Genomic DNA, 56842 nt, shown 5'->3' with positions numbered 1-56842 from the left:
ATTTTTTAAGAAAAACGAGGTTGTCTTTCTTCTTTCGTACTGGTTGTTTTGTTCAGTTTTCAAAGAGCAATTTGTTTCTGTCGTTTTTAGCGACAAGATATAATTTATCATGTTTCGTTTTTGTTGTCAACACTTTTTTTAAAGTATTTTGTCGAAATAATTTCGCTTTATTTCGTTTGCTTCCGACAACAAAAATTAATATACCATAGAAAATAGAGAAGGGCAATACCTTTTTATAAAAAAATGACTAAACAAATCACTTTTTCTATTTTCTATGTAAAAATGATTGTAAAACCGCAGACTGAGCATCGTCATTTTAATCAGGATGAACAGTTCCAGTCACAATCAGTAAATGTGATACATAATTACAACGCTTTTAGCCGGAATGTTTCATCAGTAATAGTTTTGGTGAAACAAGTAACCACAAAAAGCTCCTTCTGTCTCCTCTCAATTTTAACATTATCTCTGCAAAATATACCTATACCATATATAACTTGCCGTTTCTTTCCTTCGCCAACACATCCGCTGCTCCTCTGGATACCAATTGTCTTTAAAAGAATATTGCAAGCTTGTACATATCTCTATAAACAGAACATATACATAAACTAGAACGAATTATTTCGCACTACTACAAATGCTTGTCATGGGTTGTACTACATTAAAAAAGGAGGAACAAAAGTGAATCACTTCTACACAATTCGTTTGAACCGGAAGAAAATTATATTAAGCACCGTGATTGTTTTAGCAGCAGCCATTCTTATTTGGACGCAAACCCCTTCTATTATGGCTATGTTCACGAAGGATGAGCCTGCTGCTCTTTCAAAAGGGAATGAAGATTTAGAAGATGTTGCCGTCACCTTCAATATCAGTTGGGGAGAGGAAAAAGTAGAAAGCATTCTTGAAGTACTGGAGAAAGAAGAAGTACAAGCTACCTTTTTCGTCAGCGGAGAATGGGCGGAACGTCATCCGGATTTATTAGAAGCAATTTCTGAAGGCACACATGAAATTGGGCTGCTCGGCTATCGTTATAAAAGTTATTTAGATCAGGAACCAGAACAAATAAGACAAGATTTAATAAAAGCACAAGAGGTTATGGATAAATTGGGGTATGAAGATATTCGCCTTCTCCGCACACCTCATGGCCATCTGAATGAAGAAATCATCGAATTGGCAGAAAGTATGCAATTTCAGGTTATTCATTGGAATGTCAACCCGGATGATTGGGAGAATCCCGGAGTAGAATCAATTATTGATGAAGTCATGGAGCAAACAGAAAATGGTGATATCATCCTGCTACACGCTTCTGATAGCGCCAAACAGACTGCCGAAGCTTTAGAGACAGTTCTTCCCGGCTTGAAAAACAAAGGGTATGGTTTAATTACTATATCGGAAATGGTCAACCAGGCAAAAGCAGATACGGAACTTATTGATTAATCCTTGTTTCCATTTCTCAATTCTTCCTCTTTCATAAGGAATTTCATTCACAAATTTAGACTTAGGCGATGAGCCGGTCTTTTAAATATAAATTATCAACACAGACGTAAACGTGAAAGGCAGCTCCCCTCATTATCTGAAGAGGAGCTGTCTTTTTATCATATAGAAGAAACAGCTTCGGCATACTTTTACATAAATCAGATAAAGCAAGCTGACAGAGCTCTTCCATGGTAAGGAAGGAAGGGCTCTGAGACTTACGCTTTCTTCGTTTGCCCTTTTTTTGGATTTGATGCCGATTTTTGCTCCTTTTTCGGTTCTTTTTCCACAAAAGGCAAGCGATGCAGCGTTAACATCTGGTAGGTGTTGCATACTAATAGCGGAACAACCATTAACCAGGCATAATCTGTACCATCTACCATTAAGCCGGGAACCCATTCGACAGTTGTAAAAACAACCATGAAAAAAAGTGCTGGAATAAAAGCTGTCGAATTCGTCCCTTTTGCTTTTATCTTTGCTACAATCCAGCCAATCAAAAGCATCGCAGCAGCAATCAATATAAACCAATAAATTGCTACCTCTCCATCTGTGGCGCGATATGGAAAATAGACCAGATCAAATAAAATAAAAATAATCAAACCAACCTGCACAGTAGGCCAGTATCCTTTAAAAACATTCAGCCCCATCCGATTCACAAATAAATATGCAAAGAAACCTGTCATACTTACCGCCGCAAAAGTCAGGCCAAGCCCTAAAAAGAAAACAAATACCCCAAATAACTCCATTGCATCAAACGGAGACATATATGTAAGATATTCCTCCGGCCGTATAAAAAAGCTCGCAATTAATCCAGCAAGCCCGCCAAGCCAGAATGCTTTCCAAAAGAAATTAACCAATATTCTTGTGTTCAATTCTTCACCCCCTAAAGAAGTAACCACTGGTATTTTATCATGAAGTGACCTATTTTTCTTCATTGCTTGTGTATATTTTGTTAAATTATCAAACATATTAAGAGTGTAGATTATATTCTTATCACTGAAGAAGTATCAACGACTGAAACACATGATTATTGCGGAAAATGTTGATTTTTGGCACCTGAGGCCAAGCTAATGTAATCCCAACCTGAAAATAAATTCATGAAAAAGGTATACTTTCTGATTCCATGAAGAAAGGAGCGTATATTATGAAACGTCACCTGTCCATTCTATTTCTACTCCTATTGTTTTGCTTTATCTCTGCTTGTGGAAATAATGATGAATCCCGTGAAGCAGAATACGAAACCACGAAACGAATGGTTGTCGATATCCTGCAGACTGAGGAAGGCAAAAAAGCGTTAAAGGATATACTAAACGATGACGAACTGCAGGAAAGCGTGGTTATTGAATCGGATGAAGTAAAAGAGGCAGTTACAAAAGCTTTATCATCTGAAGACAGCAAGGAAAACTGGAAAAAAATGTTCCAAGACCCTGAATTCATACAAACTTATGCGAAATCCATCTCCGCAGAACAAAAGAACCTGATGAAGGACCTGATGCATGATAGTCAGTTTCAAGAGCAAATGATTGAGATATTAAATAACCCTAAGGTGGATGAGCAAATGCTTTCTATCATGACGAGCCAAGCATTCCGTGCTCATTTGGAGAAAACAATTCAAGAAGCGTTTCAATCTCCATTATTTCAGGAAAAGATAGATCAGGCATTAAAAGAAGCTGCCAAGCAAAACGCTTCCGGCGGTGGTGGAGAAAATAGCGGAAATTCCGAAGAGAATAAAGAAGAAAAGAAAAACGAAAACGAAGGCGCAAATTCATCCGGTTAAGGAATTACTGCATGCATTTCTCTAAAACAAATAGGGTGCTGTTTATCTAAACAGACACCCCGTTTGTTTGCACCCCTATTCCTCTAATTTCGCAATGATTTTGGCAGCTACCTTATGATACTCTTTGCCATTTGGATGGTCCTCCTGGTAAACAGACGGCGCGAATTCATCCTCTTCTTCATACGGCTGTTGTAGTGACAATTGACCAAGAACCTTTGTTTTCAAAACATCGGCAAGCTTCTTACCTCCGCCTTTTCCGAAAACATATTCCTTCTCACCGGTTTTCTTGCTTTCAAAATATGCCATATTCTCCACAACACCAAGGATTTCATGATCTGTTTTCAGAGCCATTTGTCCCGCACGAGCCGCTACAAAAGCTGCGGTCGGATGAGGTGTTGTTACAATAACCTCTTTACAAGATGGTAAGAGTTCATGGACATCCATTGCGATATCGCCTGTTCCAGGTGGTAAATCAAGCAATAGATAATCTAATTCTCCCCACTCTACTTCTGTGAAAAAGCTGTTTAACATTTTCCCGAGCATCGGTCCGCGCCAGATAATTGGCGAATTATCTTCCACAAAGAATCCCATGGAGACGACTTTGACACCAAAGCGCTCAACAGGAATAATCTTTTCTCCGCGAACGACTGGTCTTTCCTCGATGCCCATCATATCCGGTACACTAAAGCCATAAATATCTGCATCAATTATTCCTACTTTTTTGCCTAGACGCATCAAGGAAACAGCTAAGTTAACGGTTACAGTTGATTTACCAACACCGCCTTTTCCACTTGCCACGGCGATAAATTGTGTATTAGTGGCGCCGCTAATCAGCGTTTCTTCTTTTTCTTTTTCTGCTTCAGACTGATATTTCTTCACTGTTTCATCAGGAAGCTGTTCAAATCGGAGACCAACTGTATTGGCACCATTCCGTTTTAAAACACCAACAATTTCTTGCTGCATCTGCATCTGCTCGCCAGTATTCATCTTGGAAATTCCAACCTTGACACTGACATGCTTCTTCTCTTCCTTAATGGTAACAGAAGTAATCGCGTTCAATTCCTTCAAGTTTCTATGTAAAAAAGGATCCTTTATAGAGCTGAGTAACTCAATAACCTCTTCTTGTGTTAACATATTTTCACCATCCCTTATGAATCTGTCCAAGTGCAAGTATAACATAAAACGAAACTTCATTCAGTTGGTTTGCTCTTTAACCAACTGAATGTTAGCTTGAGTTAATCAGGAAATGCAGCGTCCGTTTTTCTCCATCTATTATTTACATTTCTTTTCTGTCCCTCGTTGGAGAAATTACGGACGCTCATGCTGCGATAGTATTTATCCATAAAAAAGACCTGACATCTGCCAAAGCCTCTTCACGGGTCAAAGTTAAAAAGCCATCGTCATCCTGGCACTGTTTACTCACTTTCCTCTGCCTGCGGTTCTTCCGTAACGTAACGCAAGATTCCTTCATAAATACTAGCCGCCATTTGTCTCTGATACGTATCATCTTTTAATAGCTCCCGTTCTACCTCATTCGATAAAAAACCAATCTCTACTAACGCACCAGGAACCTCTGCATGCTTTAATAAATACATTTGGTCAATCGCAAGGGGCTGTCTATCCGTATTTTCTAAATTACGGATAATTTCCTCCTGAATCATTGTCGCCAGATGTTCTCCCTCCTCAAACCTTGGGTAATAAAAGGTCTGAGCCCCATGCCACTGGGAATCAGGTAATGCATTTAAATGGATGGAAATAAAAAACTCAGCTTCTTTCTCCTGAATAAACGCTAATCGATTTCGTATATCCTCTGATTTACGATTAGCCAGACCGCTTGTCCCCTCCGCTGCCAGATCCACATCCTCTTCACGCGTCAAATGAACAATCGCACCATGCTGCATCAAATAAGACTGCACAATTTTAGCTACAGACAGTGCAATATCTTTTTCAACGGTGCCGTCTGATCCTACCGCGCCGCCATCTGGTCCGCCGTGCCCCGGATCAATAACAATCACTTTTCCGTTTAACGGCATCGACCACGTAGAATTAGAAGAATTAATTGCTTGTTTGGTGGGATACTGTAATAAGAAAATAAGTAATAATAAACCAAGAAACCAGAAGGCCTGCTTTTTCTTTTTAGACATATTGTCTCGTTCCTTTCGTTCCCATCTTCAGGGATGTATTTTGGCACTATCCAGAAATAGTCGATATAAGGATGGCAATAATACATGTTAGTAACCTTTTACCGGGACGAGCAGCCGCTGTCTCAAGCTAATCTGAGAAAAACGGATTCTTCACACGTTCTGCTATTACAAAGCTGTTTCCTACAGCATGTACAAACGTTAAGGAATATAAACTGCCAAAGCCTTTATTAAAATTTATGGGCGCATCCTTAGGTTTATGACTTATCTTTTGTAGTATGCTAAAATAAAAATAAATGTTTGAAACTGTTCCTCATGTGATATTGTATATTTAGGAATAATGATTCGGAGGTATGATTATGGCTGATTGGATATTAATTGTATTAGGTATTGGAGCTGTTCTGATTGGACTTGGTTTATTGGCGGTAGCTGCTTTTCTTTTTCTAAAATTAGGAGGGGCGGGCAAACTCATCGCAAGTGCTCAAAAAACAACGGATCAACTGCCGGAGCAAGTAGAAGGCATCACCTCGCAAATAACAGATGTCCTTAAAACAGGAAATGAAACCTTGCAGCAAGTGAATCAACAAATCAAGGAATTATCTCCTTTATTCTACTTAGTTGGTGATGCAGGACGAGCTACACACAACCTGTCGTCGTCTGTACTTAAAACAGCAAATCAATTACAGGAAACTACAGAAGAAGCAAATATGACGATAGCCAATAAAAATTTGCAAGGCATTTATGGCTTAGCTACTATTGGATATTTTCTTGTAAAACAGAACAGAAAGTAGCTCCATTCAAAAACGCTTGGAACAAAGGTTCCAAGCGTTTTTTTTACTTTTCTTCTGCAATTCTATTTTCTACTTCCTGCCGTATCTCCTGAAGCTCTGTCGATTTTTGAAAACCATCATGATACAGACGCTGTTCAAAATCACGCAGACGAGTTAATAATGACGGATTTTCTTCTAAATTTCGTTTCTTATCTACATAAGAACTTGCTGCCCAGCCTAATACAGCACCAACAGCTGAACTGACAACGATACCCGTTTTAGATCCTTTATTGCTCATGGGTATATGCCCGTTTCTCGCGTTTTAAATCCCGCTTTTTCTTTAACCAATAATAACCAAGGGCAACTCCGCCATACACGCCGCCTAAGTTGTTTTTACCGGAAACTTCCTGACCAACTTCTGTTTTTGTTTTTACAGAATCCGTTACATCCACTAAGGAAGAAGATAGCTTCCGTGTTGCATTCCCAACATCACCAACGATATAAAACAGCGGGCTCAGCTGCTCCATCTTGTTATTAATATCAGCTAAAGCCTGGTTACTTTCATGCATAATACTTGTTGTCTCTTTTAAAATACCATCCATTTGCTCCGGTAATTGCTGTACTGTCTTATCGACGCCGCTTAATACACTTGCTAAGTTATTTAATAAATGAGCAATAAAAATAGCTAAAATAACACTTGCGACTCCAATAATAATGACGCCGACTCCGATTAATGTCATTTTACTTCCTCCCTCGTCTGGTTGACTTTATTTGTTTTACCTGCCTGGTAACTTTTATAAATCTGCATCGCAGCTTCACTCCACGTGATACCTTTCATTGCCAGATTTAATTTTTCTTCCAATTTCGCATCATCCAATGCTTGTCGTTTCACTTTATAAGCTTCATTTAAGCTCTGGACAGAGGTGCCTACATCTTCTAAAGACCCAAAGACACTGTCTGTTGCCTGCAGCTTCTCGTGCGTATCATCAATTAAATGGTTCACTTCTTGTAAGGATGTCGAAATTTCAGGTGTGATGTGATTCATTTCTTCTTCCATTTTTACGACTGATTTGCCGAGCGAACGAATATTATACGTAAGCCGATTTAACATAAAGGCTATATAACAACACACGACCGCAAACGCGATAGCAACAAGTAAAATCCCTACGGAAATAATAGGCATATGTAAAAAACCCCTCCTTCTTCAAAATATAAGCGCGTATAAGTTTGGGCTTGAATATTTCTTATCTAAGAACAGCTGCACCCGGCTCCTGCTTGTTCAAAAGGACCAAATGGCCTTGCCGATTCTCTTCGATTGCCGCCCATATTTCTCAATTTTTTCAATCAGACTTTTTGAATAGCCTCTTTAAACAATATTATACCACCTGCCAAAATAAATAAAACGTTTCTTCTTTATAATATCAGAAAACCCGGCATTCGTTAAAGGGAGTCATACAAGTACATGGTATTTTCTTCAAATTCTTTGCCCACTGACGCACAACTCTTCAGGCAAACAAACGCCTCCCCAGACAATCTTCCTGCGGTGATGAAAATCATCAAGGCTGGTGTTCGTCTTCTGTCATACGTACAGAAAGTTATCTTATTTCCCATTTACCAAGATTACATCTCTTCATTTTTGGGTATAGAATTTACATACCTTCATCTTTCCCTAATCGTTATGGATATATTTATTCCATTTTTCAGGGACTCCCTCTAAAATGGAAAGGTATGAAAAAATTTTATTGGAGGCGACTATGGATATTAAACAATTCGGCAAAGATTTTATGAAACGTTTCACCGAAAATAATACGACATTACTTGCAGCTGCGCTTGCTTATTATTTTCTATTAGCCGTCTTCCCGCTTCTTATCGTTGGCTTTGCAATTATCCCTTATTTTAACATAAGCCCGGAAGATGCTGTCGGGTTCCTCGGCTCCATCTTACCGCAAGAGCTTGCAGCAACCTTTGAAGAAAATATTATCAGCTTGGTAGAGACCCCCCGCGGCGGATTATTGACTGTCGGGATTTTAGGTACAATCTGGTCTGCATCCAACGGAATCAATGCTTTCATTAAGGTATCCAATCAAGCATTTGAAGTGGAAGAAACCAGATCATTTATTAAAGCCCGCGGAATAGCTATCCTGCTGACTATCGGCGTACTGTTAGCGGCCATTTCATCTATCATTTTGCTTGTATTCGGAGATGCTATTATCAATTTCTTGATTTCCTTTATCGGCATCAGCGAAGGCACCGGGTTTATTCTGCAAATCTCACGTTTAGTGATGGTCATTGTAATTGTTACCATTATTTTACTCGGCTTATATCGTTTTGCGCCCAATAAACGGCTTCCTTTCCGCCATATTTTACCTGGAACATTAACAGCAAGTATTTTATGGCTGGTGAGTTCTTTTGCTTTTTCCATTTATGTATCTAACTTCGGCAATTACTCTGCAACGTATGGAAGTCTTGGAGGAATTATCATTCTGATGATCTGGTTCTTCTTAACAGGTATTATTCTTCTGGTAGGCGCGTTATTAAATAGTATGTATCACCAGAAAAAAATAGATGATGCTACAGAAGCCAAAAAAGAAACGGCAAGCAGTAAGGAAGTCTAATGGAAAAAACCAAAGTCTGTCTTCTTGATATAGAGGATCGACTTTGGTTTTTATTGTAGTTTAGAAAAAATCTGCAAGATACGGATGTTTTTTCTTAGGGAGATACGTATCCAGCTTTATCATATTTTCTAATTCACCTGAGATAAACGCCTGCTGGTAAAGCTGCTCCAAGGTTTGTTTCCCTAACAAAATCATCGTTAATTGTTGAATTGTCACCGATGCTGTCACATTCTCTCCTGCCGTCTCCTCTGTTTTTTCTGCATAATGTGATCCGTTTTGAAAATAAATCTGATAAACGCCACTGTTTTCTTCCAAAACGCCATCTTCCACTTTCAATCTAAAGCTTTCTTCCTTTTCTGCCGGCGTCAAAAATGGATATACCTTTAGAAAGGCTTCTACATCAACAATTCTTGTCATAAAATATGGCTTTTGTTCTTGCTTTGCTCTCGGCTCTTCCAGAAAAAGCGGAAATAAATCATCATCCGGCAGTGTCATCTGTACTTCCTTTGCCATTGAATCATGATTAGCAATAAACTGAAGCAGCCGCTTTTTACTTTCCGGGGTAACCGCAGCCCATTCATCGATGTCCAGCTTACTATTCTTTACCTGATAACGGACATATCCGTCTGCCTTGCCCGCATCATCATAACTAATCGCTGTAATTAATTCTTCTTTACTGAAAATCTTGTGCTCCCACCAATGATTATCGCGTACCAGCATCCCTGTATACTGTTCGGTATAAGCATGATAAACCTCTTTTAAAATCGCTTCTTCACCCTTTTTCATCCGACGCACACAGCCTGTTATATCCTTGTATTTAGGCACATGTTCCATTGGAATTGTAAACTGCATTTCATTGATGGTCATTTCCCAGCCAAACTTCCGGTAAAACGGGACACTGAATGGCGCCAAATAAGAAACAAGATAACCTGCTTTTTTCATTTCACCTAGAGCGTGGATAAGCAGCTGCCGAACAGCTCCTTTCCTCCGATACTCCGGCCAAGTTGCCACAGAGGCAATGCCCCCTGTTTTGATAACCTTGCCATGGATACGTGTTTCCAATGGAATCAGATGGACCTTTGCAGCAAGATTTTCTCCTTCCACCCAGCCCCAAACTGTTTCATTCTTTTTTGCTTCTTTTTTCTTTTCTATTTCTCCTGGTGCGGGTGTAACTTGAAAGGCAAAAGCGGACAGATCATAAATTTCATCATTGGTTACTGGAATTTGTTTAATCATAACAGTCCTCCTCTTTGACGGATAAAATGAAACTTCATTCAGTGAAAATGATACGGGCGATTCCTCTTTTAAAGCCAATTATTTCTTCTGCTGGCGGTACAAATCAATCGATTTATACCCTTGAGACAAAATATCAAGCATTTGCTGTTTACGCTTGTCACGTGTTTTTTGCTGTTTCGCGGAAAAAAGATAGCGCGCCCAGTCTTTTTGATAGCCAGGTGTCAGACTCTGATAAAATGAAAGCACCTCAGGAAATGCTGCCAATAACGCTTCAATATCTTTCACATTCTCGGCATAATCTGCTACGCGCTGGCTCGACGAGGCGGATTTCTTCTCTTTTTGCTTCTCGCGTTTTAAGCCAATTACGGTAAACACGTCATCCATACTTACCATACGGGCAAATTTCAGATCACTTCCTGACACATACCCTTCTTCGTCCACCTTCATAGCGGGGAAAATCTCATCTCTATGGATAGAGGTTGTATACCGCTTATTTCCCTTTTTAGGGTAGGCAAAAAATAAATATCCTTTGGGAAGCAGTAATTGCTGCTCTAAAATTTGATTTGTATATGTAATCATCTCATCCAACGTTTCTACAAAAATAAATATCGCATCATGCTCTTGTTGCAATGCTTGATTTGATTCCGTGAATACACCATAGTCATTCGGCTGATTAATAACAGCCATACTGTTGTATTTATGAAGCTTTAATTTATCTATAATTGACATAATATTCACTCCCTGCCTTATGTAAATATATCATTTTTACCAAGAATCAAGAAAGCATATTGATGGGCAAATACGGTGTTCTCGTTCTTTTCTATTCAGTAAAGCACATTATCATTTTTCTCTAATTTCAAATGTTCAACCATAAAGGATACGAGTGTATCTAACGGGTTAATAATCGGCTTCGATGAATTACCCTCCACCTGCCGGGATGCCTCAACCATAGATAATTGCGCAACAGAAATAATTTTATTATTATCCTTTGTCATTTGATTTAAGAACTCGGAAATTTTTTGATTATATTCTTTTTTCATCCCCTGCATGATCAAGTCAAAAGTATCATAGATAATTTTAACTTCTATATCTAACGGTTGCTGATGACAATCTGCATGCTGCTTCAGACGTTCCATCGTCCCTTTAACAGTTGCAGGGTTTGAAAAAAGAATAACCTGAGGCTGATCTATCTGGCAAATGGAATCAAAAAAAGGTTCATCGATTTTTATAATCGGCACAGCTATAGAGAGCTGGTCTTCCTTTAAAAGGCCTATATAATTTGTACAAGTAATAAGGATGGCATCGACATCACATTGAGCCATCCACGCTATTTGTTCATTGACTTTCTTTTGAGCGTCGGATTCTTGGAATTTTTCATCAGAAGTAACTCGATACATTAATGCAGGATCAACAAAATGAATCAATTCGATATTAAATTCGGAAAGTACATCATCCAAATATTTTATATTGGAGTAATGAGCGTGTAAACATCCCATTCTTTTTCTCATCGTTATCCCGCCCCATCTTATTTTTTCATGCTGCTTACTTTACACGGAGTGATATTAAAAAGTCCCGGAATCAACCAATTGACTCCGGGACATCATAGCATTATTAAAAATCAAACATCTTTCTCACAAATTCATTAAAACCATTGTGAATGGAATACACCATCTTTATCCTTACGCTCATACGTATGCGCACCGAAATAATCGCGCTGCGCCTGGATTAAGTTAGCTGGCAGGTCCTCTGAACGATAGCTGTCATAGTAAGCAATCGCACTCGCGAACGTCGGTACAGCAACACCATGCTGCACAGCTAAAGAAACAACCTTACGAAGAGACGCTTGATATCCTTCAACAATCTCTTTGAAGTATGGATCGAGCATCAGGTTTGGCAGATCTCCATCGCGATCATATGCTTCTTTGATTTTTTGCAGGAAGTTTGCACGGATAATACATCCGCCGCGCCAAATCATTGCGATATCGCCATATTTCAAGTCCCAATTGTTTTCTTCAGACGCTGCACGCATTTGCGCAAAGCCCTGTGCGTAAGAAACAATTTTACTCATGTAAAGCGCCTGACGAATTGCTTCCACAAGCTCTTCTTTGCTCTCAGATACTTCCGTTTTAGCAGGACCGGAGAACACTTTGCTTGCTTTTACGCGCTCGTCTTTTAAGGAAGAAATAAAACGTGCAAATACAGACTCTGTAATTAATGGAAGCGGCACACCTAAGTCCAGGGCATTTTTGCTTGTCCATTTTCCAGTACCTTTTTGGCCCGCTTTATCAAGGATCACTTCCACTAACGGTTTGCCCGTTTCCTCATCCACTTTTGTGAAAATATCTGCTGTAATTTCAATTAGAAAGCTGTCTAGCTCTCCTTTATTCCACTCTTTAAACACTTCATGCAATTCTTTTGCATCTAAGCCGACCACATTCTTCATTAAATCATATGCTTCAGCGATTAACTGCATATCTCCATATTCAATTCCATTATGAACCATTTTCACAAAATGTCCTGCACCATTTGGTCCGATATACGTTACACATGGTTCGCCATCTACTTTAGCAGAAATTGCTTCAAAGATTGGAGCAACTAAATCATATGCTTCTTTTTGTCCGCCAGGCATCATAGAAGGTCCTTTTAATGCGCCTTCTTCCCCGCCGGATACACCAGTTCCAATGAAATGGATACCGGTTTTATCTAATTCCTCATTACGGCGCATCGTATTTTCATAAAGTGTATTTCCTCCATCAATCAACACGTCGCCGTCTTCTAAGTATGGCTGCAGGGATGCGATCGTTGCATCTGTCGCTGGTCCAGCTTTCACCATAAGCATTATTCTGCGGGGCTTCTCTAAAGATTGAACAAAATCTTCAATCGTTTCGGCACCATAGAAGTTCTTCCCTTTTGCTTCGTTTGCCATAAATTCTTCTGTTTTCTGGTAGGTACGGTTGAAAACAGATACAGCGAAGCCACGGCTTTCTATATTTAATGCAATATTTTTACCCATAACAGCTAAGCCAATAACACCAATCTCTTGCTTCATATATACTCGATCCTCTCTGCCTAAAAATTTAAAATGAACCTTTTCCTATTATAACGGATTTCTTCTAAAGAAACCAAGTCCCACGCTATTTTTTCTCAATACTATGATAACTTGGCCGATTTTTTGACAGAGAAAAATCACCAATCCGCAGCATCACATCAAACTGCGAATCGATGATTTTTCTAGTTACACACAAAGCTCCTTAGCATCCGCAAGGGCCTTGCGGCGGACAAGGATGATGCGGCTTTCCGCACATAACATGCTGTTCTTTAATATCATTTACAACAGATTCTGTATGAGGGAAATAGTGTTTGTGTGTTGTCATATGCTTATTAACATTTGTAGTGTGACTAGGATGGACATGCTTTACCTCAGTATTAGAAACGTTTGTTTTAACGTATTGCTTTGTTGGAGATACTTGTGTTGGGCCTTGTTGTGTAGGTGATACTTGTGGTGCACAGTATTCTGGCTGCATTTGTTGCTGCGGCATTTGCTGCATTGGCATTTGCTGTGGCATTCCATTGCAATTCCCATTCATAGAAGCTCCTTGTACCTGTTGATTTTGGTTCCCCCAGCCTTGATTAAATTGTCCTTGATGATGTTTGTTACTACCTCTCACCGTAAAGGACCTCCTTTCCATTTCTTTAATCTTTCTCTATAGACTATGTGTCCCCCCCGTACTCGGTTTGATATAATAACCTATTTTTCAGGAATTTCTCTTGGATTCTTATTTAAGTGGCGATTCTAAAAAGGAACAGAGAGCTTTATTCTCCTGTTCTTTGTATGAGAGAGGGATTAGGATAAAAGTGTCAGATTAATTACATCCAAAATCGGGAAACTTTATACAATAGAAGCGTCATATTTAGTTCAGTTACTGGAGTGATATAATGGAATTTTTAACAGGATACTTACCAATCATGCTTGGCGTTGCCGCTATTCTCATATTAATAAGTATATTTGTGAAAGAGAAACGGATTGTTCCACCGATGGTTGTCAGTTCAATCAGCCTTATTTCTATCTTTATCAGTTATTTCTTTGAGGGGGAAGATGCCGCTCTTATCGGCAATATCAGTCTGGCTGCCTTTATCAGTTCCGTCATTGTTCTGATTATAATGACAGCTATTTCCTGGTCTCGTACACGTCCAAAAGCATAAGATTGGCTGCCTATTACAGCAAGTCCGGCTGTGAAAATATTGCTTAAACAAAAATCCCAGAATGTCTTCCGTTCAAATAATAGAAGACATCCTGGGGTTTGTTTGTTTCCAAATCAAAAGTGTAAACTATCGAAAGATACCTTTCAGGTTACCGCCGGCATTTTTTGGTTAAAACGCTTTGCAATTTCCTTTCCTATTTCAATCGAGCACGTTGCAGCAGGTGATGGCGCATTCAACACATGTAAACTTGACGCATTTTCTTCAAAATAGAAATCATCTAGCATGGTCCCATCCGGTTTCATCGCTTGCGCACGTACTCCCGCTTCCATCGGCTTGATATCCGCTGCTGTTAATGAAGGAATTAATTTTTGTGCTTCTTTGACAAATGCTTTTTTACTAAATGACCGATAATATTCACCGATAGCTTCCTTCATGTTTTTTATGCCCATTCGATACAGCCCCGGAAAGGTTATGATTTGCGTTGTTTCTTTCAGGTTAAAACCAATTTTTTGATATGCTTCTTTTTTAAATCCCAACACGGCATTAGGCCCTACATCGACTCCGCCGCCAATCATATTTGTAAAATGGACACCCAGGAATGGCAAATCCGGATTAGGGACTGGATAAATCAACGTTTTTACATAATGTTCAATACGCTCATCTAATTCAAAATACTCGCCGCGAAATGGAATAATTTGAACATCTGTCTCGATACGCGCCATACGAGCCAGTTTATCACTATATAACCCGGCACAATTAATCAAATAATCCGCTTCATATGTCGTTTCATTCGTTACTACGGTTATTTTTTCTGTTTCCATTTGGATATCTTTCACTTCATTATGTAACCGCAGCATGCCGCCATTTTCTATAAACAGCTCGGCGTATTTCTCTGTAACCTTTTTAAAATCCACAATGCCGGTATTTTTAACGTGGATCCCGCCGACTGTATTTACAAATGGTTCAATCTCTTTTACTTCATCACGGCTTAAACGTTCGACATCTAATCCATTTTCGATTCCCCGCTCATATAGTTTATTCATATTCGCAAGCTGGGACTCACTTGTTGCTACAATTACTTTGCCACATTGGTTATACTCAATTTGATGCTTTTCACAGAACTCCACCATAGATTTCGATCCATTACGGGCAAATCTCGCTTTGTAGGAGCCCGGTTTATAATAAATTCCTGAATGAATCACACCGCTATTATGTCCTGTCTGATGCTTCGCTACCTCTGCTTCTTTATCTACGACTGCAATGTCTTTATCTGGATGCTTTTTCGATAGCTGGTAAGCGGTGCTCAAGCCAATAATCCCTGCTCCAACAATCACTATGTCTACTTTCACTGTGCTTCCCCTGCCTCTGCTTAAGTTGTTTGAATACCGCAAGCTTCCGCGACTACTTCCACAATATGCTTCACTGAAATCACATCCGATAAGCCTTCTCTTTCTACTCCCAGCTGCATTTGGATATGACAGCCCGGATTGGAAGTGATGATTAATTCCGGTCTTGCTGTTTTAACGTTTTTCATCTTCATATCTAAAATTTGCATTGATTCCTCAAAATGCAGGATATTATAAATACCTGCTGAGCCACAGCAGAGCGCTTTATCTTTTAACTCCATGTAGTTCAGGCCGGGAATACGTTTAATGATTTTTAACGGGTCCTCAAACACCTGCTGTACATTCTCCAAATGACATGACGGCTGAAATACAGCATTCTTCGGAATTTCATATTGAAAATCCAAATCAGCCATTGCCATCAGTTCAGAAATATCCCTAACCTTTGCCGTAAACTTTAATGCCCGCTCATGCCATTCCGTTCCTTCCTGAAATAACTTAGGGTATTCTTTTAACGTCGCTCCACAGCCGCCGACGGTATTAACAATATAGTCAAAGTCATATCCCTCATAGGCTGCGATATTTTTCTTGGCTAGCTCTACCGTCTGATTGTGCTCTCCTGCATGATGCTGCAGGGCACCACAGCATGTTTGTGACGGAATATTCGTCACTTCCATTCCATGTCCGTTTAAAATGTTAACAGCTAGATCATTAATCCGGCTGAAAAATACGTCCATAATACAGCCTTGAAAGAAACCAACCTGAATTGCTGATTTTCTAAAAGGATTCGGCGGATTTTTCAGCCGCTTACTTAGTTGGACTTCCGGCATGGCTTTATTCAAGTCTCGGTATTTCTCCATCGGTTTTAGAAGATTACGCCGATTAACCACACGCTTCACTCCGGTCACCTGATAAGCATATAAACTCCTGTTCACCAGTCTCAGAATCTGTTTGTTTTTCAAAACCACTTTAAAAGCAGCTGTTCTGACTCCCTTCTCGAACAGTCCCATTTTTTTATTATCTTTCAGCACCTCGACGGCCGACATCAGAATATCGCCGTAACGGACATTGGTGGGACATACTGTCTCACATGCCCGGCAACCCAGACATAAATCAATCCCTTCCCGCATGTCTTCTATATCTATCTTTCCTTCCGCTGCCATCTGCACTAAATTAATACGCCCTCTCGGTGAATGCTTTTCTTTTTTAAAAGCCAGATAGGTGGGGCAAGCAGGCAAGCAGTACCCGCATTGCACACAATCAAAGGTTGCCTGATAATCCAATTTTTCAATTAATTGCTCAGTCATTTTTTAACACTAACCTTTTCTCTCCCGCTTCCGGGAATATTTTTCCTGGATTCAAGATATTCTTCGGATCAAGCGCTTGTTTAATCGCTTTCTGGAATACCATGCCGGCTTCTCCTACTTCTTTTGGGAAAAACGGTTTTTTCATCGTTCCGATTCCATGTTCACCTGATAAGGTCCCGCCTAATTCAATGGCGTAATGAAAGATTTCTTCGACCGCATCCTCCACTCTGGTAACTTCATCCGCATCCCGCATATTGGTATTAATCGTTGGATGCAGGTTGCCATCACCAGCGTGGCCAAATACAACAATATTCAGATTATACTTTTTCTTCATTTCATCTATCTTCCGAAACATGTCTGGAATCTTACTCAACGGGACGGTCGCATCTTCTGATATTTTGGTGTAGCCGCTTTGGACAATGGCAGGTGAAACTAATTTTCTCACCTGCCAGAGCCTTGCTTCTTCCTCTTTGGTTTTCGCAATTTGCACATTCTCTACACCAATTTCTAAAAGAGCCTGCTGAATAACATGCAGTTCCTTCATCAATACATCTGTATCCCCATCCACTTCAACAAGCAGAATAGCCGCGGCCGTTCTGGGTAAATCCAGTCCGGCATAATCCTCCACTTTGTTTATCGCATTCTGATCAAGAATCTCCATTTTAGAAGGTCTTACTCCCGATGTTAATATTTTGGAAATAGACTTTCCTGCAGTATACAAATCCTCGAATATAATCATTGCTGTCTTCGTATCCATCGGCTTTGGAATCAGCCTTAAAGTTGCCTCTGTAATAATTCCAAGGGTCCCCTCTGATCCGATTAAAAGCTTCGTTAAATCATAGCCGGTCACATTTTTAACGGTATTTCCACCCGTACGGATAACTTCTCCTTCCGCGGTAACCACCTCCAGCCCCAATACATAATCCTTTGTCACACCATATTTTACTCCTCGGGGACCGCCGGCGTTTTCTGCTAAATTCCCGCCAATAGTGCAGATCGAGGAAGAAGAAGGGTCGGGCGCATACATTAAGTTATACTTTTCTGCCAATTGATGAATATCTCCTGTTTTCACACCTGGACTTGCCTTGATTAACAAATCATCCGGAAAAATTTCCAGATACTGATTCCACTGGGAAAAATCCATTACAATACCTGCGTGTACAGGTAGAGGACCTCCAGAAAGGCTTGTGCTCGCTCCTCTTGGATAAATGGGAATTTCATAAGCATTCGCCAGCTGTACAATTTTCTGTACCTCTTCCGTTGACATCACTTGAACAACATAATCCGGCATATACTGCCCAAAGGACGCATCATAGCCGTATGAGACACGGTCATCCACATCTATTAACAAACGCTCTCCTACTATTGCAGTCAATTTTTCTATTATTTTTTCTTTCATTATTTAACCCACCTATATTCTGTCGTCCCCCAACTTTCTGCGCATGTTTGTCAGATGTAAGTACATCGCTTCCTTGGCTTCTGCTGCATTTTGGGATTTGATTGCCAAATAAATACGTTCGTGCTCGCTATAAACCTCTTCTCTTTTTCTAGGTTTTCCTACATTCAGTTTCAATGAATATTCCAAAGCATTTCTGTGTACACGCTCTAAATTTTGAAAGGTTTGAATCATATAATTATTCTCTGTGGATTGGATAATCGCTTGATGAAAATTATAATCCGCTTTTAAACCAATCGAATATTCATTGCTCGTTATTTCTTCAAAGTCCTTCAGCGCCTGCTCAATTTTCGAAAGTGCTTCTTGTGTATGCCTTACTGCACTGTAGCCTGCTGCTTCCACTTCCAATAGCGCTCGCATTTCTAACAGATCAAATAACTCTTTTTTTGTAAATTCGCCGTAAGTATATTCTTTAAATTCATCCGCAGCATCCAGGCGCTTGACATAACTTCCCTTCCCCTGCATCGACTCTACATAGCCTACTGAGACTAATTTACTGATTGCTTCCCGAATAGGAACTCTGCTGACATCAAAATATTTTGCGAGCTCATTCTCTGAAGGAAGCTTTTGTCCTTCAGCGTATTCGCCAGTTTTAATCATATTTTCTAACTGGGAAAAAATAATATCAGATAACTTTTCTTTTTTGAACGGTTTCATTTTATTATCCTGCCTCCAGGAGCCGCCTGCTTCTTATAAAATGGAAAGCAAGTACAATTACAAACAATGCCAGGCCGATGACGTCTAATAATTGACTCGTAGAAATCAAGAAGAAGGCCACTCCGATTAATATGATTCTTTCTACTATATTTAATTTTACTCGAATATAGTTTCCGAATCCAACAGAGAGGGCATAAACTCCTATAATCGCAGAAATAAATGCTTGTGCTAATAGGAAATAATTAATCGGTCCTTCGTCCGTTTGCAGCAGCAAGATTGGATCATAAACAATAATGATCGGGATAATAAACCCTGGAAATGCTAACCGTAAAGCTGTCCAAGCTGTTTGCATCGGATTCGCTTTCGCAATTCCTGCCCCGGTATAAGCAGCTAACGCTACAGGCGGCGTTACGTTAGACATGGCACCATAATAAAATACAAAAAAGTGAGCTGCTAAAGGATTAACGCCTACTTGGACAAGCGCCGGCGCAGCTGTTACAGCTACCACAATATATAATGCTGTTGATGGAAGCCCCAGACTGAGCACAATACAAGTAATCATAATCAGTATTAATATAATAAACAGATTTCCGCCTGCAAGATCTGCGACATTATAGGCGAGCATCGATCCGACACCGCTCATAGAAACAACGGCAATAATAATCCCTACAGATGCACAGGCAATAGCAACCTGAACGGAGTTTCTGGCTCCATCAATAAGTGCCTCAAAGAGCTTAGAGAAGGTAATCCGATTTGTTTTATCTTTGGTTAAGTAGGAAGTGATAATCGTAGCAATGATTCCGGCAAAGCCGGCAAAAATTGCCGTTTTTCCTAATAGAAGCACCCCCATCACAACAATAATCGGCAAAAGCAAGGCGCCTCTTTCCAATAGTACCTTTTTGATATCTGGAATATTCTCCTTACTAATTCCTTTCAGTCCAAGCTTCTTTGCTTCTGTATCAATCGCAAATACCAAAGCAATAAAATATAACAAGGAAGGCAGAATGCTGGCTAAAACAATCGCCGTATAAGGAATCCCTAAAAAACCTGCCATAATAAATGCTGCAGCTCCCATAATCGGTGGCATCAGCATGCCTCCCGTAGAAGCTGCAGCCTCTACCCCGCCTGCAAACTTCGGCTTTAATCCGATACTTTTCATCAGTGGAATCGTAAAGGCACCCGTTGTCGCCACATTCGCTACAGCGCTTCCGTTCAATGACCCTGTCAGTGCACTTGTAATAACTGCAACCTGGGCAGGTCCTCCCCGGCGCTGTCCTGCAATCGCCAGAGCTAAATCATTAAACAAATTACTTGCACCGCTCACAGTAAGGAATGAACCAAATAAGATAAACAACACAATATAAGTAGAAGCAATGGATAGCGTGCTGCCGAAAACTCCATCAGACGTCATGTAAATACGATACAGCATTCTTTCAAATGTAAAGCCGGAGTGAGCAAAATCAATAGGGAAGTACGCACCATAAATACCATAAAGCAAAGCAATAACACTCAAAATAGGAATAAACCAGCCGATAGCCCGGCGTGTTATCTCAAACAATACTAAAATACATAAGACAGCAAATATATAATCGACTGTATTCGCCTGGGATAACCGATCCACATGCAAATTTGTATACGTTACCGTAATATAGCCAATGGAAATAATCGACAGGAACAGCATAACGATATCTATTGATGATATTTTCCCTGTCTTCTTTTTGTTTGACGGATGAAGCAAAAATCCCATTACAAAGATTAAGATTAAAAAAATCGTATTTCTATAAAATTCCTGAATGTTTAGATAACTGGAAGTGAGTAAAACAAAGACCGATAGGATAATACCGACAACAGCGATAATTTTATTACGCAACGATTTAGGATCTGCAACTGGATTATCATTTGGATTTTTCTCGATATCTACCTTTTTTGCCTGTGCATTCGCCATTAATTTTCCTCCTCTCTTAACTCTTCTGGTTTCAGATGCTCTTCAATCTCTATACCTTGCTCTTCAAAATAGCGGTAAGCTCCAGCATGAAGCGGTGTATTCAAGCCTTCTAAAGCTGTCTCCACCTGCATTTCCCGGGCGGAATTATGAATCCCAATCATATATTCACGATTTTCAAATAGTATCTTGGTTAAGTTATAAACCATTTCTTCATCCATATCCGAAGTGGTAACTAAAATATTCGGCTGGGCAATCGTATCAATATCTTTTTCCTGCCTCGGGTAAGAACCAGCCTCAATGGTGTAGCGATACCATGTATGAACAATATCGTTAATATCCTCCATTTGTTCATCGGTCACCTCTAAAATAGCGGCATTCAACCCGCTTGCATACATATCTGTAATAGCAGATACGGGTACTCCTGCAGGAAGAGATCCGCCATTTAGCCGGCCATCCCTCATTGCCGAAATCGTATCATCATATCCAAGGTATTCTGTTCTGATATCACTTTTCCCTAACTCAATCCCTTCCATCATTGTTACGGTAGATTGTTCTGTTCCACTTGCCTGAGGGCCTACAGAAAACGATCTGCCCGCAATATCAGAGATGTCTCCAGACGCAACAAAATCTTCCATTAATACAAAATGCTCTACGTTTGGCCAAATCATCCCCACAGACCGAAGCTCTTCGTATTGGTCTCCTTCATAAATACCGCTTCCCTCTGCTGCCTGTGTCGAAATCAACCCTTGGAGTATGGCAAAATCAGCTTCTCCATTTTTGAGTAAATCAATGTTCTCAACAGAACCTGCGGAGGCCTGTCCATTAAATTTGATATTCTGATCCCGGTAATGCTCTGTCCAAAGCTGCCCCATTCCGACCCCGATCGGATAATATGTACCTCCGGTGGTTGCTGTTGCGATGTTGTAAATTTCTTTCTTCTCAAAATTACATCCAGATAAAACAAAGGTAAAAATAAGTACTGTAAATAAAAATAGCTTACCTTTCATTCAAACACCCCTTTGTATGCGCTTTCGTTCGAACTTGTAATACAATGTTACAACATTGAACATTTTGTGACAATACCTAAATATAAAATTCTGATAAATGATTTAAAATTTATTTTAAATTTCCCATTTTTTAAGGTTTATTCAATCCGCGTTCCGTATAGGCCCAAGCCTTGTTTTAGTAAGCATTAAAAAACAGGAAGAGATATCTACCCTTGTACAGAAATAGTTAAAAAGACATAACAGCAGGGAATCTGACACTTTTATTGGGCAAATCAAAAAACCAGAGTAATCCGAAGATCGCTCTGGTTTTTTGATTAAAATAAATTAAATTCCTCCAAAGTCCACGCCAACCAGGAAATACGATGCAACAATAAGCACCAGCTGATATACCGTTAATGTCCAAAAGACATCAAACCGGGATTTTTCCATAAGCGCTAAAAATAAATAAACATGTATAAAGCCGAAAAGTAATAATGAAAATACATATGTTACAATAAATAAATCAATGAATAATAAGCCAAAAAATAATGTCACGAGACAAAACACAAGGACAAACGGAATATTGACCACCACGTATTTTGTCAATAATTCCTTATGCTCCATTGTTTTATTCCCGAACTGTTTCAGCAGAATATAGAGCGAGAAGTAACCTATCGCAAAAGTAATAAGCCAAGAGACAAAGGTTTGTAAAACAAAAGTGAAATTAATGTCTCCCAAAAAGTAGAACAGCCCATCAAAACCATATCTATAAAATAAATAATGGCAAATACTTACAAGCACAGCTAATAAAGCGAAAATAATGAGACTGGTTTCCACTTTTATCGACCGGCCGGAATGAATAAGTGTATTTGGCCTTAATGTTGCGTCTAATGCAATTCCTTTGATTTCATTAAAGCTTTCTTGAAAATCAAATTGCGATCCCTTTGTTTTCTCCTTCTGCCCTGCTTCATTGGATTCGCCGGCAGCCTGCTCTAGATGTGTTTTTGCTTCGTTCGGCTCTTGCTCAAGCTGATTAGAAGGTTCCTGCTGCTGTGTCCCATGCTCCATACGCTGCTCTTCCGCTTTCTCTCCACCAGGTATCGATGCAGCATATCCCTCCTCTACACTTTCTTCTTGCTGTTTATCCTCTTTCTCCATCCTACCACTCCTTTTTTTTTGAGTTATACTTCATCAAACGAATTACCCTAAGCGTTCATTACGCACAGAATGAAAATGTTTGGTATTTTAGTATATACTTAACATTAGCACAAATTAATTATTTTCAAACTCAAAAGCTGCAGAATTAGGGTATTTAACAGAAAAACAGGAAGGAAGTTTCACGTTCTATATATAAAAGTCTATATTCCCGATTATTAAAATCTAATTTAAAACTAAATACTCACACCCAAATCATCATATTAGACATCTATGTTTTATCAATGAATATTACACGTAAGACACCTGAAATTGTTTGTAAAACCAGATGTCTTTAACGTATACTGTTAAAAAAGAACAAAGGAGGAAACTTTATGAACAAATTTTTCAGTTTTGAAGAGATGATTACACCTATTATCATCAAAGTATTATTTTGGGTTGGTCTTGCTGCATCCGTTATATTCGGCCTTATTACTATTTTTACAGGTATTATTGAAGAAGAATTTTTACTTATTTTCTCAGGTCTTCTCACGATTGTTATTGGAAGCCTCTTAGTGCGAGTTTATTGTGAGTTATTGATTATTATGTTCAAAATCTATGAAACATTAAAACAAATAAGGGATAAATAATTTATCAGAGTTAAAAAAAGAAAGGGAATGGTGTATCACATAAAGCGATACACCATTCCCTTTCAAGCTTCAAACAAAAATCTTATTTCGATTGTACTCCTTCAATAATTACCCCGCTCTCTGGAACAGGCGGAATTTCATTCATCTCATAATCCAAATCCTGTTCAATAAATGTAAACGAAAGATGGTTTACGAAAAAGTCGAGTGTCGTTTTTAAAACATCCATTGTCATCCATTCGCCGGCACAGCGGTGACCGATGTCAAATTCTCCGCCGCCCTGCGGAATAAAATTAAATGGAGATTCCTTCCATCCTTGAAATCTTTCCGGCTGAAACCGATCTGGTTCTTCCCAAATAGCCGGGTCATGGTTTGTACCATATAAATCCAATAGGGTTAACGTTCCTTCTTTAAAAGTATATTCACCCCAGGTAAAATCCGCTTTGACTCGTGCAGGAGCAACTGGGAAAAACGGATAGAATCGTCTTACTTCCTGAATAAACCGATGCAAATCTTCTTCTGTCTCCAATTTCACTGCTTCTTCTGGATAATCGTGTACAGCCAGCAGGACAAAGTCTATATAAACAGCAATTGCGACGATTGGACGCAACAAGTTCAGTAATTCAACGGCAACAACAGAAGCATCCAGTAATTCTTCGTTCACGTCCCGATGCATTGCAAAATGGTATACGGCACTATCCTTACGAACCTCTTCCGCCGTATTTTCGCGAACTCTCTCCACCAAGCCTGTTATTCGTTCTTCCGCTTTCGATCTGGATTGTCTGGCCTGCCAATGGCTCCATCCAACTGCACCGGCATCTTCAAACATGTCACTTAGCTGGTCTGCCCATTCGGGGATGTCTTCTTGTTCATAAGGAACCCCCGTCCATCGTAAGGCCGATTTCGTCAATACATATTTGGCTGTTTGATAAACCTGTATTTCTTCCTTAGAATTACGCTTCATTTCCTGCTCCCATTCTTCCCGGATGATAGCAGATATCTCGTTCAGCCTTTCTTCTGTCATCAGAGACATAAACATTGCTTTCCGATGATGGTGATCCGCTCCGTCTAATCCCTGAACGCCTCCCTCACCAAACAGCGTTTTCTGAATTCGCCCGGGAGAAGCATCCTTTCGAGAAAATTTGGCATTATCATAAAAAAGTTCTGCTTCCTTCTCACCTACCATACAAATGGTTTTCTCCCCTAACAGCCTTGTTTCAAATACACGAGATTCAAACTTATCCGAACGATTGGTTACAAATCGGTACCCTTCATCCAAGAGCTTCAGCGTATGATCCAAACCTTTGTCTTTTGGCATGTGTGTCTCTGTCATTTCGTTTCACCCTCCATAAATAATGTACTTTATTATATCGTTCCTTTTTTATTTCCTATTTAAACAAAAAATAGTGATTCTCCACCCTTCGGTGAAAAACCACTACCTGTTATCCAGCGTATATTTCTGTCCTAATCTTTTTTCCCGCTTATCTCTAAAACCGTATCATAAAGTACATTGGCGGCAATCACAATGTCTTCATCTGAACTGTATTCTAATGGGTTATGACTAATCCCATCCTTCGACCTGACAAATAACATAGCAACCGGAGCGGCCGCAGCGATATTCATGGCATCATGACCAGCGCCGCTGACTAAAGCATAAGGACGGATGCCCTGCTTTTCAATACTAGCGGCAAATTGCTGCTGCAGGGATTCGTCAGCTTTTGCAGGCTTCGCACGCTGCAGCTCTACTATCGCTGCGGTGACATGACGGCGCGCTGCTATGTCATTAATTTGCTGCTTCACTTCTTGTTCTATTTCACGGATAGTATGCTCATCAATATCACGAATATCAATGGTAAAGGTTACTTTTCCCGGAATAACATTGACCCCGTTTGGCTCTACCTGCAATTTCCCAACAGTGCCCACAGAATCATCTTTTTTCTGGAAGCATTGCTCCACTGCCAAAATCATTTCACTGGCTGCGGTTAATGCATCGTGTCTGATATGCATTGGCGTTGCTCCAGCATGCTCACTGATTCCATTCACCGTTACCTCTAACCACAATGGAGCGGCAATTCCAGTGACTACCCCTACCGGCAAGTCTTCTTTTTCCAGTACTTTCCCCTGTTCAATATGCAGCTCCAAATAGGCTTTGATATCCTCCCGCTTTAATTTTTCTAAAGGAAAAGGGGATAATCCAAATTGCCGTGCTGCTTCTTCGATGGCGATATTCGCAGCATCGGTTTTCTGTAATTGTTCTGGCTTTAACAGTCCTGCCATCGCGCGGCTTCCAATCAGTCCGAAACCGAATCGCGTTCCTTCTTCATCTTTAAATGCAGTTACTTCCACCTTTTTATGAAGCGGAACCTGCTGTTCATGAAGGGTTTGCACGACTTCAATGGCCGCCAGCACCCCTAAAGCACCATCGAATTTCCCGCCGTCCGGAACGGTATCGATATGCGAGCCCAGCATAACTGTTTCTTGCGCATCTCCATAAGAGCCAACAATATTTCCAATTCCATCCACATTTACCTGCATACCCGCTTCTTTCATATATTCTGTTACAAGGTCAATTGCCTGTTGTTCTTCCTTTGTAAAAGAGAAGCGGTTTATGCCGCCTGTTTCGTGGTTCCGGCCAATCTGGCTTAACTCATCCAGCCGCTGCAACAATCTTTTGGCATTTATCATGGACTTACTCCTTCATCTGAAACTGGAAGTGACATTGACCTTCACGCAATACATACTGGTCATGCACCACTTCAAAATTTTTATTATATCCTTTCGCCACAGAAGGATCGATTACCTGGCAGTAAAGAATGCCGTATTTGCCCATATCATCATCTGCCCACTGCTGACCAAACGGACAATACGTAAAGGTTTGTTCTACTTCATTTTCTTTATGCACGGTATCTACTTCAAATAGTTCACTGCGGGCCATATCATAGTTTTTCAAGTAATTATCCGAGTTATTTTCTAACCCATTGGCACGCGCACGCTGGGCAATCCCTTCTCCGCGCTTTCTTCCGTACCTTTCTACAGCACGCCGAATAACATCCTCTCCTTCTTCTTCATATTTGTCTACGACCTGCTTTGAAATTTGAGCGAACATTTTGGAAAAACGTGCAAAGGTTGTTAATTCTGCATATTTTTCTTCTTCCTCCACAACCTGTGGTAAATATTCATAAAAGGCATGATTTTGTCCTTCTGCTGTTGCTTTTTGTGCCATGGTTTCTGCATCTTTTAACCCGAATGCTTCCAAACCTTGCTGTACAAGCTTTCGTCCTTCTTTTTCACCATATGCTTCTATAATCGAAAGATGAAGTTCCGTAAACATTTTCGCTGTAATAATATCCATGGACAAAGCTTTCATCATCAGCTTTTCTTCACTCATCTTATCTATCTCCTTAAATTCTTATTATTTTACTTGGGTTTAAATCTATTATAAAATAAAATCAACTATAAATCGAATGAATATTTTAATATAGAACTATGAAATAAATTCATAGAAATACATTGAAAAGGGAGTTTATAATATGCCTACATTAGCGCAATATATTGCTCTTCATACGTTGATTGAAACCGGCAACTTTACAGAAACCGGTCAGAAGCTCAATCTGACACAATCATCTATCACCCATGCAATGAATAATTTAGAAAAAGAGCTGAACCTATCCTTAATCATACGGAATAGGAATAATATTATTTTAACAAGCAATGGAAAAATGGTCTATGAACACGTTTCGAAAATTCTGCAAGAGCAGCAAAGGCTTGAAAATACCGTTGCCAACTTAAAAAAATTGATTGGCGGAACGATTACTGTCGGCGTCCTTCCCAGTATTTCGCTTGTATTGCTGCCAAAGGTTTTATCCTACTTCGAGGAGCATCATCCAGACGTCACTATTCAGCTGATGGAAGGGGATTATGATCAAATTGAAAATTGGCTGCAGCACGGTGTCGTGGATATTGGATTTCTTGCGAAGCCTGTATCTGAAAATCTAGTATTTGATTTTATCTTTGAGGATGAGCTTCTGTGCATTATGGCAAAAGATCACCCGCTTGCTGCTGAAGATTACCTGACACTGAATCAGTTAAAGGACGAGCGCTGGATTATGCCAAAACAAAACATTGACCGCGATGTATTACGCATTTTATCCAAGCATAACATCACCCCAAATATCGTATATGAATTATCGGTCGATCAAGCCATTTTAACAATGGTAACGGAAAATTTAGGTGTTTCCATTGTTCCTAAATCTATTTTACACCATGCGCCTGCGAGTCTTGTTCAAAAGAACTTTTCTGAACACCACGCACGCACCGTTGGCATTGCTCATAAACGAAACACGTACCCATCACCGGCAGCAATGAAATTTGTAGAAATATGTAAAATATTAGCGGAGGATTTTCCAAATAAGGATTGACAAATCTTTAAAAACAGCATAATATCCGATAAAACTAATAGGTATTATCTTATTTTAATTGTAGATGGAGGAAAAAGCTTGTGCAAACGGTAATTTACGTAGAAATTATTCTCTATTTGCTCGCCATGCTTGCAATAGGAATTTATTTTAGCAAAAAAGATTTAACACATAATGATTATTTTCTGGGAGGCAACAAAGTCCCGGGCTGGGTACTCGCTTTTTCAGAACGTGCTACCGGGGAATCTGCTTATATGTTTCTTGGAGCAATTGGATTTATTTATGTCGCCGGTTTATCCGGTATCTGGGTATTATCAGGAATGTTCTTTGGCGTGCTCGCTTCCTGGTTATTCCTGTCCAAACGATTTATGATGGAACAGCAAAAATACAAGGTAAATAGTTTAACAGATTATATTGCAGTTAAATTTCCGGAGCATGCGGATATCATCCGCTGGTTAGCATCGATTGTCATGGTATTCTTCTTTGTCTGTTATTTAGCAGCCCAGTTTTCTGGAATGGGAAAAACCATTTATTCTATTTCCGGATTCAGCATTACCTGGGGAACGATTATTATCGCAATGATTATTATCGCCTATTCCTGTTTGGGCGGCTTTATGTCCGTTGTCTGGACAGATGCTGTACAAAGCTTTTTAATGCTGTTTTCTTTTATTATCATACCTATTGTTGCCTTTATGGAGATTAAAAACCAAGGCTTGAGCGTCTCTGCAGAACTCTCCTTAAGAGGCGGAGGTGCTGACAGCTGGACTGGCGGTCTGAACGGTCTCGCCTTAGGAGCAATGCTCTTTACCAATTTCTCTTGGTTTTTTGGCTGGCTCGGCGGACAGCCGCAGCTAAGCTCCCGATTTATGGCAATTACAACCGAAAAGGAACGGGTTACCGGACGAAACATGGCTATTATCTGGACAATGATTGTCTATGTAGGAGCCTTTCTATCAGCTATTTTTGCCTCTGCTTTATATTCACAAGGCACACTGGCTGACCCGGAAATGATTCTGCCGCATATGATATTTGAAATTTTACCACCATGGGTTGCCGGAATTATCATAGCAGGGATTCTGGCTGCGATTATGTCGACAGCATCTTCGCAGTTATTGGTTATCACCACCTCCATCAGCGAGGATATCATCCATAAAACGCTCAGGTGGAATATTACCAGTAAAAAACTCGTACATTTATCCCGTTTCGTGGCATTGATCAGCGGGATTATCGGCATTATTATTTCACTGAAATCAGAATCGGTTATTTACAGCCTTGTTTCTTTTGCATGGGCAGGAATCGGAAACACTTTTTCCGTCGTCGTGCTGCTCATCTTCTTTTGGAAACGCGTCTCAGGAATCGGGGTCATCGCGACCATTATTGTCGGCGCAGTCAGTGCTGTCGTCTGGTCTCTTTCACCGCTCGAAGCAATGGTATCTGCCAAAGCGGCAACCTTCTTTATCTGTTTGATTGTCGGGATTGTATTTTCTTTACTTTATCCGGGTAAAGAATCAAAAACTGCGGCTTAAAATAGGAAATAGATGTAAAAAGAGCTCATTCTTCAGGTTGAATGAGCTCTTTTTTGTCCTTATGTTACTGTTTACCCGCATGTGCCGCTATTCGGGAACAGGCAATTTTTTATCTTATTCAATATTATCCGGAAAAACAGATTCATCTAAATCATACGCATCTACCGCTTCTTGCACACTGATTTCCGTATCTATCAGCTCTGCTTCATAGAAGGTGTCAGCTAATTGCTGTTGGTTTGCAATCACTTCTTCTGTCATCCTTTGCACGCCAAACTGCCGTCGCTCATTTGCAACCTCCAGCGGTTCCGGATCTAATCCTAACTCTTCCGCCAAAATTTCAGCGGCCTCTCTTTTCTCTTCATTTGCCCACTGATCCATATTTTCCAATTCCTCTAAAATAATGGTGAGCGCTTCTGGCTGTTCTTCTGCAAAGCCATCTCTCGCTAAATAAAACGTACGGTTTTCAATGAGATCTGTTCCGTCAAGAATCGTATGTGTTTCATTTTGATCCTGAACAATCGCATAGAATGGATCCCATGTTCCAAACACGTCAAATTCATCGTTGGAAAAAGCCATCAAGCCTTCGGAGGCATCCTTATAAAACTTCATATCTACCTCATCCCAATCGATACCTGCTTCCTTTAGTGATTCTAATAGAAGGTAGTGCTGGTTCCCGCCATTGGTCACACCGATTACTTTCCCTTTCAAATCTTCTAATGTTTCAATGCCTGAACCATCTCTTGCCAGTAACGCAACACCTTCTGGGTAAGGGGACTCCGACGCTACATAATTGACGTTATGCCCTCCCGACTGCATCAGAACACTATGTACATCCGAGGAATGACCAAAGTCAATATTATCCGTATTTAACGCTTCGATTAATGGAGCGCCCATAGAAAATTCTTTCCATTCTACGTTATAGCCGGCTTCATGTAATGCTTCATCTAACGTACCATGCGCTTTTAATAGATTCATGGTATTCCCTTTTTGGTAGCCTAAGCGAATCGTTTCGCCATCCTCAGACGCATCAGAATCCGAATTCGCTCCACAAGCTGCCAGCACAGCTATGAAACTAAAAATAATCAGTGCAAAGAGTAATTTCTTCATCATTTATCCTCCTACTATCTGGTCCAGTATTTTCTTTTCGTAACTTGTAAACTTGTCATCTCGTTCCCGAGGCCGCCCTAAATCAATATCCTGATCCAATTTCACGCCTCCTTCATCCAGAACAATAACACGATCTGCTAAATAAACTGCTTCAGATACATCATGTGTTACTAAAATAGAAGTAAAATGCTGTTCTTGCCACAGCCCTTCCATTAAATGCTGCATGTCCATCCGGGTTAAAGCATCCAATGCTCCCAATGGTTCATCAAATAATAAAACATCCGGGCTGCTCGCCAAGGCTCTCGCTAGTGCTACACGCTGTTTTTGCCCGCCAGACAATTCATCTGGCCAATCCCCTTTTTTATCACGCAGCCCTACCTTTTCTAATGCTATTTCCGCGTCCACCTTGTTTACTCCGCCAATAGCAATATTCTTTAAAATATTTTTCCATGGAAGCAGGCGATCATCCTGAAACATAATGCGTATATTCGATTTTTTTGCTTCTGCACCTGTATAAGCTAAAGATCCGCTGGTCACCTCTTCCAGTCCAGCAATCACTCTTAACAGCGTACTTTTCCCACACCCGCTTTTTCCAACGATCGCTGTAAAGCTGCCTTTCGGTATGGATAAATCTATATCTCGTAGAACCTCATTTGCCCCAAAACGTTTCCCTACATTCTTTAACTCAATACCAAACATGTAACCCCTCCTGACTGACCTTGGCAGTTAATTCTTCCGGTATGCCGGGTTCCATTTTAACAAGCGCTGTTCACAAACCTTTGCAATGAAGTCGGACAGCTTTCCTAAAATCGCATAAAGTACAATCGTTAACACCACAATATCCATTTGCATAAACTCACGGGCTGTGGTTGCCAAATAGCCGATCCCTGCATCAGCACCTATCGTCTCCGCAACAATTAACGAAATCCATGTCACCCCAAGCGCATAGCGGATTCCGACCAAAATATTTGGCATCGCACCAGGTAAAATAATATTCGTGAACAGCTGCCATTTCGACATGCCGTACACTTTCCCCATCTCAATTAATTTATAATCCACATTCTTAATACCGTTAAACGTATTGATATAAATTGGAAACATTACGCCAACCGCAACAAGAAATATTTTGGCACTCTCTCCAATTCCAAACCATAAAATAACGAGCGGAATAAGTGCTAAATGTGGAATCGTCCGTATCATTTGTATCGATGTATCAATTAATTTTTCTAAAAATAGAACGGTTCCATTAAAGAGCCCAAGCAGAAAACCAATGGTACCGCCAATAAAGAATCCAATAATAGCCCGCTCCGTACTTATATACACATGCTTCTGCAGCTCCCCCGTCTGGAATAAATTTTTCCCGGCCTCGACAACTTCAAGCGGAGTCGGCAGCATAGTAGACTTAATCAAACCACGGTCGCCAAGCACCTGCCATAAAAGCACCACAACAATTGGTAATAACCACGGAAATAGCTGGTTATTATACCACTTATTCTTTTTCACTCGTTCTGCCCCTTTCGTATGTATGAATTTTTTGATAAGTTTTTGTATCTCATCCCCGCATTCTGTTTCAATCAGATCAACGAAAATATGTAAACAGATTGACTGCATTTGGTAAAAGCCAAAAAGAAGACTCGTAACTTCATGATGATATATATCTATTTCAAAGCTTTAAATACCCTTAATTCATTGAATAACGCTTTAATTATAACCTTTCTTCTAGGAATTGTAAACATTCAATTTTATGTCATTTCAGCTTGTACAACTGTATCATATTATAAATGAATTAACATGATAAATTTATATAACAGGGTTTTTGCAATGAATAAAGGGAGTGTGTTCTGTTCATTTTGAAGCAAAATAAATGGTACGTTTTCTATATATTTAGCTAGTAAAAGTACACACTTCTAATTTATTGAGGAAGATTTCTCTAAAATTTACTTCATAAAAAATAACCTCTGACTACCAGAGGTTAAAGTATTTCGTTAAATAGAATAGTAGAAAGATTATTTATCCAGCAGCTTTCCTTCACTGATTAACGTGTTAAGCAAACCTGTAAATCGCATTCTTTACTTTAATTTGCTCCTGCCGATTTCCTCCCGAAATGGTAACGATAAAAGGTTTCTCACCTCTTTTTTTCAACGTATCAGAAACTATCCCTTCACCTTCAGGCTCATAAAACAAAATGTCTCCGCCTGGCAGCTTTAAACGATGTCCTGTTGCAGATAACCCTTCATCAAAGAACGATTCTCCCTGCTCCAATCCCAAATAAGTCTCCCACTTTTCGATAACAGCTTTTGCATCCTTTACAGCAAAGCCAACAGATTCTAAGGAAAGATTTCCTTTTTGATGAGCAGCAATCGTTCCTTGCTTTTTCAGGGTTTCCCTGCGCTCTTCATCGGTTTCTTCCCATTCAATAAAGAATGGCAAGGATAGCTTTTCTTCTGGATTTCCCGCAAATAACAACTTCCAATGTATCATGCTGCCGTCTGGTCTTTTTCTTCCTAAAGGAACTGGACCAATAACCTCCAGTCCAAGTGATTTAAAACGCTTTGCTTCCTCCTCCAGATTACAAGACCTTAATGCAATTCTGGATAAACCTGAAGCATAATCGTCTTTTTGAAAGGTATCTCTCAGACTATATTTTTCAGCAGGCTGGTCAGCTAACTGCTTATCAAACACGCCAATCAGTTCGATATAACTTAAATCAAAATGGCTAAGCGCATTATAAGTACCGCCATTATCATGCTTTCCTCCATCTACAGCATGGAGACCAAGCTTCTTTAACGCTTCTTTTGCTTCTTCCGGACTGTCAACAAAATGAACGAGATGGTCAAACTGAAAATGCATTTGTGTTCTCTCCTTTTTACATTTCATTTTATAGGAAATAACTAATGAATTAAATTATTATTCAGAAAAAAATTGAGGTTCTTCGTTATTTACAATTTCATCTGCTTGATTTACTATACTTCAGCGTGATTCCCCATCGCAATAGACAATCTATTCCATGTATTAATTTGAATAATTACCATTACAAGCTCCACATATTCCTTTTCATCAAAATATTCCCTTACCTTCTCATATAACGCATCACTGACTCCATTTTCTGAAACTAGCGTCATATTCTCTGCCAGTTCAAATGCAGCCCGATCCATCTCCGTAAATATTTCTTCCGTTTTCCAATGCTTCAGTGCATCTATCTGTTTGTCGGATACGTTTAACTTTTTAGCTGCCTTGGTATGCATATTTAGGCAATAAGAGCACCCATTAATCTGTGAAACCCTAACCTTAATAAGCTCCTTCAGTTTTTTATCAATGGAAGTCTTCCGTACATATTTCTCTGACTCCATAATAGTCTCCAATGCAGCTGGAGCAACTTTAAAATAGTTTATTCGATTATCCATTTTCATCATTCCTGCCGCTTTCACAATCCCTTTGTTGACCAGTTTTGCCATATCCATTCTCCTTTTTGTAAATGTTTTAAAATCCACGTACCTTCTTATTTCCCATCAAATAAGTGCAACATTTGTTGCATTGTTAAGGGTATCGTATACTAGCAGTAATAAAGAATCAATACAATTTAAGTAAGTCCTACAAACCCCCATTATATGTAGGATGTACAAAGAGGAGTGGAACAAGATGTCTGATACAAGTAATAATCCTTCTGCCATCAGGTCTCAAGAATGACTTACAGACGCGCTCTTATCTCTTTTGGAAGAAAAATCCTTCCATAAAATCACCATTAAAGAGATTGCTGAACAAGCCGTTTTAGACCGAAGTACCTTCTACCGGCATTTTGATTCGAAAAAATGATTTAGATAGTTTACTATTAAAGACTTTTAATAAACACCTGCCTTCTATCCATAGGCTCACTGAAAACAAATTTAGCTATATCATCAGTGAAGAAAATATGGAATTTGCTTTAGCTTTCAACGCAGGCGGAATGTGGAATATCCTGATGAAGTGGGTTGATAGTGATTTTCAGCATACGTATGACGATTTGATAAAAGCTTTTGAGGAAATAACCCGGTTTAACTATGCTAGGCAGGATATGGAAACAAAAGAAAAGTGAGCCGAACTTTTTAGGAGGGCTCACTTTTTTACTACAGTATAAGGAAGAACCAGCTTCTTTGATGGTGGATTACTTCAATTTATTGGCTGGGTTATTCTTGGGACATTAATGACTGTCTTCACACTAGGAATTTGTTATCCTTGGTCAATTACAATGATTTATGGGTGGAGAATAAATCATACAGTTGTTGATGGCAAACGAATGCATTTTTCAGGTTCAGCTGTCGGTCTTTTTTGCAACTGGATCAAATGGTGGGTTTTAACGATTATCACATTAGGTATCTATGGATTCTGGGTGTTTATTAAACTGGAAGATTGGAAAACACGTCATACTCATTTTATTAATTGATTTTTATACTGCAAACATGTTGGTTTTTTTAAATAGAAACTCCTCTCATTACAAATTTGTAATGTAGAGGAGTTTTGTTGAAGCAGTAAAGAACACTTTTTTCGCTTTTACCTTCAAGCTCTAGTTTACTTCCTTTTCATCTAATTTCTTTTCAATGGCAGCAATTTTACTGTCAAAAGTACTTTTATAGTAAGCATTGTTTACTTTGTACTCCAGGTTTTCGATATATTGCTCCATCTCTCCAAACTTGGAGAAAGGTTTTTCTGATGATTCATCCACGACCCGATTGATTTGGTGGTTCGCTTTGGCTATATTTTCGCGGCCCATCAATTCCATACGGCGCAGGTGCATATCCTTCAGACGATGCTTCATTTCTTCGTATTTCTGCTCCAGATTTTCCAGCTGCGTGATTGCCTCTTCTCTGGACGCTTTCATGCGATCAGCACGATTTTGATATTCTTCATGTTCTTTTAAAGCAAATTCATGCATTTCCTCTTCTTGCGCACGATCGGCAATTTGTGCTTGTTTTAAGCGCTTATCTGCAAGTTCTTGTGCTTTTATATACTCACGTGCAAACTCTTCTTTCAATTTATACTGACGGTCAATCAGCTTTCTTACTTTTTCTTTTTCCTGCTCACTTTGGCGTAAATAATGGTTTAGTGCTGCAATCGGATTTTTTTGTTCCTTTTTGTCCATCATCGTGTGTAAATCTGCTGAAATAGAATCCTTCATTCGCGTAAAAATACTTGTTGACATAGTCAATCTCTCCTTTAAATTTTTTTATTTATTTAACTCTGCCCACTGTTTTTCAAAATTCGTAAATGGATCATCATCTTCTTTTATTTCGTGGACAACAGAGTCTTCCGGTGTGTTCCAATTTTTATAGATAAGGTAAAGTGCATAAGCCGCTGCAACGCCTAAAACAGCATAAATGTTAGAGAATGTGATGCTTAATACGATTAACCCTAAAATCACCCATCCTATTTTTGCGGCAACTGAATCTGTTTTAATAAATTTTTTAAAGCATACATAAAGTAAGCCTACACTTAACACCAGCAATACCATCGGTCCTAAATTTGCAAGAAGGACAAGCACTGCAATGAGTCCTCCGATAAACAACATGAATTTTTTCATTTTGTTTTTCCCCTTTCGTTATCTTATCTTTATCTTATCGGTTCTAACGAGTTTTCGTAATGAGCCTGAGAAATATCTTTATCTACGCCTTAAGGTCTATTTGCATCTAATCCATTGTGGAAGGGGCGGCAAATTAAAGCTTAATCCAGACGTAAATACTTGCATGTCGTAGATATAAAATGGACAGATAAATGCCTTGAACAAGCTTATAACGTTTTGTAAAAGCTAAAAATGCTATTTTAAACTGGGAACTAAATTGAAGGTTATGGAAACAATAAGACCAAAGAAAATGAGGAGCTCCGTCAGAGCTCCTCACTTATGTTCGACAAATTATAGTTGATTATCTGATCAGCACGTTCTTTTATTCCTCCCAAAAAAACTCCAAACTAATTTCCATTCAAATGGTAGTTCAGAGTTTCCTTATTGTCTTTATTCTCAGATATACTTTACAAATTTCTTTTTCTCAATTTCTATTCCAAATTATTAATTTCATTTCCGTCATTTCTTCGATTGCATATTTGATACCTTCCCGGCCAATCCCGCTTTCTTTCACTCCTCCATAAGGCATGTGATCGACACGAAAGGTCGGAATATCATTTATAAGTACCCCTCCTACATGAAGCTTATCAACAGCTTCTAATGCTGTCTCGATATCCTTTGTATAAATACCTGCCTGTAGTCCAAACCTGGAATCATTAACAAAATGGATTGCTTCTGCTGCAGATTTTACTTTATTTAAAATGACAATAGGAGCAAAAGCTTCTTGGCAAGATACCTTTAATCTATTCTCTGCCTCCAAAATGACTGTTGGACATAACACAGTTCCTTCCTCTTTTCCACCAGTTGCTATTTCTGCACCTGATTCCTTCGCTTCACGAATCCACGATAGTCTGTCTTCCAATTCTCTTTTGGAAATCAATGCGGATATATCTGTATCTGAATCTAATGGATCTCCAATTTTTAGTTTATTTGCTGCTTCTATAAACTGCTCCGCAAATTTATCATATATATTTTCATGTACGTACATTCTTTGTATCGAAATACAAACCTGACCATTATTAGAAAAAGCACCTGTAATGCATCTATCTATTAATTTTTTATTCACTTCTGTATCCTTATCAATAATAACTGCAGCATTGGATCCTAACTCTAATGTTACTTTTTTTAACCCTGCTTTATTACGTATTCCTACACCTACTTCCGGACTTCCTGTAAATGTTATCATATTTATTCGCGAGTCCATCACCAATAAGTCACCAACTACACTTCCATGACCAGTGACTACATTAAATACCCCCTTTGGGAGACCAGCTTCTTCAAGAAGTTCTGCAAGATAGAATGAAGATAGCGGTGTTTGTCTTGCTGGTTTTAATACAATGGAATTTCCTGATGCAAGAGCAGGACCTATCTTATGAGCAACCAGATTTAGAGGAAAGTTAAATGGTGTGATTGCACCAATTACTCCTAAAGGCTCTCGGATTGTATACGATACTCTTCGCTCTCCTCCTGGTGCCGCATCTAAAGGAATTGTTTCACCATGTATTCTTTTTGCTTCTTCAGCAGCAAACTTGAAAGTTTGAATGGTCCTGGAAACTTCCATTTCGGCTAATCGAATTGGTTTTGCTGACTCCATAGCGATAATTTCCGCTGCTTTTTCCAGGTTTTTCTCATATAGCTTTGATAGTTTTTCTAGGATGCTAGCTTTTTCATGTGCTGGTGTTCTTGCCCAAGAATTTTTCGCCTTAAATGCTCCATCAATAGCCAAATTAACTTCTGCTTCTTTAGCAATCGGTATTTCTGCAATCTTTTCCTCTGTATACGGGGAATAAAGATATTCAGAACTTTGGGTCGTTACCCATTCCCCATTAATAAATAGTTTTTCCATTACATCTATCCTTTCACGACAATAATAAAACGCTTTCAAAATAACGTTAATTATTTTTTTCCATCATTAAAATTAAAAGTTAAACATGTCTAATCCCCAGATCATAGGCAAATAAATGGTTGCGATTAATAGAATTAAAAAGAAGGAAATAATATTTAGAACTCCTCCAACTTTTATCATTTCTAATATAGAAACTTTTCCCGTCCCAAACAAGATTGCATTAGGAGGGGTTGCAACAGGAAGCATAAATGAAGCATTCGTTGCAAATGCACTAGCCACCATTAAAATTATCGGGTTCATTCCAATAGCTACACCTAACATTCCTACAATCGGCATAAGCAGCGTAGCAGTTGCCGTAGTAGATGTTATCTCAGTAAGAATAAGCACAGAAGCAATTAGTACACTTAAAATCAAGAGGTAATGTGCACCTTCCAACAGTACCAGTTGTTGACCAATCCATTCAGCAAGTCCTGTATTTGTAAATGCTGCAGCTATCGCTAATCCGCCACCGAAAAGTACTAAGATTCCCCATGGTATTTTTTTCGTATCGTCCCACTCCAAAATTCTTTCCTTTCTGTTAGCTGCTGGAATAGAAAATAGGAGTATTACCGCTAACATGGCAATCATTCCATCTGAAACCTCTATTAAAATATTAGTCCAGATAAAAGATCTGGTAATCCACATAAAAGCAACAAAAGTAAATATAATAAGAACTATTTTTTCTTCGAAAATCATTTTTCCTAGCTTTTTCTTCTCATCTTTAATTATTTCAGAACCACCTGGGAAATATTTTATTTTCGTTCGATATTTTACTTTTGTTAAATACAACCAGACCAGCGTAATAAATATAGCAACAAATGGTATACCTACCATCATTATCTGCCCAAAAGTAATATCCACATCAAATAATTTCTTTGCCTGAGCTGCCATAATTGGGTTAGCCGTTCCACTAATCAACGTTCCTGAACCGGCAATTGTTGCCGCATACCCAATCCCAAATACAATTGACTTTTCAAACTTCTTTAAATCGTCTATGCTCTCGGGTTTATTCTCAAATGATTTTGCTGCTTGGGTAATTATCGCCAAACCAATTGGAATCATTATCATCGCCGCAGCTGTATTGGATATCCAAAGCGATAAAAAGCCTGTAGATACCATGAACCCTAATACTAGCCGATTCGAACTGACTCCTATCAGGTTGATAATAAATAACGCAATTCTTAAATGAAGATTCCACTTTTCCATCGCACCTGCAATTAAGAAGCCGCCCAGGAACAAGAAGATGATGTCATCTCCATATGAAGACACGACCTCCCCGCTTCCCAGCGCCCCAAATGAAGGAAATAAAATGATAGGCAATAAAGCAGTTGCAGGTATTGGGATAGCTTCCGTAATCCACCATGTGGCTATCCAGAGTGTTATCGCTAAAGTTGCTACCCCTTGAGAACTTAAATCTGATGGTTGAAAGAATAATAAGGTTACTAAAAATAATGCTGGTCCTAAAATTAATCCAATTAACCTTGCTTTTGTATATGTGGGTTTAAAATTAGGATCATTATTATTTGTTTTTTCTTCCTCAATACTGTTATCTTCAACTTCTTTTAAGCTTTCTTTCTTCTTCATATACGAAGAAAACTGAAACAATTCTTTAATTCTGTAGTGTTGTTTCCACAGTGAATTCCACAAATTGGCTGCAGTATTGGTTCTGGACATACATATCCTCCCTTACCCCTGTCTTTGATTGATTTTGAATGGAAGGATTCCCTAAACCTACCCCATTTAGGAAATCCTTTCATCAGCTTTATGAATTAGCGTTATAATCCTCAATAACTTCTTTTGCCGTTCTAAAAGCATCAATCGCAGCAGGAACACCACAATATACGGCTGTCTGCAGCAATACCTCTTTGATTTCATCTTCTGTTAAACCATTATTTAGCGCTCCTCTTACATGAAGCTTTAATTCATGCGGACGATTTAATGCTGTAATCATAGCCAAGTTAATAATACTTCTAGTTTTTTTGGGTAACCCTTCTCTGCCCCAAATCTCTCCCCAGCAATATTCTGTAACAAACTTTTGGAGATCCATATTAAAATCAGTTGCATTATTGATAGACGTTTCCACATACTCCTTGCCTAACACTTCTTTTCTAATTTCAAGACCTTTATCAAATTTTTCAGTCATTTATAACTCTCCTTCAACTTTAATTTTTTAATTACTTACATACATCGTTTTCTTCGCCTATTAAGTTAATTTTTCTTCACTAATACGTTCTAGAAATTTAATTATTTCTGTATGATCTTGTTTATCACCCCCTGTAATGCTAGCTGCTTCATAAATTTCAATTAAACTAGAGCCAAGGAGCATAGGCATATGAACATCTGAAGCCATATCCTTCGCCATATTGATATCTTTAAGCTGTAAGCCCAAAGAGAAATTAGATACAAATTCTCTTGGTAAGACATAGGTCGGGTACTTAAATTCCGACGAATGACTTCTTCCAGTACTCGTGTTAATGGACTCTAGAGCGGTTTCCGGGTCTATCCCTACTTTTTTAGCTAACATAAGCGCCTCTGCAGTGGCATACATTGTTGCTGCTGCTAAATAATTATTAATTGCTTTCAAAGCATGTCCAGTCCCTGTTTTACCAATCAACTTAATTTGACTGCCTAAATGCTTTATAACTTCATTTGCTTCTTGCAAATCTTCCTTATTCCCTCCAACCATAACGGTAAGCTCTCCACTTTTCGCTTTAGGAACCCCTCCAGAGACTGGTGCATCAAGCAATCGAATTCCCTCTTCCTCCAAAAGCGCTTTCATTTTTATTGTTTCAAAAGTATAAGAACTGCTCATATCTACAATCAAAGCATTTTCCCGTAATGAACTTATTAATCCTCCTTTCCCCAGAACAACATCTTGAACGATTGTTGAATTAGGAAGCATTAAAATGACAATTTCTGATTCTTCTCCAACCTCAGCTATTGAATTTGCCAAGTCAACATTCTCCTGCTCAAATACCTCTAACGCTTTTGGATTAACATCAAAAATGATTAGACTTTCCACATGATCAATCAAATTTTTAACCATCCAATACCCCATGGCACCTACACCGATAAAACCAACCTTCTTCATAAACCTCACCTCTGCTGCATGAATTAAAACATTTTTGTATCGTATTTTGATACAATGTATCATATTTTGAAATTATCTTACAACATTAAAATTACGATGTCAACAAAAAAATAAACCCATTTCATATTAAATTTATGAAACGGGTTTATTTTACTTTGTCGCACCTAAGATAGAAGAAATTTCTTTAGCTGTATTTTTTATATCAATCGATGCAGATTCTATTACTTCATTCGTAACTCTTGGTGTTGGCGCTGTCAGAATGATACTGGCTATTGGCTCATTATCCGAATTGAATATAGGGGAACCGATGCCTGAAGACCCTTCTAATCTTTCACTAATCGAATAATGATATCTTTCTTCTCTTATTTTGATCAGCTCTTTTTTTATAATATCTACTTCTTTTTCAGAAAATTTTTCAGCTTTTAAAATCTCATCAATTACATCTTCCTCTAAAAATGCTAGTATCGATTTCCCACTGCTTCCATAGGGCAGCGATTGCAATTCCCCCAGAGGTATAATATATTGCAGCGGTTTAGGGCCGTTTACTTTATCTGCCCAAAAAATTTCTCTGGTATCTTTTCTTAACATCAAAAGGCATATTGTCTCCTCATATTTCTTTACAAGTGTCTTCAAGAACGGTCTTGCTATACTTTGTAAACTAGATCTAGACGCCACTTTAGCACTTATTCTTATCAGTTCTGTTCCAACAATATATCTATTTTTATGTTCGTCATAATCTAAGATACTATGTTCTTTTAATTGTAATAAAATCCGGTGAGTGGTCGGAACGGTATAATCTAAATGCGCAGCCAATTCCCTTACTCCCCAGCTCTCATTGTGATCAATAAATGCTTGAATGATTTTTAATGATTTATCTAAAAGATTATCTTTTGCTTTTTTCTCCATTTTGTATATACTCTCTCCTTTATTTTCTTAGATTCAATAACAACTTTATTCCTGTTCTACTCGTAAATAGAAAGTAACTTTATTTTACTTTTAATCAACCATCCGGCAATACAGCAAATCATCCCGCTCAATAGAAAGGTAAAGAAAAAGCTTTTTCTGTCTACCATATCTGCGCTAGTAAATAGCACACTAAAAAACATATACAGCTGATAATCCCCACAAGTAAAGATAAAACTTATTCCTTTTTTTGAAAAGCAAATATCCGATTAAAATCAATAAATATAGACTTATCACAACCATGATAAGGAGATAGATTGGTGAATGTTTCGCTGCATATACAAAAAAACCCAAACAACTAAGTCACTTGCTTTTGTTATTATTCCATTAGATGGATTAAACATTGTAACAGAAGTATTCCATGCATCTAAAGAGATGATTATTCCGCTTCCTTCGTACCAGGAAAAAAAACGGCACACATAGCAATAAAACAAAAGCATAGCCCGATTTGTAATCCGATCATACTGCTTTTCAACTCCTTATTATCGTACTTCTAATTTTAGACGATAAAACGAATGGAAACAACGTACTTTTTCTTTTATACGCGCTTTTACTTCTACACTCCCCTCATAAAAAAACAACTAACACATCAACTACCTTTTTATATAAGATAGTTGACAATTATCTTTCATTCAACTATAGTGTATTATAAGATAGTTAAGGAGGTACGACATGTCAGTATCTGATCAGATGATGAAGGGATTATTAGACGGTGCAATACTAGGACTGATTTCACAAGGAGAAACGTATGGATATGAAATCCTTGAGAAATTAAAAGAACGAGATTTTCCGGAAATCAGTGACGGAAGTATCTATCCTGTCCTTCTTCGCTTAAGCAAAAAAGGGTATGTTCAAACCGAACTTAAAAAATCCGATACGGGCGGACCGAAACGAAAATACTACACCATTACAGATAAAGGATTAGAAGAATTAGCTGTATTTCGTAATAAATGGTCTTATTTGAATAATGGGATGAATAATTTGATGAGGAGTGTGGAGGATGCTAAGTAAAGAAGCGGAGAAATTCTTATTGAATTTGCGTCTGGAATTAATGAGCCGGGGAAAAAAGGATAAAGATATTCAAGAAATAGAAGAAGAATTGCGAGATCATTTAAAAGAAGCAGAAGCACATGGACAAAGTGTCGAAAGCATTACCGGAGGATCTGTCAAAGATTATATCCGTTCCATTTCCGAAGAACTGCCGCGGGATAAAGGCTTTATAAAATACAGTATTTTATTGCTTATCTATTTGCTGGGGGTATTTATCATTCCCGATTTAATTAGCGGGGATTTCGAGTTAAATACCAGTGTCATCCTTTATAACCTTGCAGTGCTGGCTATCGGAACAGTTGGTACAATTATTATTGTAAAAAAAATCGTTCGAAAATACGGGGATAGTAAAAAAACCTATATTAGCTATGGAATTTTCTTTTCCCTTTTCACAGCATCTATGGTCGGCGCACAGTTTATTATCCGAAACTACCCGGGATTCGTTATCGCAGAAAGTAATCAAACTGTAAACCTTATTATCGGGGCTATTCTCTTAAGCATATTCATTATCGTTCCGCTTATTATGAAACAAGGCTTTTTGGCTCTGTTTATATTCTTAATCTGCTTGCCCGAGATCATTGCTAAAATAGCAACCGGCGGCAGCAGCCCAGAGAGCGAATCTTATGTATGGATCTCTGCCATTGTATTTTTTGTTATCGCTATTACTGCGATAGGAATTTTAATATACACATCGAAAAAAGAGGATAAAAAGACCTCTAATTAATAATTTTATAACGAAGCAGCCCGTATAATACAGAAAACGTGCTGCTTTTTACGTTTATTTTTTTCATTTCTCCAATCGTTTCTCCATCTGCTCCCCAATTTCCTCAGAATCAGAATCCCCTTCCTTCTTCAAATGATCAATAATACGCTGATAATCTGTTTCGTTCCGATTCTGACTTAATTTATACGCAGCCTGCACCTCTGTCACTTTTATCTCAAAACCCACAATGGCTTTCAACTGCGCATCCAATAGCTTCGGCGTGTAACCCTCCACTGAAAAAGAAGGATCCCGATGGTTTTCATATGTATCCGATAACGTTTTTAACGACTCTCGAAGTTCATCTTCTTCCATTATCCGCGGCGTTCCATACATATGGACAGCCTGATAATTCCATGTCGGAACATTCTCATGGGAATACCATGTCGATGAAACATAAGCGTGAGGCCCTTGAAATATTACTAATGCATTATCAACGCTTTCAAATGTTTTCCATTGCGGGTTGGCATATGCCAGGTGTCCAATAATTCGATAATCACCATTCGCCCTGCTTACAGTTACTGGCAGATGTGTTGCAACCGGTATATTATTTTCTGTTGTCACCAGTGTTGCAAAAGAATGCTGTTTGACAAATTCCCATATTTCTTTCGTATCTGTTACTTTAAAACGCTTCGGTACATACATTGTCTGCCTCCTTTAAGCGTATACTTTCAGTGTTTTCGTCATGATATAATCCGTCTGTTCATCGCTTCCCATAAAAAAGGAATGTGACCCCGTCTGTACAAAACCATTCTTTTCATAAAAAAGAAGCGCCTGTTTATTATATTCCCAAACTCCCAGCCATACTTTTTTCTTCTTTTTGTCCTTCGCTATTTCAATTGCTTTATCCATCAAATAGTTGCCTAATCCCTTTCGCTGGAACCCGCTTCGAATATAAATCCGTTCTATCTCCAGGGTACCCTCTCCAACCTCTTCTGATTGCGCATCATCGGTATTCACTTTCATATATCCAGCAAGCTGGTCATTATAAAAGATGAAAAAGAATGTTGAATTACTCTGTGACATTTCCTTTTGAAGCTTCTCCAATGTATATGCATTTTCTAAATACGCTTGCATATTCTCCGGTGTATTCTGTTCTTGAAAGGTTTCCGTAAATGTTTCGATACTGATTTCTTGGAGCGCCTGCAAATCATCCTGACTGCAAACTTTTATTTTGATAGTCATCTTTCTATCTTCCCTTCGTCCCATTTAATACGCACGCTTATTCCCCTTCTTCACAAATTCCCAGTCTACTTCCATGTTTTTTCGAACCTTTTCGAGTAAATAAACAAGGTTTGCTGCTTCTTCCTCTGTCAGCCCTTCTAAGGCAACTTGATTAGAGTAATCATTTTCTTTTTTGATTATTGGATAAATACTTTCTCCCTTTTCTGTAGAGAACAGTTTTTTTATCTTTCTGTTATTCGCATCCGGCTTCTTGTGAATAAAACCATTTGTCTCCAATTTTTTGATGGCGCGGGCTGCTGTTGTCCGGTCCACTTTAATCATTTCAGCGAGCTTTTCTTGAATAATACCCGGATTTTCACAAATACGGACCAGATATAAATATTGACCTTTGGTAAGATTATATTCTTTAAACTCAATGTTGCTGATAGAATCGAGCGCTCTCGCAATCATTCCAATTTCACGCAGGATTTCAGCCATGCTTTCACCCCCGGCGATTTCTGTTATACACAAATTTTAATTTATTTTTGTTGTATATACAACAAAAAAACAGCGAGATTTAAGCTGTTCGTTGAGTCCGGATACTTATTACTCCATATTCCCTTCCCTGCCCACTCCTACAGTTAAAGCTACAGACTTTTTCTTTCAGAAAATCGATAATAGAATTGGCAAGTATTTCTAAAGGGGGAGGGTTTTGTTTAAAAAACAGGTGATGACTGTCAGCTTCTCACAGTCATTACCTGTTTTTTAAATTTCTATTTCACTGGACCATCTGTTACTTTAGTCAGTGTCTCATTGATTCCGAACACTTTTGCCCGTACATTCTCCAGCCCAAATTGTGCCAATCGTTTTGTATGCATATCTAAATATTTCTCAGCAGCTTCTTTTGTTTCAAAAACATAAACGCCGCCAGCTTCTTTTGCATCCGGATTTTCTGTCCATATTTTCCATTGGAAGCCTTCCTCTTCGCGAATGCTCATTGCTAAATCATGGAATGCAGTTGCCATCTCTTCACCAAAAGGTCCTTCCATCGTAAAATCGATTTGTAAAATATATGACATTCTTACGCACCTCTCTTATTTTTTAAGGGTATAATAATTTTCTCCAAGAAGATTATGAACCTGATAATCTTCCGCTTCCAGTTCTTTCTCAGCAAAGCTGCGGACTTGGCTGTGCTCCAGGTCATATAGTACTTCCACTTCTTTAGAGAATAAAAGGTTCTCCTGTTTTAATAACTTTGCAAATGCAGGAGTCTGTTTCGGCTGCAGTCTGTCTTCTGGAAGCACCTGCTGCAGACCTCTGACATAGTCATCAAATGCACGGGCACCGACTATTTTAATTCCTTGTCCTTCCTGATTCACCATAATAATCGTCGGGAATCCTCTGACACCAAGATTGTCTTTCAGGTTGAAGTCTTCCTCCAGCAATTGATGTCCCAGAGCGGAATTAGCCTGCTGAACAATTTTTTCTCCATCCAGACCCAACCCTTCTATCAGTTCAACAAGTATTTTAGAATCGGAGATGTTCTGGTTAAAAGCAAATAATGCTTCTCTTGCATGTCTCAAAAACGTATACGCCAGATTGTCATTGTATTCTTTTTGAATTACTTTAAAAACGCGGGACGGCGGATAAGATGAGGTAATATAGTCATCCGCCATTAATGACCCATCAATCGGCATTCTTGAATGCTGCCCAACCTCTTTCCAATGCGCTACGACGTCAGCTGGCCCTGATATGCCATTAGCCGGGTCAACTGGCGTATCACTCCATTTTTCCAAAAGTCCGCCCATCACAGTATGAAACTTAAAATACGATCCAAATTGCAGCTGAAAACGCCGTAATACCGGCTCGAGCGCCCAGCAATGAGAACAAATCGGATCTGTCACATAATAGATATCAATCTCTTTCTTGGGCTGGTTGAATTGAACTGCCTCCATTTCTTCCCCGTCAGCTTCTCCACACAGACCTGTTTCCACATCACATACCATATTTTTTTGACTCATTCTTCAATCTCCTTATTCTAAATTACTTTAAATAGCAGCTATTCCATACTAATTTCTTTTGTTTAGATGATTCTTATTCTATTATAGGATACAAGCAATAACATAAAAACCAATAAACTTCTCGATTTATCGTATATACAACATATTTTGAAAACTGTTGAAAAACAGGAGGGGATACAAGTGGCTGAAGAAAAAACAGATTTAAGAATATTACGGACGCGAAGACTCATTATGGATGCATTTATTGCCCTTTCCGAGAAGAAAGAGTTCAATGATATCCGCATCACCGATATTACTGAAGCAGCGATGGTCAATCGCGCTACTTTCTACTATCACTATGAAGATAAATATGATTTATTAGAAAAAGTGTTATCTGAAGTCCTGCTTTTTAATGTAGACACGAAAGCAATCCATCAAATGACATGGGGGGACCATGCTGCTACCCAGTTATTTATTGCGGTGGCAAACTTTCAAACCACTTTATCATCTCGCTGTCACCAAGGGTATGAGGAAACAATTGCGCGTATTATTAGAGAACATTTGGCAGTTATCATCTATCCGCTGCTGCAAAAAGAGAATCCCGCTAAAAAAGAAGACATCCTTCGTAAAATGGCAGCCATCCTAAGCTGGACCATTTACGGAGCTTCTGTGGAATGGAAAAAAAGTACCTTGTCTCCTGAAGCATTCATTCAACCGCTGCTTCCTTTTATTCTGCATAAACTGGAATGAGGACACAGGTGAAATGAGGTAAAATGAAGAGAATTAGGAAGGAATGAACTAAAATGCATAAACAAAAAATGATTTCTGGTTTACTTATTTCATTAGGCGGCCTCATATCCGCTATCCAGTTCTTTTTTATCTATTCCAGTTTAGACAGTTATGCGTTTTCCGGTATAGATACGATTTTTCCATTCTTCCCAATCATTGAATTGACTTTCGGATTCCTTGATCTCGTAAGCGGTATCTTCCATACAGGGTATATGATATATACATTCATTATTATGTGTGCAGCTATTATTGTCTTTTTCCTCGGGATTATCATGTCAGTCAAACCGCATATATCCGTAGCTGTCATTGCCATGATTTTTTCTCTGTTTCTTGGAAGCATTATCCCTTTATTGCTTACTTTATCTGGGGGATGCTTAGGATTATATGCCATTTTAAATGAAACGCAACAAGTCTCGAAGGACGATGAATCTAGAGCATAAATAACACCTGTTAACCGTCATTGAACCTGCCCATATGAAGTGAAGAGAGTAGATATAAAAGAAGAACCAATTTATAAAGGTTCTTCTTTTATAAAGCGTCTGCAAACAAGAGATACATATAACACTATCCTTTGTTGTTATCTTTTTAATAAAACATACTTGGTTTATATAAAATTCACGCTGTCATTTGCAAACAATAAGTTATTTTTTTAAAGAAGACAAGAAAACATCTTGCGCCGCCTTCACCCCGGCGCCGCTCTCGAATGAATACGAGAAGTCCTGCAAGCCCGCTTCAATCAAGGACACTGCTTGTAATATATCGCTTGGGAAGCAATACCCCATATGTCCAAATCGAAAAACTTTACCCTGAAGATGGCCAAGACCGCCTGCAAAATCAAGATGATACTTTTTCTTTAAATGTACTAAAAAGTCGGAAAGTTCCACTCCTTTTGGAGCGCAGATCGTTGTTAATGTTGGGGATGCATGCTCATCACTTGTTAACAAGTCAATAGAGAGAGCTCTCATGGCTTCCCGAACCATATTTTTCATGAGTTCATGACGTTCTACGGTTTTTGAAAATCCGCCCTCTTCCTCTATTAAATCGCAAACAGCAGATAATCCCATAATCAATGAAATCGCAGGTGTATTTGGGGTCATTGATTTTTCTGCCCATTCTCGGTAACTTAACAGGTTTAAATAATATACCGTCGTATCATTAGCTTCTATAACCTTCCATGCCCTTTCACTTACAGCCACAAAAGCAAGTCCCGGCGGAAGCATGATTGCTTTTTGCGAGCCTGTCACTAAAATGTCGATTCCCCATTGGTCCATTTCTGCCGGAGCGCCTCCAATACAGCTTACCCCATCCACAATAAATAGCGCATCTGAGTGCTCGTGTACTGCTTCTGCTAATTGCTTGACCGGGTTTAAAATCCCTGTAGACGTTTCATTATAAGTAACAATAACCGCCTTGATTCCGGATAAGGGTTTTAAAAAGTTTGCGAGCTCTTCTTTCGTACACGCTTCGCCCCAGTTTTTTTCAAGCTTATGAACATGCAGACCATGCTTCTCGCAAATTGAAACAAAATAATCCCCAAAAGCTCCTATCGTGACAACAACTACTTCATCACCAGCGGAAGCAGTATTGGCCACAGCCGCTTCTAAAGCTGCCGTACCGCCTGAAGGAAGCAGCATAATATCCTGTTTCGTTCCGAATAAGGTTTTCACACGTTCCGTTGTTTCCCGATATAGCCTGGTAAACTCCTCGGAACGATGGCTGATCATATTTTGTCCCATTGCCATTTCCACTTTTTTAGGTATTGGTGTAGGCCCGGGATGTCTAAGAATATTGGAATACATAACTTTTCTCCTCTCTACTCTTTCATTCTAATTTCGCATATTTAAGTAAATTATCAATTATCTGAATCTATATTAGAAATAGTATCATTGTTCCTTTATAAAGTATAGTTTACGCTTTCCATTTAATAATAAAAACTTTCCAGTTTAACTTTCATATCTTTTCCATTTTGAGAAGCAGCGGAAGGTTTACAGGCATTTTGGTATAGAAAAGAATCATTATCTAAAATAATTATTTACTCCAAGAAAATGATGTATGTAGATAATTGTCCATATTAAAACGCAGAGAGACATTGACAACAAAAATACTCTCTGTGTTTTAATATGGACTTTTTATTTAACCTCTGTTTTCTTCACTACAGCTCCCAGCGAGCCTTCAAAATGTCCCAGCGCCCAATCATGCCCTGCCTGGTTAAAGGAAGCAACCGCATCTTTATACACAATAATGCGAAAACCCTTATTATAAGCATCTACTGCGGTATGCAGCACACAAATATCGGTACATACACCAACCAGATGTACTTCTTCAATATTTCTTTCCCGTAATTTTATTTCTAAATCTGTGCCGGCAAAGGCAGAATATCTTGTTTTATCCAGATAATATACGTTTTCTTTATCCCGATTTGCTTCATATGTTTCCTGCAGCTGTCCATATAGGTCCCTTCCGCTTGTCCCACGGATATTATGGGGCGGAAACAGCTTCTGTTCTGGATGATAAGCATCGTCTTTATCATGCACATCTACTGCAAAGACGGTATAATCGCCTTCCTTGATAAATCGCTCCGTTATAGCAACCATCCTATTTTCCAAATCCTGACCGGGTTTCCCGCATGTTAATGCGCCGTCATCTGCCACAAAATCTACCGTATAATCAATATTTATCAATGCTTTTTTCATGAATTATTCCTCATTTCTTAAATGTTATGAAGCTGGTAATGATAATTAATGAATGCTATTTTATCTCTCCATCAGTTACTTTTCCCAATCCTCCAGTACACCCCAAGCAATATCCGGTTCTCCATTCAACGATTTCATCGTGCCTACATATACTTTATTTGTTGATTTGCCAATTTCCATATAGTGTTTCATCATTTCTTTCGTAGTGGCAGTGACTGCCTGATGAGCAATATCCTGCGCATTCACCCAAGATAACTCTCCTTCATCACTTTCAAGTAGATTAGAATGGACTGATACGCTTCCAAAATAGACATATTGGATTCTAATTTCACTGTTATTTCTCATTCTGTGTACAACATAGCGAAGTCTCAGATTGTTTAACTGCTTCTCTGTTAATCCTGTTTCTTCTTTAATCTCTCTTATACATGCATGATATGGTGTATTTATTTCCCCCGTTTCCATATGTCCGCCAATCGGAACTTTCCTCCCGGGGAGAAAGGGGCTATTTGATTTTTTCTGAATAAACAAAACTTCCTGCTTATCATTAAAAAGAAAAGCGACCTCCATTTGCCGAAGCTTCATTATATTTCCTCCCGCCCTTTTAATTTGATAAAGCTTCTATACAAATAATAACCGCCCTTTTTAAATCATCATGACTCCAGCTGGGGATTTTTCCATGCTCGATTGCAAGCTCATGGGAGGCAGGAAGATGAATAAAACCAGCAGGTAGATGGCGGTTATTTGTCTTCGCATAATGCAAAGCTTGATACATTACATGATTACAAAGATAGGTTCCCGCTGTGTTCGAGATTTCAGCAGGAAGACCTTGAGCTTGTAATTGTTCAACCATCCTGCTTATCGGCAATGTAGAGAAAAGTCCGTCTGCTCCATCCTCTTGTATCACTTCATTTTCCGGCTTGTAACCTTGATTATCCCTGGGTCCGTCATTCACATTAATGGCAATGCGTTCTGGATTAACCTTGAACCTGCCGCCGGCAAGCCCAAGCAAAATAATAGCATCAGGTTTCGTCTTCTCTATTAATTGGAGGAGCTGCTTCCCAGCCTTACGAAAATCTACAGATAGCACATGGGAGATAACCGTGTAATCACCCATCACTGCCCCGTTTAATTCTCCTGCAATTTTCTTCGTTGGATTCACAGAAAAATCGAGAAAGGGTTCAAACCCAGTTAACAACAGCTTTTTTGTCATCTACTGCACCTGCCTTGTTTAAAAATATATATTTGATTTCAGTATAGCATACGATATGTGATTTCTAATTGAATGTAATCACTAAACCCACCTCATCATAACCGTCCCGATATACAGACGCTGCCTCTTCCAACAATGCAGTAAACCATGATTTCAACTGCGATTCATCCACCTGTTGAAACCATAAAATGCTTTATCTTGACAGTTAACGATATATCGCTTATTATTACATTACGATATATCGTTAACTTTAAAGTAAAAAATAATAACAGGAGGAATATATTATGTTTCAACGAGAAGAACAACCCTTTTTCCAAAAGCAGGCTCATTTTAATCATCATCCTTTTGCTGGAGACAACACATTTCATAAGGATTTCTTAAAACGGAATAAATTTGGAATGGGGAATGAACATTTTGAAAGACGAGGCGGCCCTCATTTCTTTGCAGGACATGACGCTAGAGGCGGAGACCGTGGCGGCGAACGTTTTTTCAAACGCGGAGATATTAAAATTGTTTTGTTGAAGATATTACAAAAACAGCCAAGACATGGCTATGACATTATCAAGGTGCTGGAAGAAAAATTTAAGGGTTTTTATTCACCCAGCCCCGGTTCGGTTTATCCAACCCTGCAAATGCTGGAAGATCAGGATTTTGTAGAAGCCGTTAAAGAGGGCAGGAAAAAGGTATATCACATTACCGAGGAAGGCAATGCCTATTTAGACCAACATCAGAAGGAGGATCCGTTTGTTTCACGGATGAATCAATTTGAAAATGTAGATATTGAGGAAATGCAGCACTTACGATCTGAGATGCAACAGCTATTCCATGATTTCTTTAAGACAGGTCGCCAGGTTATGGACAATCCCGAAAAGAAAAAACAGCTGCAGGAGCTGCTTGAAAAAACACGGGAAGAGCTTTTAGAAATTGCCGGCGATGAGAAAACAACGGATGATGAATAATCTAAAACTTCATTCCATGGGTGCAAAAAAAACATGGAATGAAGTTTTACTTTATCATTTATTTAATCTATCTGCTGCAACAGCCAAGCTGAATACCTGTATAGATACAAAGATATTAGCTGCCATTGCTAGAATATACATACATCATTTCCGAAACCGATACCCCACGCCCCAAATCGTTTCAATAAACTGCGACAAGGACGGATTCTCCTCTATCTTCTCCCGGATTTTCCGGATATGAACCGTCACGGTCGTATTATCTCCGACAGCATCATATCCCCAAATTTGTTCAAATAAATGCTCTTTCGTGAAAACGATATTCGGATGAGATGCTAGAAAATACAATAAGTCATACTCTTTTGCAGTAAATATTTTCTCTTCATTATCCAAAAAAACCCGTCGTGAATCAGGATCCATCATCAAGTTCCTAATATGAATTTCATTTAATTTCTTATCACGTTTGGTTAAGCGGTCGTATCTTGCCATATGTGCTTTCACTCTTGCGATCAGTTCATTCGGATTAAACGGCTTTACAATATAATCATCCGCTCCTCTGCCAAAGCCGCGGATTTTATCAATATCTTCTTTCCTGGCCGTCACCATCAATATAGGCACATCCAATGTCGCCCGCAGCTTTTTACATAAATCAAAACCATCGATACCCGGCAGCATGAGATCTAATAAAATAAGGCTGTAAGAATTCGCTGCTGCAAGTTTCAACCCCTCTTCTCCAGTTGCAGCAATATCACTTTCAATTCCATTTATTTCTAAGTAGTCTCTTTCTAATTCTGCAATATCCTTCTCATCTTCAATAATCAATACACGTTGCATTTACTTCATCCTTTTCAATGTGAAATAGATACTCGTTCCTTGCCCACGCCGGCTCTCTGCCCAAATCTCTCCCCCATGCGCTTGAATGATTTTCGCAGCAATCGATAATCCCAGACCGCTTCCGCCGGTTGCAGAGTTCCTCGAAGCATCTGTCCGGTAAAAACTTTCGAAAATATAAGGAATATCCTCCTCCCTTATCCCGCTACCATTATCTCTCATTTCTACAAAGATTCTACCTGTATCAGACGTCAAATTCACTTGAATTTCCTTCTGCTTTTTATCGATATATTTTAAGCTATTTTGAATAATATTCATCACAACTCTTCGTAATTTTTCCCGGTCTGCTTCCACTATATAGTCTTTCTTAGGATCAGCTGCTAAAATCGCTTTTCCATGCTCCTTTTCCAAATTAAAGGCCAGTTCCTCCATAAAATCCGCATAAAAGGCATATAAATCTACTTTTTCAAATTGAAAGGCTTCCTTTTTTAAATCAAGTTTGGAGTATAGAAATAATTCATCAATCAGTCCGTCCATATCATTGGCTGTTCTATAAATCGTATCCATATACCTGTCCAGCTTCTCCGGCGTGTTCGCTACCCCGTCTTGAATCCCTTTCACATAGCCTTTGATGGAGGTCAGCGGCGTTTTTAAATCATGAGAGATACTGGCAATCAGCTCCTGCCGGTTCGCTTCATACCGCTTTTGCTCTCTATCCGCTTCTTTCAATTTAAGGCGCATGGTCTCAAATGTATTCGCAAGCTCGCCTAACTCATCTTTTTTATCCGACTGAACGCTGTATTCCAAATCGCCTTCACTGATTTTCTTAGCTGCAGTCGATAATTTAGAAATAGGGTTGATAATACTCCTGGACATAAAATAAGTCAATAAACCATTAGTCAGGATTAAAATAAGAGCAATCGCAATAAATCGAAATTGAACAAAAACCTTTAAATCATCCCCTTGCGGATTGCCATTAAAAACAACAAATAGGAGGTACCCGAGAACAATTTCTGCTATCAACAATAAAGCACCCGGGATAAGAATCATCGCTATATTAGATAAAATCAGCCGCTTTCTGATAGACAATGGAAACACCTTCTTTCCCTTCCATTATAATAAAATCCAGACAGCCATGCTGTAAAAAGCAGAAACAGCTGTCCCTTCTTTTATCCTTGACGAAATGTCTAGAATCTATAAAAGGACGCTTTTCCTTCGTTCGGAAAAACGTGTTTTCCAAGCAACTATCATTTTTTATATGGTATTGCTGCAGCAATGACACCCAGTACAAATCCCCAAACAATATTGGTAATAAAAACACTGACGAATGCAATTGGATTTGTCAATGGCCCCTGTAATCCGCCGTCAAGAACAGGCGACAGGATACCGCTGAGGATAATTGCAAAAGCTGCGTAGCTGATTCCTGCTAAAACAAGCACTGGAATTGGATTAGATACCCTTTTCTTTATGACAATAAGAATCCAGGCTATGGAGATTAGGATTGTCATCACAATACTTCCTACCGCTTCACTGCCAAAGATATGGATTAATCCGGTTATTTTCATCAATGGTCTAATAAGTGCTAACACACCTAACCCTAAAATAAGTGTTCTAGTTTGTTGCTTTGCTTGGTTAGTTGTCATTTACAGTCATTTCCTTTCCAAATATATTTTTCGGCTTGCTTTCATGCTCCCCGTTTAGTTGTTCCTTACATCATCCGATAGGATAGATAGTACATCCCATCTATTATCAATTTCTAAAGCATTTATTAAATTTTTCTTAAACTGCAGGGAAGCGTCTAGTTAATGAAAGAAATGAAAATCGATAAACGCAAAAATCCCGCTTTCCTTTATTGGAAAACGGGATTTTCATGTATTATGAAGCAATGCTAATGAAATTATGCCGGGTGATGCTGGACAAATATTTCAAATGTAGATATTTCCGAACCAAGAATCGGGTTGTCTTCTTTTTCTTGTTTATCCTGTGATTCATGGGCTTTTCTTGTTTCTCTGCTTTCTCTCCAAACTTCAAAAGAAGCGTGATCTTCCCATGTTGTGCAGACCTGCAGTTCATCATATTCCTCTGCGTTCTCTTTTATCAGTACCTCCATGAATACAAATCCATTAAAAGTATGCACCGATTTAGCCTTGCTGAATAACGCTGCGACCTCATTTACTTTTCCTTTTTTGACGCGTAATGTATTTACAACTTTAATCATCGTTCACAGCCTCCTTTGATTTGGATAATCATCCTTATATCTATTCTAATACCGTCCCTGCTTGTTTTCCACCCATTTCCGCATGCTGAAGGAGCGGGATGCCATGTGGATCTCTTGCATGAAGCGCACTTTGCTGACTTTCAACAAAATCATGAACAATAGCTAAACTCCCATTCCCTGATCAAAAGCTTATATTCAATACAAATCGCGAAATTATTCGAGCCAAATTATTGTGCAGGGATTTTCTATGCAAACTGCGTCTAAAAAAATCACATCAAAGGATATTTCCGGGGAAATAATGTCGAAAAAAGTCACATGTATCAGTTTAATGGATTGTAAGACTCCAAATGCAATGGATATACCGCATCATTCTGCCATATTGAAAATAAAAAGAAATATGTCATTTCCCACACCACAATAGAACAAAGTATGGCGATTTATGGAAGTAACAGCTGCGAGATGATATAAAACCCCCTCCTTTAAAACGGAAACCTAACATAAAACACCTCTCATCACGCAACCTGACAAGGTTAAAGTTATTTTGTGAAACATTTCACAAATATGTAACAGGTTTTTTTATCACAAATACGCCGAAAAATGCTATGCTTAAATCAGAAAAAACAAAGGGGTGATAAAAATGATTCTAAATGAATGGAAAGAGTTTAACACGGATGCTGAATCGTACTCACAAGAAATCTTTGAACAGCATATCGGCGACACTTTTGAAGCGATGTGTCTGGAAGAAGGTCATGATATACCAAATTATATTTGGACGAAGCATTATACCGTAGTTATCAAACCGAATACATGTCTCATTAAAGATATAGCTTTTGTCAAAGTCCCCCGTCACCCGTCAACAATGTAGTTTTATTTTTTTGGAATATCATGCTCAATGTTTCACAAA

General features: G+C 38.9%; 64 protein-coding genes and 1 pseudogene. 18 read left to right on the top strand and 47 right to left on the bottom strand.

Translation table 11 applies throughout. The annotated features are described in order from the left end of the window. Positions 1–678: 678 nt before the first annotated feature. Positions 679–1434: a polysaccharide deacetylase family sporulation protein PdaB gene (gene pdaB, locus ACW0TQ_RS22050; RefSeq protein WP_256705517.1), complete on the top strand. Its 756-nt coding sequence runs from the start codon at positions 679–681 to the stop codon at positions 1432–1434. Between the two features lie 254 nt (positions 1435–1688). Here pdaB and ACW0TQ_RS22045 read toward each other — a convergent pair whose 3' ends face one another. Next, a complete protein-coding gene (locus ACW0TQ_RS22045) occupies positions 1689–2342 on the bottom strand; it encodes a KinB-signaling pathway activation protein (RefSeq protein WP_193064229.1) in 654 nt (217 codons plus the stop codon). A 272-nt stretch (positions 2343–2614) separates the two neighbouring features. On the opposite strand from ACW0TQ_RS22045, the gene gerD reads away from it, so the two are divergent. Beyond that, on the top strand, positions 2615–3247 hold the full coding sequence (gerD, locus tag ACW0TQ_RS22040; protein WP_042531002.1) for a spore germination lipoprotein GerD: 633 nt from the start codon (positions 2615–2617) through the stop codon (positions 3245–3247). A gap of 75 nt (positions 3248–3322) precedes the next feature. Here the strand turns inward: gerD and ACW0TQ_RS22035 are convergent, their stop codons facing one another. Together ACW0TQ_RS22035 and cwlD are read right to left on the bottom strand one after the other, a co-directional pair. Further along, complete coding sequence (locus tag ACW0TQ_RS22035; protein WP_042531000.1) at positions 3323–4381, bottom strand: Mrp/NBP35 family ATP-binding protein; 1059 nt, start codon at positions 4379–4381, stop codon at positions 3323–3325. Between the two features lie 281 nt (positions 4382–4662). After that, positions 4663–5391, bottom strand: a complete 729-nt coding sequence (gene cwlD, locus ACW0TQ_RS22030; RefSeq protein ID WP_042530998.1) for an N-acetylmuramoyl-L-alanine amidase CwlD — start codon at positions 5389–5391, stop codon at positions 4663–4665. Between the two features lie 356 nt (positions 5392–5747). Between cwlD and ACW0TQ_RS22025 the strand changes: the two genes are divergently transcribed. Beyond that, positions 5748–6179: a DUF948 domain-containing protein gene (locus ACW0TQ_RS22025; RefSeq protein ID WP_042530996.1), complete on the top strand. Its 432-nt coding sequence runs from the start codon at positions 5748–5750 to the stop codon at positions 6177–6179. A gap of 43 nt (positions 6180–6222) precedes the next feature. Here the strand turns inward: ACW0TQ_RS22025 and ACW0TQ_RS22020 are convergent, their stop codons facing one another. From ACW0TQ_RS22020 to ACW0TQ_RS22010, 3 genes are read right to left on the bottom strand one after another with little or no spacing between them, the layout of a single operon-like run. Then, positions 6223–6456 (bottom strand): hypothetical protein, encoded by a 234-nt coding sequence (locus ACW0TQ_RS22020; RefSeq protein ID WP_042530993.1) that lies wholly within the window; start codon positions 6454–6456, stop codon positions 6223–6225. Beyond that, positions 6446–6898, bottom strand: a complete 453-nt coding sequence (locus ACW0TQ_RS22015; protein WP_042530991.1) for a DUF948 domain-containing protein — start codon at positions 6896–6898, stop codon at positions 6446–6448. Before ACW0TQ_RS22015 ends, ACW0TQ_RS22020 begins: the two co-directional genes overlap by 11 nt. Then, positions 6895–7341 carry a DUF948 domain-containing protein gene (locus ACW0TQ_RS22010; RefSeq protein WP_193064228.1) on the bottom strand — a complete coding sequence of 149 codons (447 nt, stop codon included), beginning with the start codon at positions 7339–7341 and terminating at the stop codon, positions 6895–6897. Before ACW0TQ_RS22010 ends, ACW0TQ_RS22015 begins: the two co-directional genes overlap by 4 nt. Before the next feature lie 571 nt (positions 7342–7912). Between ACW0TQ_RS22010 and ACW0TQ_RS22005 the strand changes: the two genes are divergently transcribed. Next, the gene (locus ACW0TQ_RS22005) at positions 7913–8773 is read left to right on the top strand and encodes a YihY/virulence factor BrkB family protein (protein ID WP_042535876.1); all 861 of its coding nucleotides are present in this window, start codon (positions 7913–7915) and stop codon (positions 8771–8773) included. Positions 8774–8833: 60 nt separating this feature from the next. On the opposite strand, the gene ACW0TQ_RS22000 is transcribed toward ACW0TQ_RS22005, so the two are convergent. The 5 genes from ACW0TQ_RS22000 to ACW0TQ_RS21980 form a co-directional block, all read right to left on the bottom strand. Beyond that, complete coding sequence (locus tag ACW0TQ_RS22000; RefSeq protein ID WP_193064226.1) at positions 8834–10009, bottom strand: GNAT family N-acetyltransferase; 1176 nt, start codon at positions 10007–10009, stop codon at positions 8834–8836. A gap of 78 nt (positions 10010–10087) precedes the next feature. Continuing rightward, a complete protein-coding gene (locus ACW0TQ_RS21995; protein WP_042530983.1) occupies positions 10088–10738 on the bottom strand; it encodes a YdeI/OmpD-associated family protein in 651 nt (216 codons plus the stop codon). A gap of 95 nt (positions 10739–10833) precedes the next feature. Further along, positions 10834–11517 carry a hypothetical protein gene (locus tag ACW0TQ_RS21990; protein ID WP_042530981.1) on the bottom strand — a complete coding sequence of 228 codons (684 nt, stop codon included), beginning with the start codon at positions 11515–11517 and terminating at the stop codon, positions 10834–10836. Between the two features lie 134 nt (positions 11518–11651). Beyond that, positions 11652–13058: an NADP-dependent phosphogluconate dehydrogenase gene (gene gndA, locus ACW0TQ_RS21985; protein ID WP_042530979.1), complete on the bottom strand. Its 1407-nt coding sequence runs from the start codon at positions 13056–13058 to the stop codon at positions 11652–11654. A 202-nt stretch (positions 13059–13260) separates the two neighbouring features. Then, positions 13261–13677 carry a CotD family spore coat protein gene (locus tag ACW0TQ_RS21980; protein WP_379542134.1) on the bottom strand — a complete coding sequence of 139 codons (417 nt, stop codon included), beginning with the start codon at positions 13675–13677 and terminating at the stop codon, positions 13261–13263. A gap of 268 nt (positions 13678–13945) precedes the next feature. Here ACW0TQ_RS21980 and ACW0TQ_RS21975 point away from each other — a divergent pair, with 268 nt between their 5' ends. Next, on the top strand, positions 13946–14212 hold the full coding sequence (locus ACW0TQ_RS21975; RefSeq protein ID WP_042530976.1) for a YesK family protein: 267 nt from the start codon (positions 13946–13948) through the stop codon (positions 14210–14212). Positions 14213–14355: 143 nt separating this feature from the next. Here ACW0TQ_RS21975 and lhgO read toward each other — a convergent pair whose 3' ends face one another. The 7 genes from lhgO to ACW0TQ_RS21940 form a co-directional block, all read right to left on the bottom strand. After that, a complete protein-coding gene (gene lhgO, locus ACW0TQ_RS21970; protein WP_193064225.1) occupies positions 14356–15561 on the bottom strand; it encodes an L-2-hydroxyglutarate oxidase in 1206 nt (401 codons plus the stop codon). 20 nt (positions 15562–15581) lie between these two features. Further along, positions 15582–16862, bottom strand: coding sequence for a (Fe-S)-binding protein (locus tag ACW0TQ_RS21965; RefSeq protein WP_256705514.1), 1281 nt, complete (start codon positions 16860–16862; stop codon positions 15582–15584). Further along, positions 16855–18261, bottom strand: coding sequence for an FAD-binding oxidoreductase (locus tag ACW0TQ_RS21960; RefSeq protein WP_455726013.1), 1407 nt, complete (start codon positions 18259–18261; stop codon positions 16855–16857). The genes ACW0TQ_RS21965 and ACW0TQ_RS21960 overlap by 8 nt, the downstream gene beginning before the upstream one ends. A 12-nt stretch (positions 18262–18273) precedes the next feature. Further along, positions 18274–18975, bottom strand: a complete 702-nt coding sequence (locus ACW0TQ_RS21955; RefSeq protein WP_042530968.1) for a FadR/GntR family transcriptional regulator — start codon at positions 18973–18975, stop codon at positions 18274–18276. Positions 18976–18979: 4 nt separating this feature from the next. Beyond that, entirely contained in the window at positions 18980–20920 is a 1941-nt protein-coding gene (locus ACW0TQ_RS21950; RefSeq protein ID WP_084612877.1) for a TRAP transporter permease, read from the bottom strand. Then, positions 20920–21927: a TAXI family TRAP transporter solute-binding subunit gene (locus tag ACW0TQ_RS21945; RefSeq protein ID WP_042530966.1), complete on the bottom strand. Its 1008-nt coding sequence runs from the start codon at positions 21925–21927 to the stop codon at positions 20920–20922. Before ACW0TQ_RS21945 ends, ACW0TQ_RS21950 begins: the two co-directional genes overlap by 1 nt. 324 nt (positions 21928–22251) lie before the next feature. Then, positions 22252–23064 carry a hypothetical protein gene (locus ACW0TQ_RS21940; protein WP_042530964.1) on the bottom strand — a complete coding sequence of 271 codons (813 nt, stop codon included), beginning with the start codon at positions 23062–23064 and terminating at the stop codon, positions 22252–22254. A 371-nt stretch (positions 23065–23435) separates the two neighbouring features. Here ACW0TQ_RS21940 and ACW0TQ_RS21935 point away from each other — a divergent pair, with 371 nt between their 5' ends. After that, positions 23436–23690, top strand: a complete 255-nt coding sequence (locus tag ACW0TQ_RS21935; RefSeq protein WP_042530962.1) for a DUF4282 domain-containing protein — start codon at positions 23436–23438, stop codon at positions 23688–23690. Positions 23691–23772: 82 nt separating this feature from the next. Here the strand turns inward: ACW0TQ_RS21935 and ACW0TQ_RS21930 are convergent, their stop codons facing one another. From ACW0TQ_RS21930 to ACW0TQ_RS21920, 3 genes are all read right to left on the bottom strand, one after another. After that, positions 23773–25020: a cytochrome P450 gene (locus ACW0TQ_RS21930; RefSeq protein WP_042530961.1), complete on the bottom strand. Its 1248-nt coding sequence runs from the start codon at positions 25018–25020 to the stop codon at positions 23773–23775. Between the two features lie 131 nt (positions 25021–25151). Next, on the bottom strand, positions 25152–26372 hold the full coding sequence (locus tag ACW0TQ_RS21925) for a Zn-dependent hydrolase (protein ID WP_193064221.1): 1221 nt from the start codon (positions 26370–26372) through the stop codon (positions 25152–25154). A gap of 4 nt (positions 26373–26376) precedes the next feature. After that, positions 26377–27075, bottom strand: a complete 699-nt coding sequence (locus ACW0TQ_RS21920; RefSeq protein ID WP_042530957.1) for an L-2-amino-thiazoline-4-carboxylic acid hydrolase — start codon at positions 27073–27075, stop codon at positions 26377–26379. Positions 27076–27217: 142 nt separating this feature from the next. Between ACW0TQ_RS21920 and ACW0TQ_RS21915 the strand changes: the two genes are divergently transcribed. Next, a complete protein-coding gene (locus ACW0TQ_RS21915; protein WP_193064220.1) occupies positions 27218–28105 on the top strand; it encodes a LysR family transcriptional regulator in 888 nt (295 codons plus the stop codon). A gap of 80 nt (positions 28106–28185) precedes the next feature. Then, positions 28186–29628 (top strand): sodium/proline symporter, encoded by a 1443-nt coding sequence (locus ACW0TQ_RS21910; protein ID WP_256705511.1) that lies wholly within the window; start codon positions 28186–28188, stop codon positions 29626–29628. A gap of 114 nt (positions 29629–29742) precedes the next feature. Here the strand turns inward: ACW0TQ_RS21910 and ACW0TQ_RS21905 are convergent, their stop codons facing one another. The 5 genes from ACW0TQ_RS21905 to ACW0TQ_RS21885 all read right to left on the bottom strand — a co-directional run bounded on the left by ACW0TQ_RS21905 (position 29743) and on the right by ACW0TQ_RS21885 (position 34190). Then, complete coding sequence (locus tag ACW0TQ_RS21905) at positions 29743–30735, bottom strand: aliphatic sulfonate ABC transporter substrate-binding protein (RefSeq protein ID WP_212928887.1); 993 nt, start codon at positions 30733–30735, stop codon at positions 29743–29745. Between the two features lie 3 nt (positions 30736–30738). Then, positions 30739–31434 (bottom strand): ABC transporter ATP-binding protein, encoded by a 696-nt coding sequence (locus ACW0TQ_RS21900; RefSeq protein WP_193064218.1) that lies wholly within the window; start codon positions 31432–31434, stop codon positions 30739–30741. 27 nt (positions 31435–31461) lie between these two features. Further along, complete coding sequence (locus tag ACW0TQ_RS21895; protein WP_246529012.1) at positions 31462–32238, bottom strand: ABC transporter permease subunit; 777 nt, start codon at positions 32236–32238, stop codon at positions 31462–31464. A 540-nt stretch (positions 32239–32778) separates the two neighbouring features. Continuing rightward, the gene (locus tag ACW0TQ_RS21890; protein WP_332094522.1) at positions 32779–33585 is read right to left on the bottom strand and encodes a VOC family protein; all 807 of its coding nucleotides are present in this window, start codon (positions 33583–33585) and stop codon (positions 32779–32781) included. Between the two features lie 113 nt (positions 33586–33698). Further along, the gene (locus ACW0TQ_RS21885) at positions 33699–34190 is read right to left on the bottom strand and encodes a carboxymuconolactone decarboxylase family protein (protein ID WP_332094523.1); all 492 of its coding nucleotides are present in this window, start codon (positions 34188–34190) and stop codon (positions 33699–33701) included. Positions 34191–34434: 244 nt separating this feature from the next. Here ACW0TQ_RS21885 and ACW0TQ_RS21880 point away from each other — a divergent pair. From ACW0TQ_RS21880 to ACW0TQ_RS21870, 3 genes and pseudogenes are all read left to right on the top strand, one after another. Next, positions 34435–34548: pseudogene (locus ACW0TQ_RS21880) on the top strand (TetR/AcrR family transcriptional regulator); the annotation flags it as partial. 97 nt (positions 34549–34645) lie between these two features. Next, a complete protein-coding gene (locus ACW0TQ_RS21875) occupies positions 34646–34807 on the top strand; it encodes a hypothetical protein (RefSeq protein WP_256705508.1) in 162 nt (53 codons plus the stop codon). Between the two features lie 81 nt (positions 34808–34888). Further along, positions 34889–35155, top strand: coding sequence for a YjgN family protein (locus ACW0TQ_RS21870; protein ID WP_455726014.1), 267 nt, complete (start codon positions 34889–34891; stop codon positions 35153–35155). A 120-nt stretch (positions 35156–35275) separates the two neighbouring features. On the opposite strand, the gene ACW0TQ_RS21865 is transcribed toward ACW0TQ_RS21870, so the two are convergent. The 8 genes from ACW0TQ_RS21865 to ACW0TQ_RS21830 all read right to left on the bottom strand — a co-directional run bounded on the left by ACW0TQ_RS21865 (position 35276) and on the right by ACW0TQ_RS21830 (position 42561). After that, complete coding sequence (locus ACW0TQ_RS21865; RefSeq protein WP_455726012.1) at positions 35276–35911, bottom strand: PspA/IM30 family protein; 636 nt, start codon at positions 35909–35911, stop codon at positions 35276–35278. A gap of 24 nt (positions 35912–35935) precedes the next feature. Then, entirely contained in the window at positions 35936–36289 is a 354-nt protein-coding gene (locus ACW0TQ_RS21860) for a lmo0954 family membrane protein (RefSeq protein WP_042530916.1), read from the bottom strand. 463 nt (positions 36290–36752) lie between these two features. Next, positions 36753–38174 (bottom strand): aldehyde dehydrogenase family protein, encoded by a 1422-nt coding sequence (locus ACW0TQ_RS21855; protein WP_332094524.1) that lies wholly within the window; start codon positions 38172–38174, stop codon positions 36753–36755. Between the two features lie 72 nt (positions 38175–38246). Then, complete coding sequence (locus ACW0TQ_RS21850) at positions 38247–39887, bottom strand: SLC13 family permease (protein WP_256705505.1); 1641 nt, start codon at positions 39885–39887, stop codon at positions 38247–38249. 88 nt (positions 39888–39975) lie between these two features. Further along, positions 39976–40356, bottom strand: a complete 381-nt coding sequence (locus ACW0TQ_RS21845) for a carboxymuconolactone decarboxylase family protein (RefSeq protein ID WP_256705504.1) — start codon at positions 40354–40356, stop codon at positions 39976–39978. 60 nt (positions 40357–40416) lie between these two features. Next, the gene (locus ACW0TQ_RS21840; protein ID WP_256705503.1) at positions 40417–41304 is read right to left on the bottom strand and encodes an NAD(P)-dependent oxidoreductase; all 888 of its coding nucleotides are present in this window, start codon (positions 41302–41304) and stop codon (positions 40417–40419) included. Between the two features lie 150 nt (positions 41305–41454). Then, on the bottom strand, positions 41455–42210 hold the full coding sequence (locus tag ACW0TQ_RS21835; protein WP_256705502.1) for an IclR family transcriptional regulator: 756 nt from the start codon (positions 42208–42210) through the stop codon (positions 41455–41457). A gap of 189 nt (positions 42211–42399) precedes the next feature. Beyond that, complete coding sequence (locus tag ACW0TQ_RS21830; protein WP_419880335.1) at positions 42400–42561, bottom strand: DUF4306 domain-containing protein; 162 nt, start codon at positions 42559–42561, stop codon at positions 42400–42402. Here ACW0TQ_RS21830 and ACW0TQ_RS21825 point away from each other — a divergent pair. The 3 genes from ACW0TQ_RS21825 (at position 42532) to ACW0TQ_RS21815 (ending at position 44041) form a co-directional block, all read left to right on the top strand. Then, positions 42532–42690: a hypothetical protein gene (locus ACW0TQ_RS21825; protein WP_256705501.1), complete on the top strand. Its 159-nt coding sequence runs from the start codon at positions 42532–42534 to the stop codon at positions 42688–42690. The genes ACW0TQ_RS21830 and ACW0TQ_RS21825 overlap by 30 nt on opposite strands. A gap of 249 nt (positions 42691–42939) precedes the next feature. Beyond that, on the top strand, positions 42940–43278 hold the full coding sequence (locus tag ACW0TQ_RS21820; RefSeq protein ID WP_455726011.1) for a PadR family transcriptional regulator: 339 nt from the start codon (positions 42940–42942) through the stop codon (positions 43276–43278). Continuing rightward, positions 43268–44041, top strand: a complete 774-nt coding sequence (locus ACW0TQ_RS21815) for a hypothetical protein (RefSeq protein ID WP_193064214.1) — start codon at positions 43268–43270, stop codon at positions 44039–44041. The genes ACW0TQ_RS21820 and ACW0TQ_RS21815 overlap by 11 nt, the downstream gene beginning before the upstream one ends. A 63-nt stretch (positions 44042–44104) precedes the next feature. Here the strand turns inward: ACW0TQ_RS21815 and ACW0TQ_RS21810 are convergent, their stop codons facing one another. The 5 genes from ACW0TQ_RS21810 to ACW0TQ_RS21790 all read right to left on the bottom strand — a co-directional run bounded on the left by ACW0TQ_RS21810 (position 44105) and on the right by ACW0TQ_RS21790 (position 47262). Continuing rightward, positions 44105–44722 carry an FMN-binding negative transcriptional regulator gene (locus ACW0TQ_RS21810; protein WP_193064213.1) on the bottom strand — a complete coding sequence of 206 codons (618 nt, stop codon included), beginning with the start codon at positions 44720–44722 and terminating at the stop codon, positions 44105–44107. A 12-nt stretch (positions 44723–44734) separates the two neighbouring features. Next, positions 44735–45262 (bottom strand): spermidine/spermine N(1)-acetyltransferase, encoded by a 528-nt coding sequence (gene paiA, locus ACW0TQ_RS21805; RefSeq protein WP_193064212.1) that lies wholly within the window; start codon positions 45260–45262, stop codon positions 44735–44737. A gap of 24 nt (positions 45263–45286) precedes the next feature. Continuing rightward, complete coding sequence (locus ACW0TQ_RS21800) at positions 45287–45739, bottom strand: MarR family winged helix-turn-helix transcriptional regulator (protein WP_332094526.1); 453 nt, start codon at positions 45737–45739, stop codon at positions 45287–45289. Positions 45740–46014: 275 nt separating this feature from the next. Beyond that, positions 46015–46320 carry a monooxygenase gene (locus tag ACW0TQ_RS21795; RefSeq protein ID WP_332094527.1) on the bottom strand — a complete coding sequence of 102 codons (306 nt, stop codon included), beginning with the start codon at positions 46318–46320 and terminating at the stop codon, positions 46015–46017. 15 nt (positions 46321–46335) lie between these two features. After that, on the bottom strand, positions 46336–47262 hold the full coding sequence (locus ACW0TQ_RS21790) for a DsbA family protein (RefSeq protein WP_332094528.1): 927 nt from the start codon (positions 47260–47262) through the stop codon (positions 46336–46338). 180 nt (positions 47263–47442) lie between these two features. On the opposite strand from ACW0TQ_RS21790, the gene ACW0TQ_RS21785 reads away from it, so the two are divergent. Then, complete coding sequence (locus tag ACW0TQ_RS21785; RefSeq protein WP_193064209.1) at positions 47443–47991, top strand: TetR/AcrR family transcriptional regulator; 549 nt, start codon at positions 47443–47445, stop codon at positions 47989–47991. A 53-nt stretch (positions 47992–48044) separates the two neighbouring features. Continuing rightward, positions 48045–48470: a hypothetical protein gene (locus tag ACW0TQ_RS21780; protein ID WP_193064208.1), complete on the top strand. Its 426-nt coding sequence runs from the start codon at positions 48045–48047 to the stop codon at positions 48468–48470. Positions 48471–48671: 201 nt separating this feature from the next. On the opposite strand, the gene ACW0TQ_RS21775 is transcribed toward ACW0TQ_RS21780, so the two are convergent. The 4 genes from ACW0TQ_RS21775 to ACW0TQ_RS21760 all read right to left on the bottom strand — a co-directional run bounded on the left by ACW0TQ_RS21775 (position 48672) and on the right by ACW0TQ_RS21760 (position 51933). Then, a complete protein-coding gene (locus ACW0TQ_RS21775) occupies positions 48672–49829 on the bottom strand; it encodes a pyridoxal-phosphate-dependent aminotransferase family protein (RefSeq protein ID WP_332094529.1) in 1158 nt (385 codons plus the stop codon). A 330-nt stretch (positions 49830–50159) separates the two neighbouring features. Further along, complete coding sequence (locus ACW0TQ_RS21770; RefSeq protein ID WP_256705498.1) at positions 50160–50723, bottom strand: cysteine hydrolase family protein; 564 nt, start codon at positions 50721–50723, stop codon at positions 50160–50162. A 75-nt stretch (positions 50724–50798) separates the two neighbouring features. After that, entirely contained in the window at positions 50799–51305 is a 507-nt protein-coding gene (locus tag ACW0TQ_RS21765; RefSeq protein ID WP_256705497.1) for an NUDIX domain-containing protein, read from the bottom strand. A 19-nt stretch (positions 51306–51324) separates the two neighbouring features. Continuing rightward, positions 51325–51933, bottom strand: coding sequence for a pyroglutamyl-peptidase I (locus ACW0TQ_RS21760; protein ID WP_256705496.1), 609 nt, complete (start codon positions 51931–51933; stop codon positions 51325–51327). A 284-nt stretch (positions 51934–52217) separates the two neighbouring features. Between ACW0TQ_RS21760 and ACW0TQ_RS21755 the strand changes: the two genes are divergently transcribed. Continuing rightward, the gene (locus ACW0TQ_RS21755; RefSeq protein ID WP_256705495.1) at positions 52218–52892 is read left to right on the top strand and encodes a PadR family transcriptional regulator; all 675 of its coding nucleotides are present in this window, start codon (positions 52218–52220) and stop codon (positions 52890–52892) included. Positions 52893–53036: 144 nt separating this feature from the next. On the opposite strand, the gene ACW0TQ_RS21750 is transcribed toward ACW0TQ_RS21755, so the two are convergent. The 4 genes from ACW0TQ_RS21750 to ACW0TQ_RS21735 form a co-directional block, all read right to left on the bottom strand. After that, positions 53037–53723, bottom strand: a complete 687-nt coding sequence (locus ACW0TQ_RS21750; RefSeq protein ID WP_256705494.1) for a response regulator transcription factor — start codon at positions 53721–53723, stop codon at positions 53037–53039. Further along, the gene (locus tag ACW0TQ_RS21745; protein ID WP_256705493.1) at positions 53724–54818 is read right to left on the bottom strand and encodes a sensor histidine kinase; all 1095 of its coding nucleotides are present in this window, start codon (positions 54816–54818) and stop codon (positions 53724–53726) included. Positions 54819–54967: 149 nt separating this feature from the next. Beyond that, positions 54968–55363: a hypothetical protein gene (locus ACW0TQ_RS21740; protein ID WP_256705492.1), complete on the bottom strand. Its 396-nt coding sequence runs from the start codon at positions 55361–55363 to the stop codon at positions 54968–54970. A 254-nt stretch (positions 55364–55617) separates the two neighbouring features. Next, a complete protein-coding gene (locus ACW0TQ_RS21735; RefSeq protein WP_212928874.1) occupies positions 55618–55938 on the bottom strand; it encodes an antibiotic biosynthesis monooxygenase in 321 nt (106 codons plus the stop codon). 637 nt (positions 55939–56575) lie between these two features. Between ACW0TQ_RS21735 and ACW0TQ_RS21730 the strand changes: the two genes are divergently transcribed. Continuing rightward, positions 56576–56803, top strand: coding sequence for a hypothetical protein (locus tag ACW0TQ_RS21730; protein WP_042530880.1), 228 nt, complete (start codon positions 56576–56578; stop codon positions 56801–56803). Positions 56804–56842: the final 39 nt, after the last annotated feature.

It is taken from the genome of Oceanobacillus sp. M60 (assembly GCF_053839645.1).
This window is presented reverse-complemented; position numbering and strand designations above follow the sequence as displayed.

Coding starts and splice junctions, on each gene's coding strand:
- gerD (WP_042531002.1), top strand. CDS start 2,615: ATGAAACGTCACCTGTCCATTCTATTTCTACTCCTATTGTTTTGCTTT.
- ACW0TQ_RS22035 (WP_042531000.1), bottom strand. CDS start 4,381: ATGTTAACACAAGAAGAGGTTATTGAGTTACTCAGCTCTATAAAGGAT.
- cwlD (WP_042530998.1), bottom strand. CDS start 5,391: ATGTCTAAAAAGAAAAAGCAGGCCTTCTGGTTTCTTGGTTTATTATTA.
- ACW0TQ_RS22025 (WP_042530996.1), top strand. CDS start 5,748: ATGGCTGATTGGATATTAATTGTATTAGGTATTGGAGCTGTTCTGATT.
- ACW0TQ_RS22020 (WP_042530993.1), bottom strand. CDS start 6,456: ATGAGCAATAAAGGATCTAAAACGGGTATCGTTGTCAGTTCAGCTGTT.
- ACW0TQ_RS22015 (WP_042530991.1), bottom strand. CDS start 6,898: ATGACATTAATCGGAGTCGGCGTCATTATTATTGGAGTCGCAAGTGTT.
- ACW0TQ_RS22010 (WP_193064228.1), bottom strand. CDS start 7,341: ATGCCTATTATTTCCGTAGGGATTTTACTTGTTGCTATCGCGTTTGCG.
- ACW0TQ_RS22005 (WP_042535876.1), top strand. CDS start 7,913: ATGGATATTAAACAATTCGGCAAAGATTTTATGAAACGTTTCACCGAA.
- ACW0TQ_RS22000 (WP_193064226.1), bottom strand. CDS start 10,009: ATGATTAAACAAATTCCAGTAACCAATGATGAAATTTATGATCTGTCC.
- ACW0TQ_RS21995 (WP_042530983.1), bottom strand. CDS start 10,738: ATGTCAATTATAGATAAATTAAAGCTTCATAAATACAACAGTATGGCT.
- ACW0TQ_RS21990 (WP_042530981.1), bottom strand. CDS start 11,517: ATGAGAAAAAGAATGGGATGTTTACACGCTCATTACTCCAATATAAAA.
- gndA (WP_042530979.1), bottom strand. CDS start 13,058: ATGAAGCAAGAGATTGGTGTTATTGGCTTAGCTGTTATGGGTAAAAAT.
- ACW0TQ_RS21975 (WP_042530976.1), top strand. CDS start 13,946: ATGGAATTTTTAACAGGATACTTACCAATCATGCTTGGCGTTGCCGCT.
- ACW0TQ_RS21965 (WP_256705514.1), bottom strand. CDS start 16,862: ATGACTGAGCAATTAATTGAAAAATTGGATTATCAGGCAACCTTTGAT.
- ACW0TQ_RS21960 (WP_455726013.1), bottom strand. CDS start 18,261: ATGAAAGAAAAAATAATAGAAAAATTGACTGCAATAGTAGGAGAGCGT.
- ACW0TQ_RS21955 (WP_042530968.1), bottom strand. CDS start 18,975: ATGAAACCGTTCAAAAAAGAAAAGTTATCTGATATTATTTTTTCCCAG.
- ACW0TQ_RS21950 (WP_084612877.1), bottom strand. CDS start 20,920: ATGGCGAATGCACAGGCAAAAAAGGTAGATATCGAGAAAAATCCAAAT.
- ACW0TQ_RS21945 (WP_042530966.1), bottom strand. CDS start 21,927: ATGAAAGGTAAGCTATTTTTATTTACAGTACTTATTTTTACCTTTGTT.
- ACW0TQ_RS21940 (WP_042530964.1), bottom strand. CDS start 23,064: ATGGAGAAAGAGGATAAACAGCAAGAAGAAAGTGTAGAGGAGGGATAT.
- ACW0TQ_RS21935 (WP_042530962.1), top strand. CDS start 23,436: ATGAACAAATTTTTCAGTTTTGAAGAGATGATTACACCTATTATCATC.
- ACW0TQ_RS21930 (WP_042530961.1), bottom strand. CDS start 25,020: ATGACAGAGACACACATGCCAAAAGACAAAGGTTTGGATCATACGCTG.
- ACW0TQ_RS21925 (WP_193064221.1), bottom strand. CDS start 26,372: ATGATAAATGCCAAAAGATTGTTGCAGCGGCTGGATGAGTTAAGCCAG.
- ACW0TQ_RS21920 (WP_042530957.1), bottom strand. CDS start 27,075: ATGAGTGAAGAAAAGCTGATGATGAAAGCTTTGTCCATGGATATTATT.
- ACW0TQ_RS21915 (WP_193064220.1), top strand. CDS start 27,218: ATGCCTACATTAGCGCAATATATTGCTCTTCATACGTTGATTGAAACC.
- ACW0TQ_RS21905 (WP_212928887.1), bottom strand. CDS start 30,735: ATGAAGAAATTACTCTTTGCACTGATTATTTTTAGTTTCATAGCTGTG.
- ACW0TQ_RS21900 (WP_193064218.1), bottom strand. CDS start 31,434: ATGTTTGGTATTGAGTTAAAGAATGTAGGGAAACGTTTTGGGGCAAAT.
- ACW0TQ_RS21890 (WP_332094522.1), bottom strand. CDS start 33,585: ATGCATTTTCAGTTTGACCATCTCGTTCATTTTGTTGACAGTCCGGAA.
- ACW0TQ_RS21885 (WP_332094523.1), bottom strand. CDS start 34,190: ATGGCAAAACTGGTCAACAAAGGGATTGTGAAAGCGGCAGGAATGATG.
- ACW0TQ_RS21875 (WP_256705508.1), top strand. CDS start 34,646: ATGGAATTTGCTTTAGCTTTCAACGCAGGCGGAATGTGGAATATCCTG.
- ACW0TQ_RS21865 (WP_455726012.1), bottom strand. CDS start 35,911: ATGTCAACAAGTATTTTTACGCGAATGAAGGATTCTATTTCAGCAGAT.
- ACW0TQ_RS21860 (WP_042530916.1), bottom strand. CDS start 36,289: ATGAAAAAATTCATGTTGTTTATCGGAGGACTCATTGCAGTGCTTGTC.
- ACW0TQ_RS21855 (WP_332094524.1), bottom strand. CDS start 38,174: ATGGAAAAACTATTTATTAATGGGGAATGGGTAACGACCCAAAGTTCT.
- ACW0TQ_RS21850 (WP_256705505.1), bottom strand. CDS start 39,887: ATGTCCAGAACCAATACTGCAGCCAATTTGTGGAATTCACTGTGGAAA.
- ACW0TQ_RS21845 (WP_256705504.1), bottom strand. CDS start 40,356: ATGACTGAAAAATTTGATAAAGGTCTTGAAATTAGAAAAGAAGTGTTA.
- ACW0TQ_RS21840 (WP_256705503.1), bottom strand. CDS start 41,304: ATGAAGAAGGTTGGTTTTATCGGTGTAGGTGCCATGGGGTATTGGATG.
- ACW0TQ_RS21835 (WP_256705502.1), bottom strand. CDS start 42,210: ATGGAGAAAAAAGCAAAAGATAATCTTTTAGATAAATCATTAAAAATC.
- ACW0TQ_RS21825 (WP_256705501.1), top strand. CDS start 42,532: ATGTTTCGCTGCATATACAAAAAAACCCAAACAACTAAGTCACTTGCT.
- ACW0TQ_RS21820 (WP_455726011.1), top strand. CDS start 42,940: ATGTCAGTATCTGATCAGATGATGAAGGGATTATTAGACGGTGCAATA.
- ACW0TQ_RS21815 (WP_193064214.1), top strand. CDS start 43,268: ATGCTAAGTAAAGAAGCGGAGAAATTCTTATTGAATTTGCGTCTGGAA.
- ACW0TQ_RS21810 (WP_193064213.1), bottom strand. CDS start 44,722: ATGTATGTACCGAAGCGTTTTAAAGTAACAGATACGAAAGAAATATGG.
- paiA (WP_193064212.1), bottom strand. CDS start 45,262: ATGACTATCAAAATAAAAGTTTGCAGTCAGGATGATTTGCAGGCGCTC.
- ACW0TQ_RS21800 (WP_332094526.1), bottom strand. CDS start 45,739: ATGGCTGAAATCCTGCGTGAAATTGGAATGATTGCGAGAGCGCTCGAT.
- ACW0TQ_RS21795 (WP_332094527.1), bottom strand. CDS start 46,320: ATGTCATATATTTTACAAATCGATTTTACGATGGAAGGACCTTTTGGT.
- ACW0TQ_RS21790 (WP_332094528.1), bottom strand. CDS start 47,262: ATGAGTCAAAAAAATATGGTATGTGATGTGGAAACAGGTCTGTGTGGA.
- ACW0TQ_RS21780 (WP_193064208.1), top strand. CDS start 48,045: ATGCATAAACAAAAAATGATTTCTGGTTTACTTATTTCATTAGGCGGC.
- ACW0TQ_RS21775 (WP_332094529.1), bottom strand. CDS start 49,829: ATGTATTCCAATATTCTTAGACATCCCGGGCCTACACCAATACCTAAA.
- ACW0TQ_RS21770 (WP_256705498.1), bottom strand. CDS start 50,723: ATGAAAAAAGCATTGATAAATATTGATTATACGGTAGATTTTGTGGCA.
- ACW0TQ_RS21765 (WP_256705497.1), bottom strand. CDS start 51,305: ATGAAGCTTCGGCAAATGGAGGTCGCTTTTCTTTTTAATGATAAGCAG.
- ACW0TQ_RS21760 (WP_256705496.1), bottom strand. CDS start 51,933: ATGACAAAAAAGCTGTTGTTAACTGGGTTTGAACCCTTTCTCGATTTT.
- ACW0TQ_RS21755 (WP_256705495.1), top strand. CDS start 52,218: ATGTTTCAACGAGAAGAACAACCCTTTTTCCAAAAGCAGGCTCATTTT.
- ACW0TQ_RS21750 (WP_256705494.1), bottom strand. CDS start 53,723: ATGCAACGTGTATTGATTATTGAAGATGAGAAGGATATTGCAGAATTA.
- ACW0TQ_RS21740 (WP_256705492.1), bottom strand. CDS start 55,363: ATGACAACTAACCAAGCAAAGCAACAAACTAGAACACTTATTTTAGGG.
- ACW0TQ_RS21735 (WP_212928874.1), bottom strand. CDS start 55,938: ATGATTAAAGTTGTAAATACATTACGCGTCAAAAAAGGAAAAGTAAAT.
- ACW0TQ_RS21730 (WP_042530880.1), top strand. CDS start 56,576: ATGATTCTAAATGAATGGAAAGAGTTTAACACGGATGCTGAATCGTAC.